We start from the raw sequence: 54,423 nt of genomic DNA, 5'->3' as shown, positions 1-54,423 counted from the left end.
TGTCGCCGGCGAGCACGTCCTCCGTCGAGAGCTCGCCGAAGGTGACGTACTCGACGCGGGCGTGTGCGGGGACCCCGTCGAGCACGCCGTGGCCCGGCGCGCCCGGCTCGAGGCGGATCGGGATCCCGCCGCGGGCCTGGGCGACCACGTCGCCGAGCCCGGTTCCGCGTTCGACCTCGGCCTCGTGGGCGATCCGGACGAGCTCGTTCTCGGAGCGACCCCGGTCGGCGGCCGCGTTGGCGGCGAACGCGGTCCCCAACGCCGCCGCCCCGGAGACGCCGAATCCGGCCCCGACCGGGAGATCGGTCGCGAGCGTCACCCGCGCCCGCACGTCGAGCGCGGCGAGGACGTCCCCGACCGCGCCGATCGTCGCGGGTTCGCCGTTGAGAGCGAGCGCGACGGGGGAGTCGTCCGCGGCGTCCGCGTCGTCGACCAGGGTGACCGTCACGTCGACGCCGTCCGAGAGGGTGAGTCCGGCACCGCGGGAGCCCGCCGCGGCCGGGTCCTCGGCCGGGTGCGCGCTGAAGAAGGCGGTGACGTGGCCGGGGACGAACGCGGTCGCCCGCTTCCCGTTCATGCGTCACCGGACGCGAGGCCCCCGATTAATCGTTGCCATCCGCGGTCGTCCGACACCGTAGCCGGTAAGTAGCGGCCACGAGAAGCGAGCGCCATGCGACGCCGTCTCCGCGCGCCGGTCGCCGCCCTCCTGGCGACGTTCGTCCCCGGGCTGGGACACGCGTTTCTGGGACGGTTCGGACGAGCGATCGTGTGGCACGTGACGATCCTCGGCGGAGCGGTGGCGCTGTACAGCCTCTCGAACGCGGACCCTATCGACCCGAGCGGGTCGCTCGCCGACGTCGCGGCCGGGGTGTCCCCGGACGTCGCCCTGCCGATCTCGGTGCTCGTCGGGCTCTCGGCGGTGGACGCGTACCTCGTCGCGCGCTCGGAGGCGGCGGAGGCGGAACGCGCGGACGCGACCGCAGCGGCGATACGGCGGCACGCGACGGAAGGGGAGTCCGCGGACGACGACGGCACGGGCGTCGGTCGGGGAGGCGTCGGGTCGGAAGGCGCCGGCCCTCGAACGGAGGACGCCGGGGCGGCCGACGCCGAACCGACCCGCGTCGAGTGTCCCCACTGCGGGCGGGAGACCGACGCCGAACTCGACTTCTGTCACTGGTGTACGGAGCCGCTGCCGTGGGCGGAGTCGAAGTAGCTTCTCACACCTGATAACCGCGCACGAACCCTCATATACGTCGAGGGGGACCGTCCGGGTACGGACGCGAACGACGGACGGACAATGAGCCTGAATCCACGGAGATACGACGTACGGGAACTGCGCTGGCTCGCGGGAACGCGGGCGGGCGCGGACGAAGCGCCTCGGGAGCGGCCGCTTCGTCAACCGAACCGGAACCGCGCCGAGCAGGCGGCTCGCTCGGCCGCGTTCACGGAGGTCCTCCAACGGCAACGCGGGCTGCGGCGGGTCGTCGACGGGGAGCGCCCCTACCTACGATCCGTTCCGAGCGTGCCCGAAGCGGAGCGGGAGGCGGCCGACTGGCTCGGCTACCTCGTCGACGTCGGCGGCCACCTGCGGAGCCGCGACGCGCTGTCGTACTACGCCGAACTCGGGTGGATCTCCCCGGCGGTCGCGGACGCGTTGGAACGCCGGCTCGCCGGCTTCGACGCGCCCCGACACGACCGGCCCTTCTCCCCCGCCGACCATCGGATCAGCCTCGTCTCTGTCGTCCGGATCGTCTCGTGTGCGAGTGAACAATGAGCGACGCAGACTCCACGGACACGACGGACTTCGACGACCAGGACGCCCCGACCCCGGTCGGGGTGAAACTCGGCAGCACCCGGACGGTGCTCGACCTGCCGGACGAACGCGACGGGCGCGAGCGACACTCGACGCTCACCTGTCTGGCGACCTACGAGGACGCCATCACCGGCGAGGAAAAGGCGCTGTACGGCCACGACGCCGCCGTCGAGTATCCCGACTCGGTGCGGTTCATGCTCCGGTCGGGACTCCCCGAAAACGACGAGGGCGTCGCCGACGCTGAAGCGTTCTTCGAGGCGGTCGTGGACGCCCACGACGTCCCGGCGGACAGCGCGGTCGTCTACGCGGTCCCGACCATCGACAACGAGGCGGGCGTCGAGAACCTCAAGGCGGTGATCGAGGGCTCGAGCGTCGGCGAGGCCGCGGTCCGGAGCTTCCCCGAGTCGCTGTGCGGGGCGATCCCCGCCTACGGCGACGGGCTCGACGCGATCGACGAGGTGTTCGTCTCGGTCAACATGGGCTCGACGACCCTCGAGGCCTGTGCGTACCGCCGCGGCGAGCAGCTCTCGCCGTTCTCGACCGGCTCGGTCACGGGCAACGAGGTCGACCGCTGGATCGTCGCCGCCGTCGAGGAGGAGAGCCAGGGCCGCGTCCACATCGACCGGACGACCGCCCGGGAGTACAAGGAGGAGCGCGCCGACGTGTACGACTTCGAGCCGTTCACGGACGTGGTCCAACAGCCCGGCGGCGGCAGCCACGAGTTCACCGTCGACCGCGGCGTCCGCGACCCCGTCGACCGCTACATCGACGACGCGGTCGACGCCGTCGCCAACGAGTTCCTCCCCGAGCTCGCGAACGACCACATGAAGCCCTACCAGCTCGCGTTGGGCCGCCCGATCGCCGTCACCGGCGGGATGGCGTGCATCCCCGGGTTAGTCGAGGAGTTCGAGAAGCGGCTCTCGGCCGAGCTCGACCGCGACGTCGAGGTCGTCGCCCCCGACGACCCCGCGACCGCCGCCGCGGAGGGCGCGGCACGCATCGCCGAACGGCTAGTCTGAGGCGGGCAAGCGAGAGCGAGCTGTCGGACGTTTTTCGACGGGAAGTACCCCTCAGCGGAGCCGATCCAGCTCGCCCTCCCGTGCGAGTTCACGGACCACGTACCGGTGTTGGATCGTCCAGAACCGCTTGGCGAGCGCGTACGCGACCGCCACGACGCCGATCGCGACGAGCCCGAGGAGCGGGTGCGTCGTCGTCGCGATGACGTACGACTGGTAGCCCAACGCCAGCACGACGACCGCCGCGACGACCGTCGCGAGCGGCTCCGCACGCGGGTTCCGGACGATGTCGGAGAGGCTCCGTAGCTCCCGCCGGAACTCAGGGGGGAGTTCGTCCCCGAGGAGGACCCGATCCTCGAGAGTGGCTTCGTCGGCCTCGGAGGCGGATCGAACCGATCGGTCGCTCGTCGACATGGGGGATCGGATCGCGTTCGATCGTGGTATGTCTTCTGGTGACACGACGACGGTCGGCACGCAGGTGGCGAGGACGGAGACAGCGAAAGCGCACCGCTCGCGGAACGGAACCGATCGTGAGTCGGAGAATAGTCCCGGGCGGATTCGAACCGCCGTCAATGGCTGACTTCGGGCATCCGGCGGGCGTCTCCGAAGAGACGACCCGTGATCGCGTCTCGGCCGCGAACGCGGACGGATTCCCTCCAAAGGCCATTATGATTGGCCACTACACCACGGGACTTCGAATACCGGTAACCGGGCCGGACTCAAGTAGGTTACTTTCCCGGGTTCACGCGCCCTCCTCCAGCCGCTCGTAGCGCTCCTCGAAGTTCCGCCGACAGGAGCCACAACAGAAGTGATACAGCGTCCCGTCGATCCGCGCGGACTCGCCCTCGGCGGTGACGGTGTTGTCACACTCCACGCAGTCGACGGCGAGGTCGGCGTCGCCGAGCCCCGGCGACCACTCGTGACGGTCGACGACTCTCACCGAGAGGGACGAGACCCGATCCAGTCCGACGACCCGGTCGACGAACCCGCGGACGTCGCCGCCGGCGACCCGGACGAGCGTGACCACGTCGCCGTCGGCGGTCAGGACGACGTGTTCGACCCGGTCTCGACCCGCGACCGCCTCGTAGACGGCCGGGGCCTCCGCGGGAGGGACCTCGAGCGTCACGAGCGCCGCCAGCCCCTCGGAGAGCTCGTCCGCGTCGATCCGCAGGGTGAACCCCTCGATCACGCCGGTCTCGCGGAGCCGGTCGACCCGGTCGGAGACCGCCGGCGCGGAGAGGTCGACGCGGTCGGCGATGTCGCTGTAGGGCCGTCGGGCGTCCGCCAACAGCAGCCGGAGGATCTCCCGGTCCGTCTCGTCGAGCGTGCGCATGGGTTCCCTTCCGTCCCGGCGAACAAAAGCGTCGTGACGGGTGCCCGTCGCGTCCCGTCGAGGGAAAGCGAGTTATCCGTGGCGGCCGAAGGGCGGACCATGCGAACGATCGAGATCGACGGAATGGCGTGTGGTGGCTGCGAGGACAGCGTCGTCGACGCGCTCGGCGACGTCCCCGGCGTCGAATCGGCCTCGGCCGACCACGAGGCGGGGACCGCGAGCGTCGAGGGCGACGCCGACGACGACGCCCTCGCGGCGGCGATCGAGGAGGCCGGCTACGAGCCGAAGGTCTGAGCCGCGTCACGCCGAGGCCTCACTCACTCCCTCCCGTCCGGAGCGGGACCCTCGTCCCGCTCGGAACCGTCGTCCGGCTCCTCGTCGGAGGCGGTACCGCTCTCGGAGCTCTCCGTCGCGTCCGAACCGTCGCCGAACAGCGAGCTCGTGAACAGCCCCGCGTCCGCCTCGTCGTCGCCGGACTCGTCCCCGTCGAACCCGTCCTCGTTCGCGTCGCTTCCGGCGGTCTCGCGGCCGTCGCCACCCGACCGGTCGGGACCCGGTGCCCGTCCGGCTCCGCCGCCGAAACCGGGCGCGAGCGGCGGCCGGTACGTGTAGACGAACTCGCCGGAGACGGCGTGGAACGCCCCCGTGTTCGGGTCCTCGACGACGCCGGTGTCGTTGTCGATGGCGAAGTCGACCAGGTCGCGGAGGCCGTCCGCGTACGCCTCCGGGCGGTCGTGTGCCTCCGGCGGGAGCCGAACCCGAGTGATCCACTCGTCGAACTCCGACCGGTCGTCACGGAACGAGAGGTACTCCCGCTCCGCCTCGTCGATCCCGATGAGGCCCTCGTATCGGGCGTATCCCAGCCCGGCGACGCCGAGGAGCCCGACGAGCAGGGTGAGCGGACCGCCGACGCCGCGGAGGGGACCGTACGTTCGCTCGACCGTCTCGGTGACCTGCTGTTCGTCGCCGTCGGACTGGACGCCGGGGTCGGAGACGGTGTAGGTGGCGCCCTCGTGGCTGATCCCGAACTGGACCGACCGCGTGTACGTGACGTTCTCGCCGTTGAGCGTGCCCGCCACCTCGACGTCGGTGACGACGAACGTCTCCGTCTCGCCGGGGGAGGCACCGAGCTCCTCCTCGATCGTCGCGACCCGCTCGTCGATCGCGGTGCTGTTGAGCGTGAACGGCGCCGAGACGGTCTCGCCCGGCCCGACGTCGGTCGCGGTCGTCGAGTCGACCGCCTCGCGCTGCTCCCAGTAGACGGTCCCGCTCTCCTCCCCGCCGACGTTGCGTACGACCAGGGTCGACTCGAGCGTGACGTCGACGGACTCGGCCGAGTCGGCGGTGTAGGTGGTTTGCGCCGCGACGTCGAGCTCGGGGGCGACGCTCGCGAAGTACGTCTCCCGGTTCGTGAGCTCGTCGCCGATGGAGAACACGGGACTCGGCTCCGTCACCTCCGCGCTGTGGACGTACTCGGTCTCGACGTTCCACGAGGAGACGGTCCGCGTCTGCGTCTCCGTGCCGGGGTCGACGTGCGTCGTGTAGACGAGGCCGCCGCCCGCCGCGGCGACGAGGAGACAGACGACGAGGAGAACGGAGAACTGTGCGTCCAGGAACGCCCGGGCCCGGAGCCGCGTCTCGTCCGGGCCGGCTCGCGATCCGTCGGGTCCGATCGGGTCGTCGGGGTCAGGGAGTGTACTCATGGGAGATCACCTGTAGAGCGCACGGAGGAGGCGTCGGTACAGCGGGGTCGTCCGGCGCGACTCGCGGCTCCGGATCCGCGCCGGCTCCCCGCGGAGCAGGAGGAGGCCGGTCAGGAGGATCCCGCCGCCGAGCAGGGCGTTGATCGCGACGAGGGGAACCCACGGGTGGATCCGATACAGGCCGTCGATGACCGCCGGCGGCAACACCGCCAGATAGCGGTTCTCGACGACGAACATCCGGTAGTAGCCCGTCTCCTCGGGCGCCGTGAGCGTCACCGTGGTCGACCCCTCGCCGCGGGGGCCGACCGCGACGCGTTGCGGGTCGACGGTCACGCCCGGGCTGGCGGGTTCGACGTACGTCCGAACGGGGACGAGCCCGGCGTTGGGGACGACGTACTCCAGCTCCTGGCTCGTCCCCCGCTCGATCACGGTGGGGTTGTCGGACTCGAACTCCGCGCTGACGACGCCGTACTCCTGGGTCCCGCCCGGAACCAGCATCGCCGCGGTCGCGGTGCTCATCAACACGAGCGCGAGCACGACGAGGATGAACGTCACCGAGGTGCCGTCGTCGCGGGAGCGGTCGCGTTCCGGCCGGTCGCGCGTCGAGCCCGTCAACAGCCAGTCGGCCGCGTACGCGACCACGGAGAGCCCGAAGAGGACGTACGCCAACCCCTGAGTGCCCTGAAGCGACCGCATCCCGAACGTCACCGCGAGCCATGTCTGGGCGCTCTCGAGTCCCGACTGGAACGCCATGGCGACCGTCCCGAGGTGGGGGATCACCACCACGCTGCCGCCGACGGTGAGCGCCTTCGCGACGATCTCCGTCTCCTGGACGACCGGCTCCCCGCCGTCCTGGTCGGTGAAGGGGTTGTTGTCGCCCTGCGTGATGTAGCCGCGCTCGGTCTCGTCGACGACGCGGTGGGTGGTCAGCCCGCCGCCCTGGATCTCCTGGGCCTCGAAGGTGACCACGTCGCCGACGCCGACCCCGCCGGCGACCGGCGCGGGGATCGCGACGAAGCCGTCGCCGGGGTCGAGCGTGGGCTGCATGCTCCCGGTCTCGACGAAGCTCAGGAGGATCGGCTGTCCGAGGAACTGCCCGACGACGAGCGAGAGTACGGCGATGACGGCCACGACCTGTAAGCCGATCGAGAGGATTCGTCGAGGGGACATGTGTCAGTCAGGAAGCAGTCGCGTTCGACAGAAGGCAATCATCGACGCGTTATAAATTCGCGGATCGTGTCAATCGACTCGGAGGTCGGCGCGGGCCTCGTCATGGAGGGGTCCGTCGTCGAACGCGCCGCCCGCGAGCAGGGCGTACGGCCCGATGAAGGCGAGACAGAACCCGAGGAGGTGGACGTAGAGGTTGATCACGCCGCCCTCGACCGACGCCTCGGCGGGGAACCCGACGACCGGGTACGCGACCGCGAGGGTCGCGCCGACGGCGAGGAGGTCGCCGTCTCCCCGGCGGTCGACCACGCGAGCGAGACCCCCTCGAAGCGAGGGACGGCGCTCCAGCGGGGTCGACAGGACCCCGCGGGCGCCGAGGAGCAGCCCGCCGAGGAGAACGACGGGGCCGACGAGCCCCGCGGGTTCGGTCGAGATCGGCAGCGCCAGGGTCCCGATCCAGCCGACGACGACGAGGAAGGTCGCCGGGAGCAGTCGGACCGGGGCGGACGCGGAGAGCGGGGCGCGTTCGCCGTTCGAGAGGCGTGCGTGGACGAACGCGGCGAACAACAACGGGAGGAGCCCCGCGAAGGCCATGTTCACGCCGGAGAAGCCGAACCCGATCGCGCGCCGCGGGACGGCGAGGTTCAGCGCGGAGAGCACGAACGGAAAGGCGAGACAGAACGTCGCGAACGCGGTGAAGAAGAACCGGCGCTGCCCGCCCGCGACCGCCAGCAGGTAGCCGACGCCCGCGAGCAGCCCGTAGGCGGCGACGTTCGCGAGGAGGTGTGCGGCCTCGAGGTGGACGTAGTGGGCCGAAAACGCCGTGAGCGCGGTCGGCTCGTGATACGCGAACGCGAGCGACCGCCGGGTCGTCTCCGGGAGCGCGAAGACCGCGAGGAGGACGACCGGCACGGCCGACAGGGCGAGGAGGTCGAGCGCGCGGGCTCGCGAGCGGAGTTCCTCGCGAAGCGACGGGTCCGCCCCGTAGACGCCCGGATCGGTCGACGTCGTCCTCACGGGGAATCCCTCGGGAACCGACGGTAAATCCCTGTCGCCGCAGGAACGGGCGACCCGGGGAGACGGAGCGGCGTGGGCGACCCGGGCGGAGTCAGGACCGCGGCATCCGCCGGATGACCGCCAGCCACCCGAGAAGCACAGCGAGAACGCCCATCACGCCCGCGAGCTCCGGGATCCCGAATCCACCCGGCTCCTCGACCGGCTCGGCGTCCACCTCGGACGACGCGCCGTCCTCGGAGGCGGACGACGAGCCGTCGTCGGCCGCATCGGATCCCGAGCCGTCCGCGTCGATCTGCCCGGCGTCGCCGCTCGTATCGGTCCCGCCGCCGGTGCCGCCCTGGCTTCCGCCGTCGCTCGAGTCGGTCCCGTCGCCCACGACGAGGGTTCCGGCCGGGGTTCCGTCGACCGCGAGGTCGTACGCGTCGGCCTCGGCGAAGCCGACCGGGAACGAGACCGTCGTCGACTCGCCGGGTGCGAGCGACACGGTCGTCGACGCGAGCGTCCCGCCGTCGGCGGTGAGCGCCAGGGTTCGCTCGCCGGCCGCGCCGCCCCCGTTCTCGACGGTCGCGGTCACGGTCGTCTCGTCGCCGGTCTCGACGGCCGACTCGGCGAGGTCGGCGTCGCTGACGCGGATCCGGTCGGTGTGGGCCGCGACCGCGAACGTCGAGAACTCCCCCGTGCGCGCGACGAAGTGGACCCGGTCCTCGGAGAGCCCGCGCACCTCGACGCTCTCCTCGTCGAGGACCTCGGTCTCGCGGGGCTCCCAGTCGCCGTCGTCGCTCCGGCGGAAGACGACCACGTTCCCGGGATCGGTCCCGCCCAGCGCGTCCCGGTCGATGCTGAACCGGATGGCCATCTCCTCGACCCCGGCGGGGTCGAAGTCGTACTCGAGCGCGAGGTAGCCGAGCGGAACCGGCTCCTGCGCCGTCTCGAGCGGGCCGGCCTCGGGGAGCGGTTCGGGGGTCCCGCTGGCGTTCATGCGGACGCTTCGCGTCGAGACGCCGTGAAGGTCGAGGCCGTCGAGCGTGAGGTTCGCCCGGTCGATCGACATGCCGTCCGTCTCGAACCGAAGGGTGTCGCCGGGGTCGACGTCGTTCGCCTCGAGTCCTCGCGCCGACGGCCCCGAGCTCGCGACGAGGACCTGCGGGCCGGCTGAGTCGTCGTCGTCGCCCTCGGCGGTGAACGCCGCGTTCTCCGCCGACGCCGGGTCCGTGACGTTCGCGTGGATCGCGAACTCGTCGCCGCTCAGGTACGTGCCCGCCTCCGTCCCGCGCGTGTCGAACCGGAGGCCGACCGAGACCGACTCGTCCGGCCCGAGGGTGACGTCGTTCGACTCGTTCTCGATCGGGCCGTCGTCGGTCACGAACGTCAGGTTCTCGCCCGCGTGTTCGATCCAGACGTCCGCCGTCTCGTTGGCGGTGTAGGTGATCGTGAACACGTCGTCGATCCGCCCGGTCGAGCCGACGTTGACGCCCTCGAAGTCCGCGGAGACGTTGGGGTTCGACGGCGAGACGTCGACGACGATCTCGTCGTCCTCGTTCAGGTAGGCGTACTTCCCGTTGGGGCCGTCCGCGGGCTGGATCGCCACGCGGTCGTCGGCGAGGGTGTCGGCCGGATCGTCCAAGACCGCCGCACCCGTCGCGAACGCGAGCGATCCCGCGGCTACGAGGAGGAGGGCGAGGATCGCGGTGCGGCGGGCGGTGGGCACGGTTTCTGTGAATCGTTACACGTCGAAGGGTGTTGAGTATGTGGAGCTTGAAGTCGTTGAAGGGGTTGCTTGATGGTTAAAATGAAGTATCAAAGTGATCCAAACCGGATAGAAAATATCGCGATGCGAGGAGATAGAGAGATCGATCCGAAATTGATTGGATTTTTATCATTATAATCCCGCTCCCGCTTGAACGACGGTTCGATCGGTTCAGGCCCGGTCTGAAGACCACTCTCCCACCGTTCACGATCGGTCTGAAGGGCCGATCTGCGCGTTTCAATACATAATTTTTCATATGATAATGGGCATTCTCTCGTCGTGAGATCCTCATAATCAGATCAGATAACGACCATATCAGCCGCCTATCGCCGGAAATTTCGGCTTTCCCAGAATCGGTAGTGCCTCCCTTTCGGGCTGTGAGAACCCTCACTAAATTATCACGACCCGAGGATTTATGTTGACAGGATATTATATGTCAGACAGAAATGGCGTCGGCACAGCAGATCGACGGGGGGCCCTCTGACGTCGGAATCGACGTTTCCGACGACGAGCTGTACGACGTGCTCGCGAACCAGCGACGACGGTTCGCGGTGCATCTGTTGAAACGAGAGGAGGAGACGATGGAGATCGGGGAGATGGCCGAGCAGATCGCGGCCTGGGAGAACGACGTCGACATGGCGGAGATCACGGGCAGCGACCGCAAGCGCGTGTACACCGCGCTCCAGCAGTCGCACCTTCCGAAGATGGACCGCGCCGGCGTCGTCCACTTCAACAAGAACCGCGGGGTGGTCGAGCCCACCGACGCGCTCGAGAACATCGACCTCTACATGGACGTGGTGGAGGGCAAGGAGATCCCCTGGAGCGAGTACTACCTCGGCTTGTCGGGGGTCGCGCTCGCGCTCGTGGCCGCGGTGTGGATGGGGGCGTGGCCGTTCACCCTGCTGCCGCCGCTCGCGTGGACCTTGGCGATCGTGGTCGCGTTCGCGTTCTCCGCGATCGCGCACAAGTACTACACCGCGGAGATGAAGGTCGGGGAACTGGAGGAGCCGCCGGAGCTCCAGTGAACCGGACGGGTAGGCAGAACTCGAGGATCCGACGAAGCGCGTCGTTCTCGGGGTGGCGACGACGGTCTGAATCGGATTCAAGCACTCCGTACCGGTCTTCCGGTAGCGCATAACGATGGGTATGGAACACGTTCGAGCGAGTAACGGGGGAACTTCGATATGAAACGACGACGCTTCATCTTACTACTCGGCGGCGCGAGCTCCGGCGCGATGGGTGTCGGTACCGGCGCGTTCAGCAGTATGGAAGCGGAGCGTGGGGTATCGGTGGACGTAGTGGGTAATAGAGAGGCGTTCGTCGGGTATTACGTCCCGAGGGGAGAACCAAATGACGACCAGTACGTCCCGGAAGACGCTCCAAATAGCGGGGATTCAGTAAAGAACGGAGATCGGATTCCACTCGTCGAAGTCAGAAGTCGGTTTAATAAAGAGCAGAAGATCTCATTGGTCGGCGTTCAGATAGAGCAAGGGTATGGAGTGTTGGACAGCGAGAGTTACGAGGTAAAACGAAAATTACCCGACTCCGAGGAAGACGAGTACGAAGACGTCGAGCACGTGGACATCACAGAAGGGACCACGGAACCGGATCCTATCGATACACCGGAAAACGGATTTGGACCCGGTGGATACGAGAGGATCACTGCTGAAGTGGACGGTATCGGGTCGGGAACAGAGGTCGACATGGTGGTGACAGTCACTCTCAAAGGGGTAGAGAGTACTGGAATCGCCGCGCAGTTGTTCGGAGACACGCGGGAGTTCACGATCACCGGAGAAACGATCAGCACGACAGATCTGATCTCTGGCGTGAAGTTCCCTGGGAATTCTGGAAATCCCCAGATACAGACGACCACAGGTGATGGAACGCTCAAGGCAAGAGCCTACTTCCGTCAAAACGGAAACGGAAATTCATCAGATAATATTGAGCGGACTTCTTGGACCGGTGAGATTCCGGTTAACGGTCCCCTCAATCTACGACAGTTTGGAGAACCGAACAACGGACCAACCATCGTCGGAATCGAGATCGACGGAATAGACGGCGTATTCGTCAGATCTAACAAGAATGACGACAACGTAGTCACGCACGGAAACACGGTGAGCGCTGAGCAGGCGTTCGGCAACCAGCTCGTGACTGACGACTGATCGGGGTCGAGTCGAGCGGCAGTAATCCGGTGTGTCGTTCTGAATCGAGAAGCAGTTAGTTGTTGAAATAGAGAAGAGAGAACTCAATTCTGGAGAGAAATATAATATTCCCAATAAGATGGAAATCAAATGTGGTCGTAAGAGGGTCTCAGAGATATGATCGTCATCCGTAGGTAGATCCTGAACGCTCTTCAGGCGTGTTCAGAATCGTTTCAGCCCGATCCAGAGGAAATTCAGTACGACGCAGAATTCTTTCTGCTGACTCATAACGATATGGGATACGTCCCATGGGTGTAGTAGAGCGACCCCGGGTGACACGAGACGTCTCGTGTCCCCGAACGCGGGTCGCGTGCGGACAACAGAGGTAGACCAACCATGGAACGACGCAAGTTCATCATCGGCGCAGGTGCATTGGCAACGGGTAGTTCGGCTGCAGTGGGAACGGGAGCACTTAGTTCACAGAGTTCTACCCGTTCAGTTAGTGCTGCGGTAGTCAACGATAATAATGGGCTAGTGGGCTTGAACATCGACGACAGTTCGCTGGAAAATACCGAGTACGCCTCGCATCAGAATGGACAGCTTACTCTGACTTTTGAAGGGGCTTCCAATAGTGGATCGTTTTCGTCAAGTGATGGGCTCAATCCCGATTCTACGCTCTACTTTGATAATGTCTTCCAGATTCGAAATCAAACTGAGGATACCCTCGCGATAGATATTGATAAGAGTGGGCTGGACAATTCAAGTGCGTTCACATTTTACGGAGCGTGGACTAACGGGAAAAATATGAATCGCGATAGCGATTGGAACGGTCAGACTAACGCTGGGCAGGGTGTTAATATCGGTGTCAAAATTGAAACACCTGATAATGTTAATGCCGGTTGGGAGTCGGGGAACATCGTGATTAACGCCGAAGATCCCGGCGATCAAAATAACAACTGATCGACTAATATAGACAATCTATTGTGGGGGGGGGTTCTTAAATAAATATGGCAATAAACTCGGTTATTTTATATTACACTCAATATTTAGCTCTTGAAATTATAAATTCTTTCAGATATTCTTATACGATCTCCGTATCCACCTCCACAGATGGACGACCATTCTTACGAACCCGACTCGAACGGGCGCGTGACCGCTCCTCTGTAGGGGTTCGACAGCCGTGGGGTCGTTATCGGTGCGGCCGCCATCCTGGTTCGGCCTGTTGATCGCACACATTATTTCTGAGCCTTGTTTAGACGCTCCCGGAACGTGGGTTAGCGCCTATGTTGACTGAACGGGACCCGCCTGTGAGAGGCTCTCAGTTTGATTTTCTTCTTCGATAGAGGCTGTTTCGCTCTATCCACACCGCGTCTAAACAAGGCCTTATTTCTGTATGTAATAAACGCCGAGTCGAAATCTATGAATACATAGTACACATAGCATACATCATGGGCACGATCTCCACTCGAGTCCCCGAAGACCTCGAATCTGAACTCGAGGCGTACCTCGAATCCGAGCGCCTCGATCGGAGCACTGCGGTCAGGAAGCTCCTCGCGGAGGGCCTCGAGGACTGGCGGAGGGAACGCGCTCTCGATCGGTTCACGGCCGGCGAGATCTCGCTCACCAGGGCCGCCGACCTCGCGGACCTGTCGGTCTGGGAGTTCACGCATCTGGTCGAAGAGTCCGACGCCGCGTGGGTCTCGAGTGACCACCTCGAAACCGACCTCGAGGACCTGTGAGCTGGGTCCTCGACGCGACTCCGCTGATCTACCTCGCGAAGGCGGAGCGACTGGCGATCGTCGAGACGCTTTCGGAACCACGGCTCGTGCCGGAGCCGGTGTACGACGAGGTGGTGACCGAGGGGATCGAGGCGGGTTACGATGACGCGCGCCGGATCGAGCAGGCCGTCGAGGAGGGACATCTCGAGATCGTCGAGGTCGATCTCGACGACTCCGCGATCGCGACGCGACTGGACCGGCATTCGGGCCTGAGCGACGCCGACGTCTCGGTGCTCGGGTGTGCCAACGCGCGCGACGCAGTCGCGGTGATGGACGAGGCGGCGGGCCGATCGGCCGCGGAAGTCGAGGGCATCGAGACGCGCGGGACCGCGTACGTGGTCCTCTCGGCGGTGAAACGCGGGGAGCTATCACCCGATCGGGGGCGCGAGACGATCGACGCGACGATCGAGCACGGGTGGTACGTCGCTCCGGACCTGTACACGAGGATCGTCCGGAAAATGGAGTCGTTCGAGTGATCGGATCGATCTACTCCTCGTTCTCACCGTCCTCGTCGTCATCACGTTCCGCCCGCAACACCTCGTCCGCGAATTCCCGGATCCGTACCTTCTCCTCGGCGCTCACGTCGACGGCCTGCGCGCTCTCGAGTTGCCCGTTCACGACCGCGTTCTGCTGTGGGCCCCACACCTCCGGCGGGTGTTCCTCGATGTACTCCGCCCAGCGAAACACCTGTTCGTAGCGCGGCGGTCGCTCGGGACCGTCGTCGTCGGCATCAGGCGTTCGTGAGTCGGTCATAGCGGTCCTCGACGTCGAGTCGTTCCACCCAGCCTTCGAGGCGAGGCGTGGAAAGCGTTTCTCCGAACACCGTGTAGAGATGTGCGGCGTCCTCGAGGTCGGTCCGGCCGCCGAGCGAGAGCTTGTACGCGATCTGAAGCTCCAACGGCCCGATCGGGATCGTTTCGTCGCCGACGTGTGCGTCGATCGCGTTCTCCAGGGAGGCATGATCGAACTCGTCACCGGGGAACTTCACCTCCAAGTGCGGGGTCATCTCGCCGTCCGGCGCGACCCAGATGTTCGTTCCGTTCGCGAGGTTTCCGTACGTCTCCGAGAGCGGCATGGCTGGACCCCAGTATCCGTCGCGTTCGAGTTCAACCACGAGCTCGTCGATCCGTTCCGACGAACATCGCTCGATGAACACGTCCACGTCCTCGGTGGATCGTGACCGTCCGGCGAGGATCGCGACGTAGCCCGCCACGAAGACGTGGTCGACGTCGAGCCGTGAGAGGACCCGAGAGAATCCGATCGCGAGCTCGTCGAGGCGATTGGGCTCGCGATCGACGACGAGTCCACGGTCGGTGAGTTCGACGCCACCCATACCGGCTCGTCGAGACGAGTGCCGATAAACCTCCGTGACGCCCTAGACCGTTGACGCTCCCAAGTCGATCCCGTTCAGATGCGTTTTTGTATCCGGCGGCCACACCCCCAAGCATGGACGACCACTCCCACGAGCCCGACCCGGACAAGCGCGTGACCGCCCCGATGCAGGAGTTCGGGGGCCGCGAGGTCGGCATCGGCGCGGCCGTCACCCTGATCGGGCTCCTCCTCGCGTACGTGCTGCCGGCGCTGCTGATCTGACGCCGGACGAGCAAGGACTCGGTCGAGAAACGTCTTTTCGAACCTACCGCGGGTACCACGCCAGCGGGTGGTCCGCGATGAGGTCGATGCTCACCGACTGGTCGAGTTCGAACTCCTCGACGTGGTTGTGCAGGCAGTGGACCGCCTCGCCGGAGTCGAGTTCGACCCGGTAGATGAACGAGGGACCGACGTACTGTCTGGAGACGACGACGCCGTCGGCGACGTCCTCGTCGGCGGGCGTCGCCCGCAGGTCGTCGGGCCGGACGAGCACGTCGACGGGCGCGCCGTCGTAGGTCGTGTCGTACCCCTCCAGCGTGGCGGCGTTGAACCGGCCGACGCCGGTCTCGACCTGCCCCTCACGGAGGCTCCCCTCGAGGAAGGAGGCCCGCCCGAGGAAGGAGGCGACGAACTTCGACTCGGGCCGCTCGAAGACGGTCTCGGGGCGACCGACCTGCTCGATGGAGCCGTCGTTCATCACGGCGACGCGGTCGGAGATGGAGAGCGCCTCCTCTTGGTCGTGGGTGACGGAGACGGCGGTGACGCCCGCGGCCTTCAGGATGCGGCGGACCTCCTCGCGCATCTCGACGCGCAGGCGCACGTCGAGGTTCGAGAACGGCTCGTCGAGGAGGAGCACGTCCGGCTCGGGCGCGAGCGACCGGGCCAGCGCGACCCGCTGTTTCTGCCCGCCCGAGAGCTGGTCGGGCGTCTTCCCGCCGTGGTCGGTCATCTCGACGAGTTCGAGCAGCTCGTCGACGCGGGCGCTCGTCTCCGCCTCGTCGGCGTCGCTCAGCCCGAACGCGATGTTCTCGCGCACGGAGAGGTGCGGGAAGAGCGCGAAGTTCTGGAAGACGATCCCCACGTCGCGACGCTCGGGCTCGACGAAGGCGTTTCCGGCGTCCGCGTCGGCCACCGTCTCGCCCGCGAGCGCGATCGACCCCTCCGTCGGCTCCTCGAGCCCCGCGATCATCCGGAGCGTCGTGGTCTTCCCGCACCCGGACGGGCCGAGGAAGGTGAGGAGCTCGCCCGATCGGACGTCGAGTGAGACCCCGTCGACGGCTCGCTCGGGGCCGAACTCCTTCGAGACGTCCGAGAGCGTCAACACGGAATCGGCCTCGGATCCGGTCTCCTCGGTGGAGGAGCCCTCGACCGAGTCGGTCACTTGCGACCCGTCGTCACGCGGACCCGCCTCGTCCGCGACGGCCCCCTCGGCAGTCGCCGACGCGGACGACGCGCCGGGCGCGCGATCCGTCACCTGTCGTGAGTCCGTCCCTTGTGAGTGAGCCATGTGAGTTCGAACGCCGATCGAAGCGGCGTCCGGTCGTTGGGTCATGTATTTTAGGAGAACCTAAAAGCGTGTCGCTCGCGGCGGCCCGTGAGGAGGACACGAGGAGGTCGGTGACTGGAGTGTGGCTCGTCGAGCGGCGGGAGATACGCGAGACCGGGGATATCGGGCGGTTCGGGCGATTCGGACGGTTCGGGCGATCCGGGGGGTTCGGACGGTTCAGGCGAGCTCGCGCTCGATCACGCCGCGGAGTTCACGGATCGAGTCGGCGTCGACCGCGATCGACTCCCCGCCGACCGACAGCGACAGCGTCCCGTCCGCCGTCACGTCGCCGAGCCGGAACACGGGGAGGTCGCCGGCCAGATCGGCGACCGCTTCCGGGTCGGTCGTCTGGACGACGATCCGCCCGGGCGTCTCCTCGAAGGCCGCCGCGTGGTCCGCCAGCGTCACGTCCGCGCCCGCGTCGTCGTCGACGAGCTCCGCGAGCGCGACCGCGAGCCCGCCGTCGCTGACGTCGTGGCTCGCGAGGGTGGCCTCGTGGCGCGCGACCGCCGCGAGCGACGAGACGATCGCGGCGGGGTCGTCGGGCAACGCCGGGAAGCGGTCCGACCCGCCGGCCGCCGCGAGGTACGCCGAGCCGCCGAGTGCAGCCTCGGAGTGCCCCACGAGGAGGAGTTCGGAGTCCTCGGCGGCGTCGCCGTCGAGCCGGGCTGGCGGCGCGTCGTAGCCCGCGCGCGTGCCGAGCACCGCGAGCGTCGGCGTCGGCGGGATCGGCCCCTCGACGCTGTCGTTGTACAGCGAGACGTTGCCGCCGACGACGGGGGTATCGAGGGCGGCACACGCGTCCGCGAGCCCGTCGACGATCGCCTCGAAGCCGCCGTACACCTCCGGCTTCTCCGGGTTTCCGCCGTTCAGACAGTCGACCGCGGCGAGGGGGAGCGCGCCCTTCGCCGCGAGGTTCGTCGCGTTCTCCAGTGCGACCGCGCGCGCACCGTCGTAGGGCGCGACGCTCGTCCAGCGGGGGTTCGCGCCCGAGGAGAGCGCGAGCCCGACGCCGGTCGCGTCCCCGTGCCGATCGTCCTCGTTCCGACCGTCCCCGCTCCCGTCGTCGACCGGCTCCGGATCGTCCGGGGTCGCGCCCGTGGCCGCCTCGCGCATCGCGACGATCGCGGCGTCGTCGCCGGGCTTCATCGCGGTCCGCGTCCCGACCTCGTGGTCGTACTGCCGGTACACCCAGCGCTTGCTGGCGGCGTTGGGGTCCGAGACGACCGCCTCGAAGGCCTCCTCGAGGTCGGGATCCGGGAGATCGTGGTCGGGCTCGGCCGGCTCCGTCGAGGGGAGGTCGTTCATCGGCGCGCCGTCCGCGAGGAACTCCGCGTCGACGTCGACGACGGTCTCGCCCTCGAACGTACAGACGTAGTTACCCTCGGTCACCTCACCGATGACCGAACAGCCGAGGTCGAACCGCTCCGCGAGGTCGCGCACGCGGTCGACGTTTTCGGGGTCGACCTCGTAACACATCCGCTCCTGGCTCTCGGCGAGGAGGATTTCCAGGGCGTTCATGTTCGGCTCGCGCTGGTGGACCGCCTCGAGGTCGATCGACGCGCCGAGCCCGCCCTTCGCGACCAGTTCGGAGGAGGCTCCGCCCAGCCCGGCCGCGCCGAGGTCGCGCGCGGCGACGATCAGGTCCTCGTCGACGAGCGCCTCGTTGCACTCGATCAGCCGCTTTTCGGCGTAGGGGTCGCCGACCTGGACCGCGGGCCGGTCCTCGGTCTCGGCGTCCTCGGCGAGGTCCTCGCTCGCGAAGGAGGCCCCGCCCAGCCCGTCGCGGCCGGTCGCGTTGCCGACGAGCACGAGGGCGTTGCCGGGCTCCTCGGCGGTCGCGGTGACGAGGCGGTCCTCGTTCGTGACGCCGACGCAGGCGACGTTGACGAGCGGGTTGCCCTCGTAGCCGTCGTGGAAGGCGACGCTGCCGCCGACCGTGGGGACGCCGATACAGTTGCCGTAGTGGGAGATCCCCTCGACGACGCCCTCGAAGAGGTATCGCGACTCCTCGCTCCCGAAGCCGCCGAAGTACAGCGAGTCGAGCAGGGCGATCGGGTACGCGCCCATGCTCATCGTGTCGCGGACGATGCCGCCGACGCCGGTGGCCGCGCCGTCGAACGGGTCGACGTAGGAGGGGTGGTTGTGGCTCTCGATGCCGAACGTGACGTAGGTGTCGCCGTAGTCGTCGGCGTCGCGCGCTCCGGCCGGCGCGTCGGCCGCCTCGGGGGTCGGCAGCGCGAGCACGGCGGCGTCGTCGCCGGGGCCGACGACGACCTGGTCGCCCTCGCTCTCGAAGGCCGACAGCAGGGGCCGCGAGGAGCGGTACGCGCAGTGTTCACTCCAGAGGTTCTCGAACAGCGCGGCCTCGGCCGCCGTCGGCTCCCGGCCGAGCTCCGCGGCGACGAGCTCGTGGTCCGGCTCGGACAGACTCATTCACTTACGTGGTTATCGAGCCGGTTCTAATGCTTTTCTATGCGCACGTTCGTGGGTATTGTCGCGATGTCTTCGCGGATGACTCCGCCGAAGCGCCGGCGACGCCACCGCTTCCGGGAAGTCGCTATCGACCCCGCAACCCGAGCAGCTCTCGCGTCTCCTCGGGAGTCGCCACGGGGCGATCCAGCTCCTCCGCGATGCGCGCCGCCCGCGCGACCAGGTCCTCGTTGCTCGCGAGTTCCCCCCGCTCGTAGTACCGGTTGTCCTCCAGCCCGACCCGGACGTGCCCGCCGAGCAGCATCGACTGCGTCGTCATCGGCAACTGGTGCGGGCCGAACCCGATCACGTTGAACTCGACGCTCTCGGGGAGCGCCTCCACCCGATTCACGAGGTTCCGCGGGTGCGGCGGCGACGTGGTCCCGCCGCCGAAGAGCAGGTTGAGGTACGGCGGCTCCTCGAACTCCTCGAGGATCGCGAGCGACTCGTTGAGGTGGCCGTCGTTGAACACCTCCAGTTCGGGTTTGATCCCCCGATCCCGCATCTCGTCGTGGAGCGACGAGACGAGCCCGCGGGTGTTCTCCGAGGTGAGCCGCTCGTAACGGTTGAGCGGGCCCATGTCGAGCGACGCCATCTCCGGGGCGGGGTCGGTCCGGAGCGGCTCGTGACGGAGGTCGTCGGGGGCGGCGGTGCCGCCCGTCGAGTGCTGAATGACGACGTCGTCGGTCGCCTCGCGGACCGCGTCGGTCACCTCCTGAAACCGCTCGGCCGAGAACGCGCGCTCGCCGTTCTCACGGCGCGCGTGGAGGTGGAGGACGCTCGCGCCCGCCGCCTCGCAGGCCGCCGCGGCCGCGGCGATCTCGGAGGGCGTCTCCGGGAGGCCCGGATGCGCCTCCTTCCCGTGGACGCCCCCGGTGAGCGCCGCGGTGATAACCACCGGCTTCCTGTCGAGGTACTCGGCGTAGGTCATCGCTCCTCGTTCTCGTCGATATCCACGCCCGCCTCCGCCTCAGGCGCGACGTAGAACTCGCAGTCGGCTTCCGGGTCGAGCCCGTGCCGGGCGTTACAGACGTCGGCCCGCATCGGTTGGACGAACGACCCCGTGACGGTACAGAACGCGCGGGCGACCTCGAAGGACCGTCCGTCGCCCTCCTCGCGGTACTCCAGGTGTGGACACGTCTCGCTCATGCCCGGTCATCGGGGACGAGGGGCTTGAAACCACGCCCCGGAGACGCCGTTCCGCCGCTCGGCCGCGCCACCGACGGGATTTAACCGGCCGCCCGAAAAGGACGGGGCATGGAGCCGGTCGACGACTGGCGGACGGCGATCGAGCGGGCCGGCGAACTCACCGGGCCGATCGCCGCCGCGATCGTCGAGGAACACGGCGACCGCGGGAAGCGCGCGATCGAGGCGGTCGGGGAGGGCCGGGTGAAACGCTATCGGGATTTCACGGTCGTCGTCGGCCACGAGGACGAGTACGTCGTCGAGGACGGGGGCTGTGACTGTGCGGACGCGACGTACAACCTCGACCCGGAGGACCCGGCCGAGCGCTGCTGGCACGCCATCGCCGTCGACGTCGCGGACGCGCTTGACGCGGTCGACCACCACGACATGTGGTACTCCGAGGTCCGCGAGTTCCTGTGAGTGGCGTCCGGACCGCCGATCGACGAGCAACCGCGGACCCCGGATCTCCGGAATTTCACCCGAACGAGCCGGTCGTTCTCGTCGTTTCAGGTCGAGAGAGTCGAAAACGTTTACAACCGCCGCCGGTCTGACCTACTGTATGGCGGACTGTCCACTCGCCGACGACTGCCCCAGTTTCGACGAACGGATCCAGGGCATGGGGTGTCAACACTACGGCAACAAGGGGGGTGCCGAGTGGTGTAACCACTACGACATGCCGATCTACGAGCTCAAACAGCAGCCGGTCCAGCCCGGCGAGGAGGTCGTCGTCGAGGTCGACGACATCCACGAGAGCGGAGCCGGCGTCGGCCGCACCGACGACGGCTTCATCGTGCTCGTCGACGGGCTGCTCCCGCCCGCCCGCGCCGTGGTGTCGATCCACCGGGTGAAATCCAGCCACGCGACCGCCCAGGAGGTGATCGAGCGGCTCCCCGACGACCCCGACGAGGAGGGAGAGGAGGGAGACGACGCCGACCGCGGCGAGGGAGGCGACGAGGACGACGAGGACGAGGGTCGCCCGAGCCGCACCGACCGCGAGCGGCTCGGCAGCCGCGAGAACTTCTGGGGCAGCTGAGACGGGTCGGGGCCGGATCACCCCACGGACAGTCCACACGCCGCCGATCCGGTCCCGAACCGTCCCCGATCCGATCGATCGCCGTTCCCCGGCGAAACCGCCGTTTTTTCACCGCCCGTCTCGTCGGCCGAAGCATGGTCGCAGACGACGCCTCGTCCGCTGGCGACGCGGGAGACGTCGACGACGCGGGAGACGTCGACGCCGCCGAACTGTTAGCGCGTGCCGGCTTCGACGCCGACGCGAGCGTGCTCACCGAGCGGCAGGCCGAGGTCCTCGCGCTCCGCGAGCGGGGGCTCCGCCAGTCCGACATCGCCGACCGGCTCGGGACCTCCCGCGCGAACGTCTCCAGCGTCGAGGCGAGCGCGCGCGACAACGTCGAGCGCGCGAAGGAGACGGTCGCGTTCGCCGAGGCGCTCTCCGCGCCGGTCCGCGTCGAGATCCCGGAGGGAACCGACCTCTACGACGCGCCCAAACGCGTGTACGACGCCTGCGACGAGGCGGGCGTGAAGGTGAGCCAGACCGCGCCGGACCTGATGAAGACGATCGGCGAGCGCGCCGGCGACGCGGTGTACGGCCGGGAGGTCCGCGAGCGACTGCTCGTCACGGTCGCCGCCGACGGCCGGATCCGGGTGCGGTGACGTGGCGGCGGTCCGTCACGCGAGTCCGCCGTCTCACTCCTCGATCCGCTCGGCGACGCCCACGAGCGTCGCGCCCGCGGTGACGGTCGACTCGCGGGCGACCGAGTAGACGATCCCGTCGCGGTCCGCCTCGGCGACCTGGAGCGTCTCGAAGGTCGTCGGGTCGTACACCTCGCCGAGCCGCTCCCCGTCCGTCACCTCGTCGCCGATCGCGAGGTCGGGCTCCGCCCGGAACAGCCCGGAGTCGGCCGCGGTCACCCGTCCGAGGTGGTTGCGGGCGACGGTTCCATCCCACGGGGCGGGGTCGCCGGCGAGTACGCCCTCGCGTCGCAGGACGCCCACCATCCCGTCGACGCCGGTCTCGACCGCCTCCTCGACGACCTCGCGGCTGTGGGCGAGTTCGGGCGTGATCGTCGGGATCCCCTCGCGGGTCGCGGCCACGCGGAACTTCCCGCCGAAGTTCCGCTCGGCCCACTCCGTGTCGGCGTCGTCGCCGGCGGCCTCCGCCAACAGGAGGTCGGTGCCGAACGCCTCCGCGAGGCCCCGGCACTCCTCGTCGCCGCGCATGTAGACGGTGTGGGTGAGCATGTTCGGCGACCCGGTGTGGAGGTCGACGACCGCGTCGGCCGCGCTCGCGAACGGCCAGAGCCGCGCGGCCATCCGCTCGTGGAGCGTCCCGTCGGGGTCGCCCGGCCAGCAGCGGTTCATGTTGGCGTTGATCGAGTCGAGCGACTCCGGCGTCGTGTACGAGACGCGATCGAACGTGAGCGGGTCCGCCACCGGGACGCTCACGAGCGTCCCGCGAACGTCGTCGTCGATCCCGTCGCCGAGATCGGCGGCGTCATCGTCCGCTTCGCCCGTCAGCCGACCGTGAAGCCGCCGGAGGACCGCCGCGCCGTTCACCTCCCGGCCGTGTTGGGCAGCCTGCGCGTAGACGACGGGGCCGCCGTCGTCGGGAACGTCGAGCTCGGGACCCTCCTCGCCGTCGACGAGGGTTCCCTCGCCGTAGACGTGGACGGTCGTGCGGATCGGGACGCCGGACGGGAGCCGTGCGAGGACGAGCTCTCGACTGTCGTGCATACCCCAGCGTTGGTCCCGACTCGGTTATAAATCGGGGTCGCGGCCGGCGGTGACCGAGTCGCGAGCGATGGGGATCGACGACGCTCGACCGAGGCGGCGGAGCCGGTTCCCGATCACGGACGCTAAGGCCGTGCGGCGAGGAGCGTTCCACGAGATGCGGGTCACCCTCCTCGGAACCGGCGACACCACGGGGACGCCCACCGTCGGCTGCGACTGTGACACCTGTCGCGAGGCGCGCGATCGCGGGGTGTCGCGCTCGCGGTTCTCGGTCCACGTCGAAAACGAGCGGACCGGCGAGTCGCTGCTAATCGATTTCAGCCCCGACTTCCGGAGCCAGTTCCTGGACAACGACGTGGGGCTGCCCGACGCCGGGATCGTGACGCACATCCACTTCGACCACCTCGACGGCCTCGGCAACGTCTACCGGCTCGTCGACGGGCTTCCCGTCCACGCGCCGAGCGGGACCGACCCCGCGACCGACGAGAGCGTCGCCGAGACGGTCCGCCGGAAGTACGACTACCTCGAGGACCGGATCGGCGTCCACTCGCGCGAGCCGCTCGAGCCGTTCGAGACCTGCGGGTTCGAGGTCCGGTTCGTCCCCGTCGACCACCCGCCGCTTCTGTGTTTCGGCGTCGTCGTCGAGGATCCGGAGACGGGCGGGAAGCTCTCCTTGACGGGCGACACGAGCTACGACGTTCCCGAACGCTCCCGCGAGGCGCTCGCCGACCCGGACCTCCTGCTCGCCGACGCCATCGTCCCCGCCTCGCTGTGTGAACACCACCCGATCGGCGGGCGACACGAGGGACCCGACGGCGTCCCGCGCACGTTCGGCACGAAGCACATGACTCGCGAGGGCGCGCTCGCGCTCGCCGAGGACCTGAACGCCGACCGGACGCGGCTGGTCCACCTCGCGCACTTCTACCCGCCGGAGGAGGCGTTCGCGGAGCCGCTCGCGGTCGACGGCGAGACCTACGAGTTGTAGCGAGACGACGGTCGCTCACGACCGCGGTCGTTCGCGCTCACTCGTACTCGCTCCCGACGACCTCGCGGATCCGCTCGGCGGTCACCGGCCCGACGCCCTCAACCTCGAGCAGGTCGTCCTCGGGCGCGGTCATCACGGCCTCGACCGAGCCGAAGTGCTCGAGCAGCGCGCGGGCGGTGATCGGGCCGATGTCGGCGATCGAGGAGACGACGTACTCCTGTTGTTCCGCGCGGGTCTTCGTCGTCTTCTCGCCGTGGACGCTCACCTCGCGGTCGCGGGTCTCCTGTTCGCGCCGAGCGATCGTCGCGAGCAGTTCCGTGGTGTCGGTCTCGCCCTCGGTCCGGAGGACGCTGATCCCGAAGTCGACCGCGAGCGACGCGAGCGCGCCGCGGATCGCGTTGGGGTCGATGTCGCGCTGTCCGTAGAGGTTCGTCCCTTCGACGACCAGCACCGGTCTGGCGTACGCCCGCGACAGCTCGCCGACCTGCTCGAACATCGAGCGGTCGGAATCGAGCATGGAGTCGACGAAGTCCGCCGCCGACTTCCGCTCGACGGCGACACGGTCCGAGAGCACGTAGTCGCCGACGGCGAGCGTCTCCAGACGGGTGAGTAGCCCGTCGTGCGTCGAGAGCGTCTTCGCGATGGAGGAGTCGAGCTCGCGCTGGTCGATCACGACCTCGACGCCCTCGTCGGCGCCGGCGGTCGCGACGACGCCGTCGGCGGCGTCCGCGGAGTCGGCGTCCGAAGTGGCCTCGTCGCTCTCTCGCGCCTCGCCGGCGAAGTCGGTGAGGCCGGCGTCCGTCGAGGCGGCTTCGTCGTCGGTCGGCGTATCGTCTGCTTGCGGGCCATCGCCGCTCTCGTCGTCGCCGTCGGTTCCGTCGTTCCCGTCGGTTCCGACGTCTCTCCCGTTCCCGGCGAACGCGTCGAGTCCGGCTTGGCCGTCGTCGCCGACGGTCCCCTCGATGTCGTCGGTGGCGGCCTTGAGGTCGGCGAGCTGGCTGGCCATCTCCTTCTCGCGTCGCCTGGAGATCCAGAAGAACGCCTCGTCGCGGGTGTCCTCGGCCATCAGGACGACGACTTTCCCCTCCGCCTGCCGGCCGGTCCGTCCCTTGCGCTGGATCGACCGGATCGCGGTTGGGACCGGCTCGTAGAAGCAGACGAGGTCGACCTCGGGGACGTCGAGGCCCTCCTCGGCGACGCTCGTGGAGACGAGCACCTCGAACTCGCCCTGCTTGAACTCCTCGAGCGTCTCCTGTTGTTGTTTCTGGGTCATCCCGTCCGACCCCTCCTTGTCGCCCTGGCCGACGAACTTCCGGACGTCGAAGCTCGCCTCCAGGAACTCCACGAGCGCCTCCGCGGTGTCGCGCGACTCCGTGAAGAGGATCGCGCGCTCGCCCTCCTCGATCCCGAGCGTCTCCGCGAGCAGGATCCGCGCCTGCGAGAATTTGGGGTGGAGCCCGTCGAACGACTCGGCCTTCCGCATCGCCTCGCGGACCTTGGGATCGGCGACCATCCGCTGGCTCGCCTTCGACGCGCCCGAGGAGCGGGCGGCCTCGCGTTGGCGCTCGAAGTAGCGCCGGACCGACTCCACCGACTGCGTCTCGACCAGTTCGACCGCCCGGCGGAGCTTCATCACCTCGGCGTGGGTGCTCATTCCCTTGTACCCGTCCGACTGGTCGTTGTCCATCATCCGCTTCAGCTTCCCGCGCATCTCGTTGAGGTCGCGCTGGGAGAGGTCCGGGCTCGTCTTGTTCGTCACGCCGAGCGACTTCAGCTTCTCCAAGCGGCCCGTTATCACTTCGTTGAGCGCGTCGCGGATCTCGAGGACCTCCTCGGGGAGCGTGACCCGCTCCCAGCGCACGTCGGTGTCGTGGGTGTACTCGTCGACGTCGGCGTCCTCCTCCGTCATCACCTCCACGTTCGTCAGCCCGAGGTTCTCACAGACCGTCTCTATCTCCTCGATGTCGCCGCCGGGGGAGGCCGACATCCCCGTCACGAGCGGGTCGGCGGCGTCGGCGTGGTACCGCTCGGCGATGTACACGTACGCGTAGTCGCCGGTCGCGCGATGACACTCGTCGAAGGTGAGGTGGGTCACGTCGCGGACGGAGATCCGGTTGCCGACGAGGTCGTTCTCGATCACCTGCGGCGTCGCGATCACGACCCGGGCGTCCTCGAACAGCGCCGCGCGGTCGTCGGGCTTCACGTCGCCGGTGAACACGACGATCTCGTCGTCCGGGATCGTCGTCGCCTCGCGGTAGAAGTCGGCGTGCTGCTGGACGAGCGGTTTGGTGGGTGCCAGAAACAGCGCCGTCCCGCCCGCCTCGTGTAGCCGTCTCGCGGTGACGAGCAGGCTCACCGTGGTCTTGCCGAGGCCGGTCGGGAGACACACCAGGGTGTGGTCGTCGAGCGCGGCGTCCGCGAGCCGCAGCTGGTAGCGGCGGGACTGGAGGAAGTCGTCGACGAGCAACGGGTGGTCTATTCCTGTGACCTCGGTCGCCATCGGCGACGCTTCGCCGCCATCGGCCTAAAGGCTTCGCGAAGCGGGGTGAAAGTTATCGGTCGCCGGGGGCGTCCTCCCGGATCTCCTCCGGCACGTCCTCGTCGACCAACTTCGCCCACTCGACGAGCCGGTCTCCGGACGGGGTTTGCGTGCTCATCGGCTGACGGATCTCCGTGGTTCGTATTAACACTTACCCCGATTCCAGCTTCGCCGGGATCGGTTCGGACCGGCACGGCCCCCGCGCCGCGGACGCGACTCGCACGCCTTTTAGGGTTCACGCGCCTCGGCCCGGCATGAGCAAGCTCGATGAGTTCCTCGCCGGCGACCGGCTCGACGACGTGGTGTTCTACCTGAGCGACGCGTTCCTCGACGACGACTCGCGGCTCCGGAAGGTCGGCACGGAGACCGACGACGGGGTCCGCCTCGTCCTCGACGGCGAGACCGGTCGCTCGGCGTTTCAGGCGGGCACGGGCATGGGTGCGATGGAGTTCGCGAAGGAGGCGATGGCCGCCGAGGGTCGGATCGCCCGCTCGCTCGACGGCGGCGAGTGTCCGTTCGCCGGAGGCGACGCGGAAGCCGACGCCGAAGGCGACGACGACGACGACCACGACGTCCGGTTCGTGTTCGCGTTCGCCGAGGGCGAGAACCCCGAAGTGGGAGGCCTCTACGCCGAGGGCGACGTGATCCACGCGTACGCGCACTGTACCTGCGGGGAGAGCTACTCGCAGAAGTGGGTCATCGGCGATCGGGCGTAACACGACCGTCGAAGCGTGAGGGACCGAGTCGGGGAAATCGCTATGCTCTCGGCGGCCCGAGATAGGGCATGGATCCCCTCGGATCGGTCTCCGATACCGTCTGGCGGCGGCACGCGAACCCGAAGAGCGGGTGGAGCCGGGTCCTCGTCACGCCGGTGCTGCTGTACGCCGTGTACCGACGTGACGGGCGGATCGCCGCGCTCGCGCTCGCATTCACCGTGGTGAACCCCGTCCTGTTCTCGCCGCCCGCGACCGACGACGCGTGGATGACCCGCGTCGTGCTCGCCGAGCGGTGGTGGATCGACGAGCGCGAGGAGGCCGTCCTCTCGCGTTCGTATCCCGCCGTCCTCAACCTGATCAACCTCCCCGTCTTCGCGTACGCGTTTCTGTCCGCGTATCGGAAGCGGCCGGTGCGAGCCACGCTCGCGGGACTGGCGTCGATCCTGTTGAAACTCCGGTTCGTCGACGAGCTCGTGCGTCGGTACGACGCGGAGAGAGCGGGATCGAGCGGGGAGTGAGGACCGGAGGACGATCCTCAGTTCCCGGTCCAGCGCAGGATCGCGAGCGTGCCCTCGAAGAGGACGATCATCGTGAGCGTGACGATGATCGGGGCCATCCCGGTCGGGTCGGGGCTGAACAGGAAGGCGATCCCGAGGAACGACCCCCAGAAGATGAGGCGTTTGTCCTGTAGCCACTGCCGCGTGACGAGGTTCATCATGATCGCGAGCATGATGAAAAGCGGGATTTGGAAGACGATCGCCATGAACGCCAGCATGATCACGATCAGGTTGAACGTCTCCGCGAGCCCGAAGGCGATCGTCGCCGCGTCGGAGGTGTAGGTGGTGAAATACGAGAAGATCGCGGGCAACACGAGGAAGTGCGCGAACGCGATCCCGATCCCGCCGAGAACGAGGCTCGTCGGGACCGCCGCGAGGTAGTAGCGCCGCTCGTTCTCGTAGAGGCCCGGCTTCATGAACCGGTACGTCTGGTAGACGAACGCCGGGAGGCCGACCACGACGCCCGCGAGACCGGCGACCTTCAGCCGCGTCAGGGGCAGTTCGAGCGGCCCGTACAGCCGCGGCCGGTTCTCGAGCGGCGCGGGGATGTGGTAGCCCCAGAAGTAGTTGATGAGCTCAGTCGACTCCGTCACCGCGACGAGCGTCGCGAGCCCGCCGAAGAGGAAGACGACCGCGAGCCGCCGCATCATCTCCTCGATGTGCTCCGCGAGCGGCATCTCCTCGTCGGTCTCCGGACCCTGTATCCCGCCCAGGTCCTCGGCGTCGCCGGCGGTCGCCGGCGTGCCGCCGTCCGTGGCGTCGTCTTCGTCGTCGCCGTCCGTGGTGTCGTTCTCGTCCGTGTCGTCTTCGTCTTCGCCGTCCGTGGCGTCGTCGTCAGGACCGTCCTCGTCGTCGTCAGGACCGTCCTCGTCGTCGATCTCGTCGCCGCCGTCCTCGTCGCCCTCGACACCCTCCGTCTCCTCCTCGACGTTCCCGTCGGCGTCCTCCTCGTCGGTCGACGCGGGATCCTCCCCGAGAACCTCGTCGTCGACCGTGGTCGACCTCCTCGATTCGACCGACGGCGACAGGTCTTCGGGGTCCGACGGCTCGTCGCTCGGCCGGTCGTCGTCGTCCATTCACCTTAGGTACGCCACCGGGTGATTATAGGCCTTTTCGGATGACGCCGCCCTCAGCGGGACGTTTCGCGGACGCGGTCGAAAAGGTTGATAACGACGACGGTCCTCTGCCGCCGTATGGCGAGTGCCCTCGACGAGGACACCCAACAGTCGCTCGCGGCCGGCCGCGAGTCGGCCCGGGCGTTCCTTCGGTCGATCCAGAAGGACCTCCAGAAGGTGTTCGTCGTCTTCCTGATCGGCTTCATCGGCACGTTCTGGGCGCTCCGCGTACACGTCTGGGACTACCTCTTCGCGATGACGCTTGCGAACATGTCCCCCGACGTCGCCGCCGAGGCCGACGTCATCGCGACCACCCCCTTCGAGGTCATCCTCCTCCAGGCGAAGATCGGCCTCGTCGTCGGCGCGATCGTCTGTCTGCCCGCGCTGATCTACTTCACCCGCGACGAGCTCCGGGCACGCGGGATGTGGCCGCAGTCGCCGGTCCCCCGCTGGAAGCTCGCGGCGATCGGGCTGCTCGGGTTCGGACTCTTCACCGTCGGCGTCGCCTACGGCGTCTACGCCTTCTTCCCAATCATGTTCTCGTTTCTGGCCGGGTTCGGGCTCGAGGCCGGCATCCAGCCGACCTACGGCATCGTGATGTGGACGGAGTTCATCGTCTTCCTCTCGCTCTCCTTCGGGCTCGCCGGCCAGATGCCGCTTCTCATCACCGGGCTCTCGTACGCCGAGATCGTCCAGTACGAGACGTTCCGCGACAAGTGGCGCTACGCGGTCGTCGCCATCTTCGTCTTCGGCGCGGTGTTCTCGCCGCCGGACCCGTTCACCCAGCTGATGTGGGCGTTCCCGCTCGTCGCGCTGTACGGCTTCAGCCTCTACCTCGCGAAGCTGGTCGTCACCGCGAAGCGGAGCTCCGACCGGATCCGCGTGCTCGGCGCGATTCGGAACCACTGGAACGTCGTCGGCGGCGCGGCCGTCCTCGGCGGCGGCCTCGTGTACGCCTTCTACGAGTACGGCGGCCGGACGGGGATCAACGGCCTCCTGCGCGCGGCGAACAGCGACTGGCGCTTCCTCGCGCCCGGGGAGGGGCTCGGACTCGATCCCGTGACAGCCGCCGCGGTGTACGCCGCGGCCTGGGCGCTCGCGTTCGCGGGCGTCGCGACGCTGTGGGCGGTCTACACCGACCTCGACACCACGAGCGCGGGGTATCAGTACGGCGACCCGGCCGCGATCGACCTCGACGAGCTCGACGCCGCGGGGATCCGCGCCGCGCCCGAGGAGCCGTTCCTCGAGATGTCCGAGGAGGAGTCGCTCGCGCGGGCGCAGGCGGCGCTCGACGACGACGACGCCGAGAAGGCGCAGGCGATCCTCGACCGCTTCGACGAGGTGACCGAGGACGCCGCCGGCGAGGGCGGTGAGGGCGACGGAAGCGGAGACGGCACGAGCACGGCGGGTGACGGATCGGCCGGCGGTGGCGGCGGTGGCGCGGGCGGCGGGCTCGCCTCGTCGGTCGGCGACCGCACCTCCCGCGCCTCCTCGACGTTCCTCTCCGAACTCACCGGGGACGACGAGGCCGAGGACGACATCGGCGGCTACTACACCGACCTCAAGTTCATCTTCGACTCGGTTCGCTCGAAGTCGTTCATCCTCCTCGTCGTGTTCGGCGGCGTGATGGGCGCGGCGTTCACCTGGCTGTACCTCGGCGGGCTCGCGGCGGTGCGGGCGGACCTCCAGCAGCGGGTTCCGGCGGAGGTCGGCGGCGGGATCAACATCATCACGCTTCACCCCGTGGAGGCGCTGATCTTCATGGTGAAGTTCTCGCTCCTGTTGGGCGGGATCGCGGTGTTCCCCGTTCTGCTCTACTCCGCGTGGCCGGCGCTGCGCGACCGCGGGTTCGTCGCCGGGCGGATCCGGCAGGTGTACCTCTGGGCGGGCGCGCTCTTCGCCGGGCTGATCGGCGGGTTCGCGCTCGGCTACGCGTACATCGCGCCCCGGATCATCGGCTGGCTCGTCACCGACGCCGCCAACGCGAACATGATCATCACCTACCAGGTGAGCGACTTCATGTGGCTCGTGATCTTCACCACCATCGGGATCGGCTTCCTCGCGGACATCCCGATCGCGATGGTGCTCTTGAACAACGCGGGGGTCCCCTACGACGGCTTCCGCGGGCGCTGGCGGGAGGTCACCGTCGGGATCATGCTGTTCGCGGCGGTGTTCACCCCCGCGGACGTGATCACGATGTTCCTCGTGACGATCCCGCTCATGGTCGCGTACGGGATCGGGCTCGGCGTCCTGTTCCTCGTCACGCTCGGCGGCCGGCGGGACCTCTCGCCGCCGGCGGAGATCGTCGGTCGGTAGCGGTCCGGCGATCGTCACCGCCGGGCGCGGTCCCCGATTCCCGCGGCCGCAACGACGACTCGGACCGCCGAAACCGACGGGTATTCCCGCGCGCGGGCGCAACACGGGAGCAGAATGAGCAAGGACTACATCGAGGTCCGCGGCGCGGAGGAGCACAACCTCAAGGACCTCGACGTCCGGATCCCGCGCGAGGAGTTCACGGTCGTCACCGGCCTCTCGGGGTCGGGCAAGTCGTCGCTCGCGTTCGACACCGTCTACGCCGAGGGGCAGCGCCGGTACATCGAGTCGCTGTCGGCGTACGCTCGCAACTTCCTCGGACAGATGGACAAACCGCAGGTCGAGTCGGTCGAGGGGCTCTCGCCGGCGATCTCCATCGACCAGAAGAACGCCGCCAACAACCCCCGGTCGACGGTCGGGACGGTCACCGAACTCCACGACTACCTCCGGCTACTGTACGCCCGGGTCGGCGTCCAACACGACCCGATCACCGGCGAGGAGGTGGGCGAACAGTCCGCCCAGGACATGGTGAACCAGATCCTCGAACTCCCCGAGGGCACCCGCGCGAAGGTCGCCGCGCCGGTCGTACGCGACCAGAAGGGGGCCTTCGAGGACCTGTTCGAGGACCTCGTCTCCGACGGCTACGCCCGCGTCGAGGTCGACGGCGAGCCGACGGACCTGACGCTCGACGACCCCGACCTCGACCAGAACTACGACCACACGATCGACGTGATCGTCGACCGCGTGAAGGTGAGCCCCGACGCTCGCTCGCGGATCACGGACTCGGTCGAGACGGCCCTCGAGGAGGCCGGCGGCGCGCTCAAACTCATCGTCCCCGACCCGCCCGCGGACACTCCGTTCGCCTCGAACGCCCGGTCGACCGGGGCGCTGGCGGCGGACGCGGAGGGCGACGACCGGCTGATCGTCGAGTTCTCCGAGGAACTCGGTAATCCGAACTCGGACTTCCAGTTCTCGGCGATCGAGACGCGCTCGTTCTCCTTCAACAGCCCGTACGGCGCGTGCCCCGAGTGTGAGGGGATCGGGTCGACGAAGGAGGTCGACGAGGACCTCGTCGTCGTCGACCCCTCGAAGCCGTTGAAACACGTCTTCGAGCCGTGGAGCTACAACCGGACGTACTACTCCCGGCAGATCGACAACGTCGCGGAGCACTTCGGCGTCGACCTCGAGACGCCCTTCGAGGAGCTCGATGAGTCGATCCGGCGGCAGTTCCTCTACGGGACCGACGGTATGGTCCACTTCGAGTGGACGACGAAGAACGGCACCCGCGAGAAGACCGAGCGGTTCGAGGGGGTCATTCCGAACCTCGAGCGCCGCCACGTCGAGACCGACTCCGAGCGCGCCCGCGACCACATCGAGGAGTACATGGCCGTGACGACGTGTCCCGCCTGCGAGGGGACGCGGCTCAAGGAACAGTCGCGACACGTCCTCGTCGCCGGCACGCCGATCACCGAGGTCAACCGGCTGTCGATCGCGGAGGCGCGCGAGCACTTCGAGGGGATGGAGGCGGAGCTCTCCGAGCGCGACACGACGATCGCGACGGAGATCTTGAAGGAGATCCGCGCTCGGCTCGGGTTCATGGAGGAGGTCGGGCTGGAGTACATCACGCTCGACCGGGAGGCCTCGACGCTTTCGGGCGGCGAGAGCCAGCGGATCCGGCTCGCGACGCAGGTCGGCTCCGGGCTCGTCGGGGTGCTGTACGTGCTCGACGAGCCCTCGATCGGGCTCCACCAGCGCGACAACGACCGGCTGTTGAACACGCTCGCGGGGTTACGCGACCTCGGGAACACCCTCGTCGTCGTCGAACACGACGAGGAGACGATGCGCCGGGCCGACGAGATCATCGACATGGGCCCGGGTCCCGGAAAGCGCGGCGGCGAGGTGGTCGCACAGGGCGACTTCGACGACATCGTCGCGGCCGACGAGTCGGTCACCGCCGACTACCTCGCGGGCCGGAAGTCGATCCCGGTGCCCGACGATCGACGCGATCCCGACGGCGAACTGGTCGTGCGGGGCGCGCGCCAGCACAACCTGAAGGACCTCGACGTGCCGATCGAGCTCGGCACGCTCACGGCGGTCACCGGCGTCTCCGGGTCGGGCAAGTCGACGCTGATACACGACGTCCTGTACAAGGGGCTCGCCCGCGAGATGAACGACAACACGAGCGTCGACCCCGGCGAACACGACGCGATCGAGGGGATGGAGGGGATCGAGACGGTGCGGCTCATCGACCAGTCGCCGATCGGCCGGACGCCCCGGTCGAACCCCGCGACGTACACCGACGTCTTCGATCACGTCCGCGAGCTGTTCGCGGAGACCAAGCTCGCGAAGCGCCGCGGCTACGAGAAGGGGCGGTTCTCGTTCAACGTGAAGGGCGGCCGCTGTGAGGAGTGCGGCGGCCAGGGGACCGTGAAGATCGAGATGAACTTCCTCTCCGACGTCCACGTCCCCTGCGAGCAGTGCGGCGGGGCGCGCTACAACGACGAGACGCTCGAGGTGACCTACAAGGGCGCGACCATCGCCGACGTGCTCGAGATGAGCGTCGCGGAGGCGTACGACTTCTTCGAGAGCCACGGGGGGCTCCAGCGCCGCCTGAAGCTGCTGAAGGACGTCGGGCTCGGCTACATGGAGCTCGGCCAGCCCTCCACGACCCTCTCGGGCGGCGAGGCCCAGCGCGTGAAGCTCGCCGAGGAGCTCGGCAAGAAGGCCACCGGCGACACCCTCTACCTGCTCGACGAGCCGACGACCGGGCTCCACAAGGAGGACGAGCGCAAGCTGATCGAGGTGCTCCACCGGCTCGTCGACGCCGGCAACACGGCCGTCGTCATCGAACACGAACTGGACCTCGTGAAGAACGCCGACCGCGTGATCGACCTCGGTCCCGAGGGCGGCGAGGGCGGCGGCGAACTGGTCGCCAGCGGGACGCCCGAAGCGATCGCCCGCGAGGACGACTCACACACCGGGCGGTACCTGCGCGACCTCCTCCCCGCCGTCGACATCGAGGGGCCGAGAAGCGACCGTCGGAAGCCCGCGAAGGCCGCGGACGACGACTGAGTTCGACGAGTTCGCCGAACCCATCGGGATTCGCCGAGTTCGTCCGGGTTCGGTACCGCCGCGTCGACCGCGCTCCCGTCCGACCCGCACTTTGATATGCCGCTACGTCGTCGCTCGGGACGATGAAGGAGATCACCAGCGACGACGTCCCGGACGCGCTCGGCCCGTACTCGCAGGCCATCGTCTCGGACGGCACGGTCCACGTCTCGGGCAAGACCGGCGTCGACCCCGCGACCGGCGAGGCCCCGGAGTCGGTCGGCGCACAGACCACCCAGACGCTCGCGAACGTCGAGCGGATACTGGAGGCGGCCGGCACGAACGCGGACGCGATCGTCCGTGCCACCGTCTACCTCACAGACATGGACGACTACGACGAGGTGAACGAGGCGTACCGGTCGTACCTCTCCGAGCCGTATCCCGCCCGGACCTGCGTCGAGGTGTCGCGGCTCCCCGCCCCGCTCGACGTCGAGATCACGGTCGACGCGGAACTCGACGGCGACGAGTGAGTTTCGGCGAGTACTCCGCCCTCAGAACTTCTCCAACAGGTCCGTGTAGAACCCGCCGCCGCGGTCCTCGGCCAGCTTCTCGACGATGAGCTCCGGCGTCGAGCGCGCGAGGTGTCCCTCGCGCGGTGACCGGTTCACGCGGAGCTCGCCGTCGACGAGCCCGACCGCCTCGATCCCGTCGACCACCACGTCGTAGTCGGCCGCCTCGCGGATCTCGCGGGCCAGGTGCGAGACGAAGACGGCGGTGGCGTCCTGTTCGGAGAGCGCCTCCAGGATGCCCGCGATGATCTTCGCGGACGCGCCCGGCTCCGTGATCGACTCCAGCTCGTCGACCAACACGAGCCGCCCGTCCGCGCCCTCGACGAGGTCGCCGAAGTCCCGCAAGGTCGCCTCGAACGCCCCCGCATCGAGGGTGCCCTGCGATTTGGCGTAGTAGTGGACCTCCTCGAAGCGGTCGAGCTCCACGTCCGCGGCCGGGACCGGCATCCCCATCTGCGCGAGGACGACCACGAGCGCGACCAGGTCGAGCGTCGACGTCTTCCCGCCGGAGTTCACCCCGGAGAGCAGCCGCACCCCGTCGACCGCGTAGTCGACCGGCTCGACTTCCTCGAACTCCACGTCGAGGAGCGGCGAGCGGCCGCCTTCGAGCCGGAAGCCGCCGGAGTTCCCGCTCTCGTCGTCCGCATCGCCTTCCGCCCCGCCTCCCGCTTCGCCTCCGCCCGGGTCGCGGACCTCGGGCATGACGCAGTCGAAGTCCCGGGCGAACCGGGCGATCGCGAGCTCCACGTCGAGCTCGAGGGCGTCGCGCACGAGCTCCTCGACGGGCTCGCGGAGGTCGCCCAGATCCGCCGCGAGCTCGGCTTTCAGCCGGGCGGCCCGCCGGTCCCGGCCGGCGGCCAGCTCGGTCCGGAGCCTGGAGACCGCGGACTCGTCGCGCTCGACCGGAAACGAGGGGTCGTCGTCGAAGACGCGTTCCGCGAGGTCGGCCTCCTCGGGCTCGAGTTCGAGCGCGTCGACGAGGTGCTCGCGGGCGCGTGCCATCGCAGTGTCGTACTCGTCGGCGAGCTCGCGGTCGAGAAGCGAGTCGACGCGCGCGCCCTGCTCGACGAGCGAGAGGAAGTCCGTGCCCTCGATGGTGACGTCGCGCTCGCGGATCGCCTCGCGCAGGTGGTCGTCGGCGACCGATTCGGCCGTCGAGACCGCCGCGTCGAGGTCGTCGACGGCGGCGGTCAGTCGCTCGAGCTCCGCGTCCCCGACGATCGTCCCGTCGTCGTCGAGTCGAAAGAGGGCGTCCCGAAGCGCGTCGGGGTCGGCGGCGGGGTCGGCGTCCGCTCCCGTGTCCGCCTCGTGGACCGTCTCGTGAACCGCCGCGGCCGCCTCCAGCCGCTCCCGGTTCTCCGCGAAGAAGGCCAACAGCCGCTCTGGGACGGTCTCCGCGGGCGTTTCGAGCGCGTCCGGCCGCACGTGGACGTCGCCCTCCACGTCCATCCCGGCGAACGCCTCGTCGAGGACGATCACGGTCGCGTACGACCGCGCGAGCTCCGCGACGTCCCGCGTGTCATCCACCGTCTCGACCGACAGCTCGGGCACTCGCGCCTCGGCGCGGGCGTACACCTCGGCATCGGCGGTCGCCAGACAGCGGTCGCGAACCCTGACCGTCGGCGGGTCCGCGAGCGGCTCGACGCCGGAGAGCGCCTCCAGGACGGCCGGGTCGGGGTCGCGCTCGGTCGCCGCCGCGGCGAACGCCTGCGCCTCCGCGATCCGGGAGGCCGACGCGCTGGGGTAGAACGTCTCCAGCCGCTTCTCGGCGTAGTCGGTCACCGTGCGCTCCTTCAGCAGGCCGAGCGCGTCGCGGTACACCTCTCGCGCCCGGTCGGTCGCCAGCACGCGGCTCCCGTCGTCGTGGCGGCGGCGGATCGCGCCGCGGGCGACGCGGGCCGCCCGCGCCTCGTTCATCCCGGGCGCGCGGGCGATCGCCGCCACGTCGCCGGACCGGACGGTCGCTGCCGGGTCCTCGAGCTCACGGAGCGCCCGCGCGGTCTTCTCTCCCACGCCGGGGATCGCCTCCAACTCCATTCACGCCTCATATCGCGGCAACCCGCAAAAGGATGCGGGTGTCGGCGGCCCGTTCGACGGCGATACGCCGGACATCGACGCGCCGGTGCGGCGACATCGGTGCGCCTGTGCGCCGACGCCGACGCCCTTTTTCCCGACGACGACGAACCGCGGCCATGGATCAGGACGCTCCCGCGGTCGGGACCGACGACCCGATCGCGGCGGGAACGGACCGGCTCGACCCCGAAACGGCGGAGAAGGCACGATCCGCTCGCGAGTCGCTCGCGGCCCGCGACGGGGTCCTCGTCGCCTTCTCCGGCGGCGTCGACTCCTCGGTGGTGGCGGCGCTCGCACACGACGCGCTCGGCGAGGACGCGGTCGCGTGTACCGCCCGCAGCGAGACGCTGCCGGCCGCCGAACTCGACGACGCGAAACGGGTCGCAGAGGAGATCGGGGTCCGCCACGACACGGTGACCTTCTCGGAGCTCGACGACCCCGACTTCGTCGCCAACGACGGCGAACGGTGTTACCACTGCCGGACGATGCGGCTGGGCCGGATGTACGACCGCGCCCGCGAGCTCGGGATCGGGACCGTCTGTGACGGGACGAACGCCGACGACCCCGGCGAGGGCCACCGTCCCGGCCTGCGCGCGGTCGAGGAGCTCGACGTGTCCTCGCCGCTTCTCGACGCCGGGGTCACGAAAGAGGAGGTCCGCGCGATCGCCGAGGCGTACGACCTGTCGGTGGCGGACAAGCCGTCGATGGCGTGTCTCTCCTCGCGGATCCCGACCGGGCTCGAGGTGACGGAGGCGCGGCTCTCGCGGGTCGAGGAGGCCGAGAACCTGCTTCGCGACTGGGGCTTTTCGGGGTTCCGGGTCCGCGACCACGACGGGCTCGCGCGGGTGGAGATCGCCCCGGACGAACTGGAGCGCGCGCTCGATCCCGCCTTCGCCGACGCGGTCCACGAACACCTCACCGAGATCGGCTTCGAGTACGTCACCCTCGACATGGCGGGCTACCGGACCGGCAGCGTGAGCCCCGGCGGCGAAACGGACGACGGGACCGGCGACGGCGCTGGCGACGACGGCGGCGACGGCGACGGTACCGCCGAACGCGACGGCGACACGACCGGTGACGGAGAGGACACGGCCGAGGGCGACGCCCTCGATCTCGACCGCCGGTACCCCCGCTGACGCCGCCGATCGATATCGAGCGCAGTCCGTCCGGACACGTCAGTCAACTCACGTTATCAGCCGGGAGAATCCGGCGCGAACGCTTATAAGCCACATCGGCCGATCCCACGGCATGGGCGAAGCCAACACGCTCGCCGTGCTCGCGGGCGGGGTCGGCGGTTCCGTCGGCGCGTTCGTCGGCGTCGCGATCGGCGGAGACCCCATGCGGGTCACGCTGATCACGCTCGTGGTCGCGCTGGCCGTCGGGAGCGCGGTCGTCGCCAGCGCGGTCATCGCCGGCGACGTCGAGTTCCTCGTGGACCCGGACGGCGAGTGAGGCCGTCCGGCCGGTCGGACGGATCGAAACGCACTGGGCCGTCGAGGCCCGATCCGCGGGCGTGAGCGACAAGACCGAGACGGACCGATCGGAGTCGACCGGAACCGGCGCGGACCCGGTCCCCGTCACGATCTACACCCGCGAGGACTGCGATCTGTGCGTCGTCGCCCGCGAGACGGTCGAGCGTGTCGCGGCCGACCTGGCGGTCGACGTCGACCTCGAGACGGTCGACGTCGACGCGGACCGCGAACTCGCCGAGGAGTACGGCGAGCGCGTCCCGTACGTGTTCGTCGACGGCACCCCGGCGTTCAAATACGAGGTCGACGAGCGGGAGCTCCGGTTGAAGCTGCTCGCGGCGTCGTGAGCGGCGGTGGACGGTAAACGGACGACGGGTGAGGCGGGTGAACGCGGGAGCGACCGGCCACCTATTTACCCGACCGCGACGACGGCTCCTCCATGACGGCATCACGCGCGCCGGCGGAGCCGGCGGTCCGCGAGTTCGAGTCGACGGTCGAACGGGTCGACGGCCGCGAGGTCGTACTGGAGGAGACGTACTTCTACGCCGAGTCGGGCGGCCAGCCGGCCGACCGAGGGACCCTCGCGGGCGTCCTCGTCGACGACGTGACCGAGCGCGACGGTGAGGTCGTCCACGTCCTCGGCGAGGACCCGACCGCCGGGGGTGCGGGCGACGTGGAGCCGGGCGAGGTCGTGACGGGCGTTATCGACGACGACTTCCGGACGTACTGTGCCCGGGCGCACACCGCCTCGCACGTCCTCTACGGCGCGGCCCGCCGGACCTGCGAGGACCTCGGCTACGCCGGTTTCGACATCTCCCCCGAGAAGGTCCGCGTCGACCTCACCACCGCCGAGCCGCTCGACGACGAGGACCTCGTCGAGCTCGAGCGGCTCTCGAACCGGGCGGTCTGGGAGTCCCGGTCGGTCTCGTGGGAAGTGCTTCCGGAGGCGGCGGCGCGCGATCGCGACGGGATCGCGTTCAACACCAAGACCGAGGAGGGCGCGATGAGCGGCGGCGAGTCGGTCCGCGTCGTCACCGTCGAGGACTGGGACGTGGCGGCCTGCGGCGGCACCCACGTCGAGAACACGGCGGAGATCGGAACGATCACGGCGCTCGACCGGTCGAACCCCGGCGAGGGCGTGACGCGGGTGGAGTTCGCGGTCGGCCCGACCGCCATCGACCGCGTCGCCGCCCGCCACGCGGCCGCGCTGGAGGCGGCCACGGCCGCCGACACCAACGTCGAGGACCTCCCCGACGAGGTCCGGCGGCTCCGCGGGGAGGTCGACCGGCTCGACTCCGCGCTCCGGGACGCGCAGTCCGACCTGCTCGGCGCCCGGCTCGCGGAGTTCCCGACGAGCGAGGTCGACGGGGTCGTCTGGGCGGTCGGGACCGTCGCGGACGCGGACCCGAACGACCTCCGGGAGCCCGCGAAGGCGCTGCTCGAGTCCGAGGCCGACGTCGACGCGCTCGCGGCGGTCGGGACGGGAAGCGCGCCGTTCGTCGTCGCCGCGGCCGTGCCCGACGCCGACGCGGACGCCGGCGAAGTCGTCGGGGCGGTCACCGACGAGTTCGGCGGAGGCGGGGGCGGCGGCCCGACGTTCGCGCAGGGCGGCGGGCTCGACGCCGACCCCGAGTCGGTCGTCGACTGGCTCCGGAGCCGATGACCGGCAAGGTCCCTCCCGACGCGCTCGCGGACCTCCTCGCGGCGACCGGGGCGGCGGACCCGGCGGTCGCGGTCGGCCCCGCGTACGGCGAGGACGCGGCCGCGATCGACCTCGGCGACAGGACGCTCGTCGTCGCGACGGACCCGCTGTCGCTGGCGGCCGACGCGGTCGGGCGGCTCGCGGTCCACGTCGCCTGTAACGACGTCGCCGCGAGCGGCGCGGACCCGCGGTGGCTGACGAACACCGTCCTCGTGCCGGACGACGACGCGGACCGGCTGGCGACGATCGCGGCCGACGTCGACGGGGCGGCGACCGACGTCGGCGCGGCGGTCGTCGGGGGCCACACCGAGACGGTGCCCGCGCTGGAGCGTCCGCTGCTCTCGATGACGGCGCTCGGGACGACCGACCGCTTCCTCCCGACCGGCGGGGCGAGCCCCGGCGACCGGCTGCTGCTCACGAAGGGCGCGGGCATCGAGGCGACCGCGATCCTCGCGACCGACTTCCGGGAGGAATGCGCGGACGCGGGCGTCCCCGACGACACGCTCGAGTCGGCCGCGGCGTTCCTCGAGGACGTGAGCGTCGTCCCCGACGCCGCCGCAGTCCGGGAGTTCGCGACCGCGGCACACGACCCGACCGAGGGCGGGGTCGCCGGCGCGCTCGTCGAGCTCGCGACGGCCAGCGGGACGGTCCTCGACGTCGAGCGCTCGCGGGTGCCGGTCCGGCCGGAGACGCGCGCCTGCTGTGACGCGCTCGGGATCGACCCGCTCCGCGCGTTCGGGTCGGGCGCGTTGCTCGCGGCGGTTCCCGAGGACCGGGTCGACGACGCGCTCGACGCGCTCGCGGCCGCCAGCGACGACGCGACCGGCATCGACGCGGCCGAGATCGGATCCGTCCGCGAGCCGGAGGCGGAGCCGGACGGGGAACCGGCCGGCACGCTCCTCCTCGACGGCGAGTCGATCCGCGAACCCCCTCGCGACGAACTGTACCGGCTCTGGGAGTGACCGGCCTCCCCGCGTTGCCCCCGACCTGCCCCGCGCACTTTTGCCCGCCGGGTCCGAACCCCGGGCCATGACTGGCGCGCGCGTCGGGTCGGCGCTGACCGACGAACAGGCGGCGGTCCGCGACCTCGTCCGGGAGTTCGCCCGCGAGGAGGTCCGGCCCGGCGCACGGGAGGCCGACGCGGAGGGGTCGTTTCCCGAGGACGTGTGGGACGGGCTCGCCGAACTCGGACTCACGGGGCTCACCGTCCCCGAGGCGTACGGGGGATCCGACGCCGACGAGACGACCTACGCCGTCGTCAACGAGGAGCTGGCACACGGGTCGCTCGCGGTCGCGACCGCGCTCTCCGTCCACTGTCTCGTGACCTCCTGTCTCGCCGAGTTCGCGACGGATACCCAGCGCGAGCGGTGGCTCCCCGAGATGGCCGAGGGTCGCCCGGTCGGGGCGTTCTGTCTCTCCGAGCCGCACGCGGGGTCGAACCCGGCGGGGATGTCGACGACCGCCGAGCACGACCCGGACGCGGACGAGTACGTGTTGAACGGCGAGAAACAGTGGATAACCAACGGCTCGCGCGCGGGCGTCGCCGTCGTCTTCGCGAAGGTCGACCCCGACGACCCCGACTCGATAACGCAGTTCCTCGTCCCGGCGGACGCCGCGGGGTTCGAGGTCGGCCCGTCGGAGGAGAAGCTCGGCTTACGCGCCTCCGACACGACGCCGATCGCCTTCGACGACTGCCGGGTTCCGGCGGCGAACCGGCTGACCGAGGAGGGGCGTGGGCTCTCGGCCGCGCTCGGGACCCTGACCGGCGGGCGGATCGGCATCGCCGCACAGGCCGTCGGCGTCGCGTGGGCCGCCCTCGAGGCGGCGACGGCGTACGCCGAGGAGCGGGAGCAGTTCGGCGAGCCGCTCTCGGAGATCCAAACGATCCGTCACAAGCTGGCGGAGATGTCGACGGACGTCGCCGCCTCACGGCTGCTCGTCCGAGAGGCGGCGAGGAGGGCTGAGGCGGGCGAGGACGCCCGCGTCGCCGCCGCGCAGGCGAAGTACCGGGCGAGCGAGGCCGCGATGTCGGTGGCAAACGAGGCGGTTCAGATCCACGGCGGCTACGGATACACGGTCGAGTACGACGTGGAGCGGTTCTACCGCGACGCGAAGGTCACGGAGATCTACGAGGGGACGACGGAGATCCAAAAGGAAGTCATCGCTCGGGGGCTCTTCGACACACGATGACCACCGCCCTCGACGCGGCCGACGCGATCGTGTACGACCTCGACGGTACCCTCCTCGAACTCGCGGTCGACTGGGACGCCGTCGCCGAGGACGTCGTCGGCGTGTACGCCGAGCACGCACTGATCCCGCCGACGGGCGACCTCTGGTCGTTACTCGACGCCGCGGCCGACTACGGCGTCGAGGCCGCCGTCGAGGAGACCATCGCCGACCACGAGCGCGCCGGCGCGAGCGCGTCGACCCTGCTGTCGCTCGGCGAGCGACTCGCCGCCGGCGAGGACGACCACCCCGCGGCGGTCTGCTCGCTCAACTGCGAGGAGGCCTGCCGGATCGCCCTCGAGACCCACGGCCTCGAGGGAGCGATCGAGGCCGTGATCGGCCGCGACACCGCCGAGACGCACAAGCCCGAACCGGAGTCGTTGCTGGCGGCGGTCGACGCGCTCGGGGCCGAACCGGAGCGGGCCGTCTTCGTCGGCGATTCCGAGAGCGACGCGGTGACGGCCGACCGCGCGGGCGTCCCGTTCGTCTCCGTCGCCGACCTGCTCGGCGAGTAGGTCGCGTTGACGGTTCCGGAGACCGATTCGGTCCTCTTTCGATCGGTGTCGGTGTGAGCAGTATCGATCCGCCGTTGCGGCCGGTTCGGCCGCGGTGTGGGGCGGACTTCGGCGGTAGTCCGTACGAGGGATCCACGGACGTCCGGGTAGCGGAGACGATGATAACGACCCTTCAGGGATAGGGATGGAGGATAAACCCCTCGCTCGCCTTCTCCCACTGGATGGTAGTCAGATCACGGTGACCCATGACCCAACAACGCGACTACTCCGGACGAGAAGACGAAGGACCGTGCTCCGAGACGGCGTCGAAAACGTACACGTCGACGTTCGCCCGTGGATCCGACAAGACCGTCTCCATCCGTGTAGTTGAGACGGTTGCGGAAGCCATCGAAACGGATCTGGAGGACTTGCGGCCGCTCTACGACACGATCGATTCCGCCGCCCTCAACATGCTCTTCGAATCGCCACACCGGTTTGGAAGGGGCTGTGTGAAGTTTAGATATGAGGGGTGTACCGTCACTGTCAGCGCGGACGAGTGGATAGCCGTTTCGCCCCGAACGAACGACGGAGAGTGACGCCTCGAACGGCCTCCTACTCGTCGGAACCGACGTCCGGCGGACGGGTCCCGTCGGCGCTTCCGAACATGACGGTGAGGATCTTGCGCTCGGCCGTAAAGACGTGTTCCGAGAAGGTAGCCGACGTGATATCGAGTTCGTCAGCAACGTCCCGTCCGGTACAGTCGCGCGGCCACTCGTAATACCCCATCTCGAACGCGGTCCGTAGGACCTCCCGTTGTCTGTCAGTCAGGTCGTTGAGGAGTGACCGCGGGAACGTAGAGGGCGTTAACATGGACGTATGTGTGTCTTTCGTTCGTTTAGCTATGAGATCGAAATCGGGATACTCCGCGAAGAACGACTCCGTGACCGCTGACGGGTCATACCTCAACGGGATCTCAGCGACGATGCGCCCCTGACCATTGACGCCTTCGACGGTGCGAGGGAGCGCTCCGAGTTCAGCGAGCCGATGAGCTGGACAGTTCCCCGAAACGACGAATTCGAACAGACCGCCGTCATCGTATTCACGGAGAAGCGAGGTCTCGACGGTCTCATACGAGTCCGTGTGGTGCTTGATTCGAGCCGGAGGCGCACCTAACACGTTGAAGAACTCCGCGTACCGTGCTTCCGGACGCGGTATGATCTCCGCGAGTTCAACCCTACAGCCTTCTTCGCCGGACACGCCAACGAACGGATATCCCGCGTTCCGAACGGTGAGTTCGATCTCGACCACTGAGTCGGTCCGGTCGTCTCCCTGGTCCTCTACAGTGCTCATTACATATCATATACCGTGACGGTGCTAAGATTTTATGTAAACGATAAATCCAATTGTAGTTTCAAACTTCCGGCTGTTTCGTCCGTACGACGTCTAGTAGGGAGTCAGCACGAAGAGTAGCGATCTCGAAAAAGGAAACGCGTGTGGGTTCCACGCCGTTGACGACGGTCGGGAGATCCCCGTCGAAGGTAAGACGGTTCATCAAGCCCGGTTCTTCACTACTATCTCGCGGGCAAAAACGGCGAGAACTGGTGCGTGGAACACCGGACGAGTGTAGTTCAACGTGGATCCCCCGACCTCGAGGAGCGAGCGGAGGGAACGAGTGGATCGTCGGGGATACCCGATCCGCTTCAATCCTCGTCGCTCTCGTCGTCCGGGCTCGAGTAGCCGTCGCCGGCCTCGGTACGTCTCGCGTAGACCGCGACCACGACCGCGGTGAGGAACCAGATCGGCGCGCCGACCCGGACCGCGAACGCGGCGCGAGCCCCCCACGACTCCAGCGTGACGAACGTGGAGAGGACGGCGACGACCGGCGCTCCGACGAGGATCGTGACGACGAACGTCGTCTGCATCACCCACCCGTAGTCGACGCCCTCGACCTCGACCTGCTCGACGGGTTGCACGGGTTCCCAACCGGGGCGAACCGACATATCGGTGGCGGTCGGCGTCTCTCTCACCCTCTCCGTTCGGCGGCGGTCGCCGGCGGTTCCCCCGGACTCGCTCCGCGGATCCCGGCGGTTTTAATCGGACGGGGAACGACCGCCGATCGATGACCACGACGCGGGGACTCCGGGACCGCGAGGAGCCGATCACGATGCTCACCGCCTACGACGCACAGACCGCGGCGGTCGTCGACGAGGCGGGGATCGACGTCGTCCTCGTCGGCGACAGCATGGGCAACACCGCGCTGGGCTACGACTCGACGCTCCCGGTGACGATGGCGGACGTGCGTTCCCGGACCGCCGCCGTCGCGCGCTCCGTCGAGGACGCGCTCGTCGTCGCCGACATGCCGTTCCTCTCGTTCGGCGTCGAGGAGGCTGAGTCGGTTCACAACGCCGGAACGCTCCTCAAGGAGGCCGACGCCGACGCGGTGAAGATCGAGAGCGGCCCGCACACCGTCGAGACCACCCGACGGATGACGGAGGTGGGGATCCCAGTGATGGCGCACCTCGGGCTCACCCCCCAACACGTCAACCGGCTCGGCGGGTACACCCGGCAGGGAACCGACGAGGAGGCCGCGGCGGAGATCCTCGACCTCGCCCGCGCCCACGAGGAGGCGGGCGCGTTCGCATTGGTGTTGGAACACGTCCCGGCCAACCTCGCGGCCGCGGTGACCGAGGCGCTCGAGACCCCGACGATCGGGATCGGCGCGGGTCCCGACTGCGACGGGCAGGTCCTCGTGATCGACGACGTGATCGGGCTCGGGGAGTGGTCGCCACCCTTCTCCCGGCAGTTCGGCGACGTGCGCGGGGAGATGGAACGGGCGATCGGAGAGTACAGGGACGCGGTCGAGACCGGCGAGTTCCCCGCCGAGGAACACGCACACGTCGAGGAGGACCTCGAGGACGTGTACCGCACGGACGAGTAGCTCCGTCACCGGCAAAGCTATTTCACCCGAACCGTCGTCCGGGAGCGCATGAACGTCCTCTGTGTCGACGGCGACCCGGATTCCCTCGAGCGGACGGCGGCGTCCGTGAGACGGGAGCTTCCCGACGCGAGGCCGCGGTCCGCGGGGACGGCCGAGGAGGCGCTCGACCTCCTCTCGGGCGAGCCGGTCGAGTGCGTCGTCACCGCCCAGGAGCTCCCCGACCGAACCGGCATCGAGCTACTGGAGTCGGTCCGGTCGTCACACGGGGAGGTCCCGTTCGTCCTCGCTCCGAAGGCGGGAACCGGCAGCGAGGTCGTCGCGAGCGAGGCGGTCGCGTCCGGCGTCTCGGCGTACGTGCCGTCGGAGGGCGAAGGCGCGGATCGGGGCGCGAGGATCGTCGCGTGCGTCCGCGAGGCGGTCGGTCGGCGCGACGCCCCGACCGCCGCCGAACGCGACCGACAGCTGGTCGCGCTTCACGAGGCGAACGCGGCGCTCATCAGCGCGACCACGCGGGAGGAGGTCGCGACGGTGGCCGTCGAGGCGATGAGCGACATCCACGGGCTGGTCGCAAGCACGGTGTACCTGTACGACGAGGAGGCGAACGTGGTCGAGCCGATCGCCTCGACAGACGCGGCGATGAGGCTCTCGTGGGACACCGACGGGCCGCCGGCGTACGGCCCCGGGGAGAGCATCGTCTGGCGCGTCTTCGAGCGGGGTCGAGCGGAGGCGGTCGGGGACGTACCGTCGGATCCCGACGTCGCCAATCCGGAGACGACGATCCAGAGCCAGCTCACGGTCCCGCTCGAGGGATACGGCGTCCTCGTTACCGGGTCGCACGTTCCGAACGCGTTCGACGAACGGGACGTGACGCTCGGGCGGATCCTGGCCGGGAACGTCGTCGCCGCGCTCGAGCAACTCGACAGGCGCCGAGAGCTGGCCCGCCGGAACGAGCGGTTGGACGAGTTCGCCAGCGTCGTGAGCCACGACCTCCGGAACCCGCTTTCGGTCGCGGTCGGCCGGCTCGAGCTGGCCCGTACCGTCGTCGACGACGACTCGCCCGCGAACGAACACCTGGAGAGCGTCGAGTACGCTCTCGATCGGATCGAGACGCTGATCGACGACCTGCTGCGACTCGCTCGCGAGGCGACCGAGGCCCTCGAAACCGAGTCGGTCTCGTTCCCGGATCTCCTCGAGCACTGTCGCGGCGCCGTCGACGTCGACGGCGCGACGCTCCGGGCGGAGACCGATCGGGCGATCTACGCCGACGAGGGCCGCGTCCGGCAGTGTTTCGAGAACCTAGTTCGAAACAGCGTCGAGCATAGCTCGACTGGCAGCCGGATTCCAGAGGAATCCGGCGACAGCGTGGAACACGGTTCCACGGGCAGCCGGGCTTCGCCCGGCGACAGCGTCGAGCACGGTTCCACGGGTAGTCGGCCGCAGGCCGACCGCGGACCCACCGTCGTCGTCGGCGAGCTCCCGGACGGGTCGGGGTTCTTCCTCGAGGACGACGGCCCCGGAATACCGCCCGAGGACCGGAAGCGAGTCTTCGAGGCGGGCTACTCGACGGGCCGCGACGGGACCGGCTTCGGGTTGCGGATAGTCGAGCGGATCGTCGAATCACACGGCTGGGAGATCGCGGTCACGGAGGGCGAAGCCGGCGGCGCTCGTTTCGAGGTCACGGGCGTCGAGTTCGTCGCGGACGACCCCGAGGAGTGACCGGCGGGAACGAACGTCTCGCCGGTCACCCGCCGAGGTGCGTGATGTCCCGACGGAGCGAGTATCCCTTGGGGACGCCGACGGCACCGAGACACTCCGAACACAACACCCGCTCGTAGTCCCGATTGGTCTCCTTCTCGAGGAGCGACACCGCCTCGAGCGGGAAGACCGACTCGCACCGATCGCACTCCGCCTTGTCGCCGTCGACGATCTTCATTCGACAGTCGATTCGCCGAACCGGTATAAAAACTCGCGGACGGCGTTATCACTGCGCGAAACGGGACGGCTTCAAAAAACGCGGTACTGCGGGGCGGTCTCGCCCCGGTCTTCGACGCGGAGGGTACCGAACTCAGCCGAAGAGCTCGCCGAGGCCCTCGCCGCCGTCGCCTTCGTCCTCGTCGTCCTCGTCGGCCTCCTCGGCCTCGGCCTCCTCCTCGTCGTCCTCGTCGTCGGCCTCGTCCGCCTCGTCGGCGGAGCCGCCGGCGGACGCGCTCGCGGCGGGGGCCGCGGCGGCCGTCTCGATGGCCTCCGCGATGTCGACGTCCTCCAGCGCGGCGACGAGCGCCTTGACGCGGGATTCCTCGACGTCGACGCCGGCGGCTTCCAGCACGCCGGTGACGTTGTCCTCGTTGATCTCTTCGCCAGTCTCGTTCAGGATGAGCGCAGCGTAAACGTATTCCATTGGTGTAACCTCGTGTTATCCGAACATCGCGCCGAGTCCCTCGCCGCCGTCGTCGCCGTCGTCGTCGGCGTCGTCGTCGGGGGTCTCCTCGGCGTCTTCCGTTTCTTCGTCGACCTGTTCTGCCTCGTCGGCGTCGTCCGTCTCGGGAGCCGGGGCGGCTTCGACGCCCTGCAGCTCCTCGGGGAGCGCCTCCTCGTCGTCGATCTGCGCGGCGAGCGCGCGGAGCTGGGCGTCGGCCTTCCCGATCAGGTCGGGCACGACGTCCGGGCTCTCGATCTCGGCGAACAGCCCGACCGACTTTGCCTCGCCGGACGCCTTCGCGAGAAGGGTGCCGGCGGTGGCGGCCGTCGGGTAGGCGGCGTTGACCGAGAGGTTGCGCGCGGCGGCCGCGGCGGACTGGACGTCCGCGCGGTACTCGTCCACGTCGATGGCGAGCTCGTCCGGCTCGAAGAGGACGCCCTCGGAGTAGACGCCCTTCAGGTCGAGACCGACCTCCTTCGGCTCGATGCCGAGCTCGGTCAGGACGTTCGCGAGGTCGTCGTCGACGACCTCGCCCTCCTCGAGGACCTTCGAGTCCTCGGTGACCTTGATCGAGCCGTCCATGATGCGCGCGGACGCGCCGACGGTCTGTAGCTCGCCGACGAACGGTCCCGGGTCGACGCCGGTGTCACCCTCGGGGATGACGACGTCGTTCGGGGCGACTTCGCCCGCGTTGATCGGGGCCGGCGTCTTCGAGGCCTCGAGCTGCTTGTAGAGCCCGAAGGGGTTGTCGTTGGTGCCGATGAGCGCGACCTGACCCGAGACGTACTGGGTCAGCTCCTCGACGCCCTCGTCGACCTCCTCCAACGCGCGGACGGTGAGCGTGTTGCGGCTCATCCGGACGTCCGCGGAGCCGTGAAGCTCGCGGCGCATGGCCTGGAGCTGGCGGCTCGGAATGCCGGCGACGCCGACGATCCCGACGGAGTTGAACGAGTCGATGAACTCGACGAGCTCGTCGACCTCCTCGCGTTTCCACTGCGGGATCGTCTCGGTCTTGCGGGCGGAGCTCATACGGGCACCTCCTTCGCTGGACCCATCGTGGTCTTCACGTAGATCCCGTCGATGTTGAGCGGGCCCTTCTCGAGGTCGGCCTCGAGCCGGCGGATGATGACGTCGATGTTGTCCGAGATGTCCTCGGAGTCCATGTCCTCCGCACCCACGCGGGTGTGGAAGGTGCGCCGATCACGCGATCGGAGCTGCACCGTGTTCTTCATCCGGTTTACTGTCTCGACGACGTCGTCGTCCGGCTGTAGGGGAGTCGGCATCTTGCCGCGAGGACCGAGGACGGTACCGAGGTACCGACCGATGTCCTGCATCAGGTTGGCCTCCGCGACGAAGAAGTCGGTCTCGTCGGCCAGGTCCTTCGCGCGGTCGTCGTCGTCTCCGAGGTCCTCGAGGTCCTCGCCGTCGAGGACCTCGTCGGCGACTTCGGCGGCGCGGACGGCGGTTTCGCCCTCCGCGAAGACGACGATGCGTGTCTCCTGTCCAGTTCCAGCCGGCAGCACGACGGACTCGTCGACGCGATTCGACGGATCGTTGAGGTCGAGGTCTCGCAGGTTGATGGCGAGGTCCACCGTCTCGCGGAAGTTCCGCTCGGGGGCCTCATCGAGTGCGAGGGTTACGGCCTCTTGTATTGTGTCTGCCATTTTCACCTCCGTAGTACGCAGGTCGCTCCTACGGGTCAGTGAAACAGGCGAAGCCTGTCTCATCGGAGAGTGGCCCATCGGACGCTTAAAACCGTCGAAGCCCCGGTGTCCGTGTGAACCGGAGACAGCCCCCGTGGCGGCGGAACGCCGGGGTTCGTCGCGGATCGAACGTGCCGGAACGGGCCGAACGCCCCGACGCGGATCGACGCGCGTCGAACCCGCGTCTCGTCGGATAGGGGAACCCTTTTGGCGACGCTCTCCGACCCGTAATCCAATGACTCAGGGTGGTCCAGCGTGACGATGGACGACCGGATCGAGGACCTCCGGGAGCGCCGCGAACGGGCCGCGAAGGGCGGCGGCGACGACCGGATCGCCTCCCAACACGAGAAGGGGAAGATGACCGCCCGCGAGCGGATCGACTACTTCCTCGACGACGGCACGTTCCACGAGTTCGACCGGTTCCGCACCCACCGAAACCACACGTTCGGGATGGAGGAACAGCGGCTCCCCGGCGACGGCGTGGTGACGGGGTACGGCGAGGTGAACGGCCGGAAGACGTTCGTCTTCGCTCACGACTTCACCGTCTTCGGCGGCTCGCTCGGCGAGGTGTTCGCCGAGAAGGTGTGCAAGGTGATGGACAAGGCGATGGATGTGGGCGCGCCCGTGATCGGGCTCAACGACTCCGCGGGCGCGCGGATCCAGGAGGGCGTCGCCTCGCTCGGCGGCTTCGCGGAGGTCTTCCGGCGCAACACCGAGGCGTCGGGCGTGATCCCGCAGATCTCGGCGATCATGGGGCCGTGTGCCGGCGGTGCGGTGTACTCGCCCGCCATCACCGACTTCACCTTCATGGTGAAGGACACCTCACACATGTTCATCACCGGACCGGACGTGATCGAGACGGTCACCGGCGAGGAGGTGAGCTTCGAGGAGCTCGGCGGCGCGGTCACCCACACGTCGACCTCCGGCGTCGCCCACTTCGCCGAGGAGTCGGAGGAGGACGCCCTCGACGACATCGCCCGGCTGCTCTCGTATCTCCCCCAGAACAACGTCGAGGACCCCCCGCGGGTCGAGCCGTGGGACGACCCCGAGCGCGCCGACGAGGAGCTCACCCACGTCGTCCCCGACGCCCCCCGGAAGCCCTACGACATGCACGACGTGATAGACGGCGTCGTCGACGAGGGATCCTTCTTCGAGGTGCAGGAGAACTTCGCGAAGAACGTCGTCGTCGGCTTCGCCCGCCTCGACGGCCGCTCGGTCGGGATCGTCGCCAACAACCCGCGGGTCAACGCCGGCACGCTCGACATCGAGTCGAGCCAGAAGGCCGCGCGGTTCGTCCGCTTCTGTGACGCCTTTAACGTCCCCATCCTCACCTTCGAGGACGTGCCCGGCTTCATGCCCGGGACGGATCAGGAACACGACGGGATCATCCGCCACGGCGCGAAGCTGTTGTACGCCTTCTCGGAGGCGACCGTCCCCCTCCTGACGGTCATCACCCGGAAGGCGTACGGCGGGGCCTACTGCGTGATGTCCTCGAAACACATCGGCGGCGACGTCAACTACGCCTGGCCGACCGCGGAGATCGCGGTGATGGGACCGAAGGGGGCCGTGAACGTGCTCTACCGCGAGGAGCTGGAGGCCGCCGAGGACACCGACGCGCACAGACAGGAGCTCATCGACGAGTACCGCGAGGAGTTCGCGAACCCCTACACCGCGGCCGACCGCGGCTTCGTCGACGACGTGATCGAGCCGACCGAGACCCGCGCCCGCCTCATCGACGACCTGGAGATGCTGGCGGGCAAGCGCTCGGAACTGCCCGACAAGAAACACGGCAACATCCCGATCTGAGATGGCGACGGACTCGCCCGCCGGAGAGGCGGAAGCGGAGACGACCTCGCCCGTCCGGTTCGACGCCGGCGACCTACGGCTCCCCGACGACGCCGACGACGATGAGGCCGCGGCGATCGCGGTCGCGGTCGCGGCGCACCTCCGCGACCGGGAGGCGGCCGCGGCCGCCGCGAACGAGGGGAAGGAGGGGACCGGCCGGCGGGGCGACCGCTGGGGGTTCGCCGGCCGGCTGGAGTCGGTCCGGGGCCGCCGCGCTCGCGTCCCCGAGACGGCCCCATCGGACCCGTGGGCGGCCGCCGGCCGGCTCGACCGGTTCTGAAAGCGCGGGAGGTCGGCGACTTCCGGTCCGCTCCTCCGGGTCGTACGTCGCTCTCACTGCTCCGGATCGGCGTCGGGGTCGGCCTCGGGGTCGGCTCCGGAGTCGACCGCCTCCTCACCGCGAACCGCCGACGCGACCCGGTTCACGACGACCGGGACGACGCCGGCGATGGCGACGAGGACGGCGACCCGGACGAGCACGGAGGCGTCGGTCAGAAACGAGAGCCCGAGGTAGACGGCCGCGCCGACGAGCACCGACGGCAACACGTAGGGGTTCCCTGCGGAGATCACGTCCGTCGATCCGGGCTCGATCCCCCTTAACCGTCCCGGGACGACGGCGTCGCCGTCGATCGCCCCGGACCGACAGAATGAGGTGCGTATTCCGAGAACGGGCCGACAGGAATGTTCGACAAGGTACTGGTCGCGAACCGCGGCGAGATCGCCGTCCGCGTAATGCGCGCCTGCGAGGAACTGGGCGTCGAGACGGTCGCCGTCTACAGCGACGCGGACAGACACGCCGGCCACGTCCGCTACGCCGACGAGGCGTACAACGTGGGGCCGGCCCGCGCGGCCGACTCCTACCTCGACGGGGAGGCGGTCCTCGACGCCGCGCGCGCCGCCGACGCCGACGCGGTACACCCCGGATACGGCTTCCTCGCCGAGAACGCCGACTTCGCTGCGCGCGTCGAGGCCGCCGACGGGGTGACCTGGATCGGTCCCTCGAGCGACGCGATGGAGCGGCTCGGCGAGAAGACGCACGCCCGGCGCGCGATGGCCGACGCCGACGTGCCGATCGTTCCGGGGACGACCGAGCCCGTCAGCGACGCGGAGACCGTCCGCGAGTTCGGCGAGGAGCACGGCTACCCGGTCGCGATCAAGGCCGAGGGCGGCGGCGGCGGCCGCGGGATGAAGATCGTCGAGTCGCCCGAGGCGGCCGAGGAGGCCCTCGAGTCGGCCAAACGCGAGGGAGAGGCGTACTTCTCGAACGACTCCGTCTACCTCGAGCGGTACCTCGAGACGCCGCGACACGTCGAGGTCCAGATCGTCGCCGATTCGGGTCCCGAGGGTGACGGTCCCGGAGGCGAGAGCGACGTGGTCCACCTCGGCGAGCGCGACTGCTCGCTCCAGCGCCGCCACCAGAAGGTGATCGAGGAGGGTCCCTCCCCCGCGCTCTCCGACGAGTTGCGCGAGGCGATCGGCGAGGCCGCCCGCCGCGGCGTCGCCGCCGCCGACTACACCAACGCCGGGACCGTGGAGTTCCTCGTCGAGGAGGACCCCGACCGCGACCCAGAGGAGCCACTCGGCCCCGAGACGCCCTTCTACTTCCTCGAGGTCAACACCCGGATACAGGTCGAACACACCGTCACGGAGGCGTTGACGGGGATCGACATCGTGAAGGAGCAGCTCCGGGTCGCCGCCGGCGAGGGGCTCTCGATCGAGCAGGACGACGTGGAGCTCGAGGGACACGCGATCGAGTTCCGGATCAACGCCGAGAACGCCGCCGAAGGGTTCCAGCCCGCCAGCGAGGGCTCCCTGGAGACGTACGACCCGCCGGGCGGGATCGGCGTCCGCGTCGACGACGCGCTCCGGCAGGGCGACGACCTCGTCACCGACTACGACTCGATGATCGCGAAGCTGATCGTGTGGGGGGGAGACCGCGAGGAGTGTCTCGCGCGCTCGCGGCGCGCGCTCGCCGAGTACGAGCTGGAGGGGGTCGTCACGATCGTCCCGTTCCACCGGCTCATGCTCTCCGACGAGCGCTTTCTCGACGGCACGCACACGACGAAGTACCTCGACGAGGAGGTCGATCCCGACCGGATCGCCGACGCACAGGAGCGCTGGGGGACGGAGCCCTCGCGGTCCTCGAGCGACGACGACGAGGAGGTGACCGAGCGCGAGTTCACCGTCGAGGTGAACGGCAAGCGCTTCCAGGTGGACTTGGAGGAGCGCGGTGCCCCGCCGATCCCCGCCGGGGGCGGCTCCGGATCGGGCGGCGGCCGGCAGCAGCGACCCCCGCAGGCGAGAGACGCCGACGAGGGCGACGACTCCGGCGGCGTCGACGTCGCGGAGGGCGGCGAGGCGATCGAGGCGGAGATGCAGGGGACGATCCTCTCGGTGGACGTGGCCGAGGGCGACGAGGTCGCCGCCGGCGACGTGGTCTGCGTCCTCGAGGCGATGAAGATGGAGAACGACGTGGTCGCCGAGCGCGGCGGGACCGTCGCGAGCGTCCACGTCGCGGAGGGCGACGGCGTCGACATGGGCGACGTGCTGGTCGTCCTGGAGTGAGCTACAACGCCACGGCCGCGATCCCGTAGATCGCCAGCGCGCCGAGGGCGCCGACGGCGAGCGACTTGACGTTCAAGCGAACCGCACGCTTCCGGTCGGCGGCGAGCGCC

General features: G+C 68.9%; 56 protein-coding genes, 1 tRNA gene and 1 pseudogene (2 of these 58 cut by a window edge). 32 read left to right on the top strand and 26 right to left on the bottom strand.

The window, feature by feature from the left end:
- Positions 1-577: the 5' portion of a pantoate kinase gene (locus F3H10_RS04200; protein ID WP_149783586.1), read on the bottom strand. Its footprint begins 317 nt before the window's first position; the window shows 577 of its 894 coding nt (coding positions 1-577); its start codon is at positions 575-577; its stop codon lies beyond the left edge, outside the window.
- Between the two features lie 93 nt (positions 578-670).
- On the opposite strand from F3H10_RS04200, the gene F3H10_RS04195 reads away from it, so the two are divergent.
- The 3 genes from F3H10_RS04195 to F3H10_RS04185 all read left to right on the top strand — a co-directional run bounded on the left by F3H10_RS04195 (position 671) and on the right by F3H10_RS04185 (position 2,832).
- Entirely contained in the window at positions 671-1,213 is a 543-nt protein-coding gene (locus F3H10_RS04195; protein WP_149783585.1) for a zinc ribbon domain-containing protein, read from the top strand.
- 84 nt (positions 1,214-1,297) lie between these two features.
- Entirely contained in the window at positions 1,298-1,774 is a 477-nt protein-coding gene (locus F3H10_RS04190; RefSeq protein ID WP_149783584.1) for a FlaD/FlaE family flagellar protein, read from the top strand.
- Positions 1,771-2,832 carry a hypothetical protein gene (locus F3H10_RS04185; protein WP_149783583.1) on the top strand — a complete coding sequence of 354 codons (1,062 nt, stop codon included), beginning with the start codon at positions 1,771-1,773 and terminating at the stop codon, positions 2,830-2,832. Before F3H10_RS04190 ends, F3H10_RS04185 begins: the two co-directional genes overlap by 4 nt.
- Before the next feature lie 51 nt (positions 2,833-2,883).
- Here F3H10_RS04185 and F3H10_RS04180 read toward each other — a convergent pair whose 3' ends face one another.
- The 3 genes from F3H10_RS04180 to F3H10_RS04170 form a co-directional block, all read right to left on the bottom strand.
- The gene (locus F3H10_RS04180; protein WP_149783582.1) at positions 2,884-3,243 is read right to left on the bottom strand and encodes a hypothetical protein; all 360 of its coding nucleotides are present in this window, start codon (positions 3,241-3,243) and stop codon (positions 2,884-2,886) included.
- A gap of 129 nt (positions 3,244-3,372) precedes the next feature.
- Positions 3,373-3,523: transfer RNA gene (locus F3H10_RS04175), tRNA-Gln, on the bottom strand.
- A gap of 48 nt (positions 3,524-3,571) precedes the next feature.
- On the bottom strand, positions 3,572-4,162 hold the full coding sequence (locus F3H10_RS04170) for a winged helix-turn-helix transcriptional regulator (RefSeq protein ID WP_149783581.1): 591 nt from the start codon (positions 4,160-4,162) through the stop codon (positions 3,572-3,574).
- A gap of 99 nt (positions 4,163-4,261) precedes the next feature.
- On the opposite strand from F3H10_RS04170, the gene F3H10_RS04165 reads away from it, so the two are divergent.
- The gene (locus F3H10_RS04165; RefSeq protein WP_149783580.1) at positions 4,262-4,456 is read left to right on the top strand and encodes a heavy-metal-associated domain-containing protein; all 195 of its coding nucleotides are present in this window, start codon (positions 4,262-4,264) and stop codon (positions 4,454-4,456) included.
- 23 nt (positions 4,457-4,479) lie between these two features.
- Here the strand turns inward: F3H10_RS04165 and F3H10_RS04160 are convergent, their stop codons facing one another.
- From F3H10_RS04160 to F3H10_RS04145, 4 genes are all read right to left on the bottom strand, one after another.
- Positions 4,480-5,865 carry a DUF5305 domain-containing protein gene (locus F3H10_RS04160; RefSeq protein ID WP_149783579.1) on the bottom strand — a complete coding sequence of 462 codons (1,386 nt, stop codon included), beginning with the start codon at positions 5,863-5,865 and terminating at the stop codon, positions 4,480-4,482.
- Between the two features lie 6 nt (positions 5,866-5,871).
- Positions 5,872-7,035 carry a signal peptidase I gene (locus F3H10_RS04155; protein ID WP_149783578.1) on the bottom strand — a complete coding sequence of 388 codons (1,164 nt, stop codon included), beginning with the start codon at positions 7,033-7,035 and terminating at the stop codon, positions 5,872-5,874.
- 69 nt (positions 7,036-7,104) lie between these two features.
- On the bottom strand, positions 7,105-8,049 hold the full coding sequence (locus tag F3H10_RS04150) for a hypothetical protein (protein WP_149783577.1): 945 nt from the start codon (positions 8,047-8,049) through the stop codon (positions 7,105-7,107).
- Between the two features lie 91 nt (positions 8,050-8,140).
- A complete protein-coding gene (locus F3H10_RS04145) occupies positions 8,141-9,757 on the bottom strand; it encodes a DUF1102 domain-containing protein (protein ID WP_149783576.1) in 1,617 nt (538 codons plus the stop codon).
- A gap of 485 nt (positions 9,758-10,242) precedes the next feature.
- On the opposite strand from F3H10_RS04145, the gene F3H10_RS04140 reads away from it, so the two are divergent.
- From F3H10_RS04140 to F3H10_RS04120, 5 genes are all read left to right on the top strand, one after another.
- Positions 10,243-10,821, top strand: coding sequence for a DUF7344 domain-containing protein (locus F3H10_RS04140; RefSeq protein WP_149783575.1), 579 nt, complete (start codon positions 10,243-10,245; stop codon positions 10,819-10,821).
- Positions 10,822-10,980: 159 nt separating this feature from the next.
- Positions 10,981-11,958 carry a hypothetical protein gene (locus F3H10_RS04135; RefSeq protein WP_149783574.1) on the top strand — a complete coding sequence of 326 codons (978 nt, stop codon included), beginning with the start codon at positions 10,981-10,983 and terminating at the stop codon, positions 11,956-11,958.
- A 375-nt stretch (positions 11,959-12,333) separates the two neighbouring features.
- On the top strand, positions 12,334-12,897 hold the full coding sequence (locus F3H10_RS04130) for a DUF1102 domain-containing protein (protein WP_149783573.1): 564 nt from the start codon (positions 12,334-12,336) through the stop codon (positions 12,895-12,897).
- A 488-nt stretch (positions 12,898-13,385) separates the two neighbouring features.
- Positions 13,386-13,676, top strand: coding sequence for a UPF0175 family protein (locus F3H10_RS04125; RefSeq protein WP_149783572.1), 291 nt, complete (start codon positions 13,386-13,388; stop codon positions 13,674-13,676).
- Positions 13,673-14,191 carry a DUF3368 domain-containing protein gene (locus tag F3H10_RS04120; protein WP_149783571.1) on the top strand — a complete coding sequence of 173 codons (519 nt, stop codon included), beginning with the start codon at positions 13,673-13,675 and terminating at the stop codon, positions 14,189-14,191. Before F3H10_RS04125 ends, F3H10_RS04120 begins: the two co-directional genes overlap by 4 nt.
- 10 nt (positions 14,192-14,201) lie before the next feature.
- On the opposite strand, the gene F3H10_RS04115 is transcribed toward F3H10_RS04120, so the two are convergent.
- Both F3H10_RS04115 and F3H10_RS04110 read right to left on the bottom strand, forming a co-directional pair.
- Positions 14,202-14,468: a hypothetical protein gene (locus F3H10_RS04115; protein WP_149783570.1), complete on the bottom strand. Its 267-nt coding sequence runs from the start codon at positions 14,466-14,468 to the stop codon at positions 14,202-14,204.
- The gene (locus F3H10_RS04110; RefSeq protein WP_149783569.1) at positions 14,446-15,048 is read right to left on the bottom strand and encodes a hypothetical protein; all 603 of its coding nucleotides are present in this window, start codon (positions 15,046-15,048) and stop codon (positions 14,446-14,448) included. The genes F3H10_RS04115 and F3H10_RS04110 overlap by 23 nt, the downstream gene beginning before the upstream one ends.
- A 113-nt stretch (positions 15,049-15,161) precedes the next feature.
- Here F3H10_RS04110 and F3H10_RS15950 point away from each other — a divergent pair, with 113 nt between their 5' ends.
- Positions 15,162-15,308 (top strand): DUF7550 family protein, encoded by a 147-nt coding sequence (locus tag F3H10_RS15950; protein ID WP_188127861.1) that lies wholly within the window; start codon positions 15,162-15,164, stop codon positions 15,306-15,308.
- 43 nt (positions 15,309-15,351) lie between these two features.
- Here the strand turns inward: F3H10_RS15950 and F3H10_RS04105 are convergent, their stop codons facing one another.
- From F3H10_RS04105 to F3H10_RS04090, 4 genes are all read right to left on the bottom strand, one after another.
- Positions 15,352-16,593, bottom strand: a complete 1,242-nt coding sequence (locus F3H10_RS04105; protein WP_149783568.1) for an ABC transporter ATP-binding protein — start codon at positions 16,591-16,593, stop codon at positions 15,352-15,354.
- 216 nt (positions 16,594-16,809) lie between these two features.
- The gene (gene purL / locus F3H10_RS04100; RefSeq protein ID WP_149783567.1) at positions 16,810-19,068 is read right to left on the bottom strand and encodes a phosphoribosylformylglycinamidine synthase subunit PurL; all 2,259 of its coding nucleotides are present in this window, start codon (positions 19,066-19,068) and stop codon (positions 16,810-16,812) included.
- Positions 19,069-19,192: 124 nt separating this feature from the next.
- Positions 19,193-20,035 carry a BKACE family enzyme gene (locus F3H10_RS04095; protein WP_149783566.1) on the bottom strand — a complete coding sequence of 281 codons (843 nt, stop codon included), beginning with the start codon at positions 20,033-20,035 and terminating at the stop codon, positions 19,193-19,195.
- Positions 20,032-20,253, bottom strand: a complete 222-nt coding sequence (locus F3H10_RS04090) for a hypothetical protein (RefSeq protein ID WP_142987540.1) — start codon at positions 20,251-20,253, stop codon at positions 20,032-20,034. Before F3H10_RS04090 ends, F3H10_RS04095 begins: the two co-directional genes overlap by 4 nt.
- Positions 20,254-20,361: 108 nt before the next feature.
- Between F3H10_RS04090 and F3H10_RS04085 the strand changes: the two genes are divergently transcribed.
- The 3 genes from F3H10_RS04085 to F3H10_RS04075 all read left to right on the top strand — a co-directional run bounded on the left by F3H10_RS04085 (position 20,362) and on the right by F3H10_RS04075 (position 21,960).
- Positions 20,362-20,709, top strand: a complete 348-nt coding sequence (locus tag F3H10_RS04085; protein ID WP_149783565.1) for a hypothetical protein — start codon at positions 20,362-20,364, stop codon at positions 20,707-20,709.
- 139 nt (positions 20,710-20,848) lie between these two features.
- A complete protein-coding gene (locus tag F3H10_RS04080) occupies positions 20,849-21,322 on the top strand; it encodes a TRAM domain-containing protein (protein WP_149783564.1) in 474 nt (157 codons plus the stop codon).
- A gap of 134 nt (positions 21,323-21,456) precedes the next feature.
- Positions 21,457-21,960 carry a Tfx family DNA-binding protein gene (locus F3H10_RS04075; RefSeq protein ID WP_149783563.1) on the top strand — a complete coding sequence of 168 codons (504 nt, stop codon included), beginning with the start codon at positions 21,457-21,459 and terminating at the stop codon, positions 21,958-21,960.
- 33 nt (positions 21,961-21,993) lie between these two features.
- Here F3H10_RS04075 and F3H10_RS04070 read toward each other — a convergent pair whose 3' ends face one another.
- Positions 21,994-23,040 (bottom strand): succinylglutamate desuccinylase/aspartoacylase family protein, encoded by a 1,047-nt coding sequence (locus F3H10_RS04070; RefSeq protein ID WP_149783562.1) that lies wholly within the window; start codon positions 23,038-23,040, stop codon positions 21,994-21,996.
- Positions 23,041-23,194: 154 nt separating this feature from the next.
- Here F3H10_RS04070 and F3H10_RS04065 point away from each other — a divergent pair, with 154 nt between their 5' ends.
- On the top strand, positions 23,195-24,022 hold the full coding sequence (locus F3H10_RS04065; RefSeq protein ID WP_149783561.1) for an MBL fold metallo-hydrolase: 828 nt from the start codon (positions 23,195-23,197) through the stop codon (positions 24,020-24,022).
- A gap of 37 nt (positions 24,023-24,059) precedes the next feature.
- Here F3H10_RS04065 and F3H10_RS04060 read toward each other — a convergent pair whose 3' ends face one another.
- Positions 24,060-26,522, bottom strand: coding sequence for a DEAD/DEAH box helicase (locus tag F3H10_RS04060; protein WP_149783560.1), 2,463 nt, complete (start codon positions 26,520-26,522; stop codon positions 24,060-24,062).
- 293 nt (positions 26,523-26,815) lie between these two features.
- On the opposite strand from F3H10_RS04060, the gene F3H10_RS04055 reads away from it, so the two are divergent.
- Both F3H10_RS04055 and F3H10_RS04050 read left to right on the top strand, forming a co-directional pair.
- Complete coding sequence (locus F3H10_RS04055; protein WP_149783559.1) at positions 26,816-27,277, top strand: DUF5807 family protein; 462 nt, start codon at positions 26,816-26,818, stop codon at positions 27,275-27,277.
- 68 nt (positions 27,278-27,345) lie between these two features.
- Complete coding sequence (locus F3H10_RS04050; RefSeq protein WP_149783558.1) at positions 27,346-27,795, top strand: DUF6653 family protein; 450 nt, start codon at positions 27,346-27,348, stop codon at positions 27,793-27,795.
- A gap of 17 nt (positions 27,796-27,812) precedes the next feature.
- Here the strand turns inward: F3H10_RS04050 and tatC are convergent, their stop codons facing one another.
- Positions 27,813-28,910, bottom strand: coding sequence for a twin-arginine translocase subunit TatC (gene tatC, locus F3H10_RS04045; protein ID WP_149783557.1), 1,098 nt, complete (start codon positions 28,908-28,910; stop codon positions 27,813-27,815).
- Between the two features lie 117 nt (positions 28,911-29,027).
- Here tatC and F3H10_RS04040 point away from each other — a divergent pair, with 117 nt between their 5' ends.
- The 3 genes from F3H10_RS04040 (at position 29,028) to F3H10_RS04030 (ending at position 34,840) form a co-directional block, all read left to right on the top strand.
- Positions 29,028-31,265 (top strand): twin-arginine translocase subunit TatC, encoded by a 2,238-nt coding sequence (locus F3H10_RS04040; RefSeq protein ID WP_149783556.1) that lies wholly within the window; start codon positions 29,028-29,030, stop codon positions 31,263-31,265.
- A 114-nt stretch (positions 31,266-31,379) separates the two neighbouring features.
- Positions 31,380-34,334, top strand: a complete 2,955-nt coding sequence (gene uvrA, locus F3H10_RS04035) for an excinuclease ABC subunit UvrA (RefSeq protein ID WP_149783555.1) — start codon at positions 31,380-31,382, stop codon at positions 34,332-34,334.
- Positions 34,335-34,456: 122 nt separating this feature from the next.
- Positions 34,457-34,840, top strand: a complete 384-nt coding sequence (locus tag F3H10_RS04030) for a RidA family protein (protein WP_149783554.1) — start codon at positions 34,457-34,459, stop codon at positions 34,838-34,840.
- Positions 34,841-34,861: 21 nt separating this feature from the next.
- Here the strand turns inward: F3H10_RS04030 and F3H10_RS04025 are convergent, their stop codons facing one another.
- On the bottom strand, positions 34,862-36,916 hold the full coding sequence (locus tag F3H10_RS04025) for a MutS-related protein (RefSeq protein WP_149783553.1): 2,055 nt from the start codon (positions 36,914-36,916) through the stop codon (positions 34,862-34,864).
- A gap of 155 nt (positions 36,917-37,071) precedes the next feature.
- Between F3H10_RS04025 and larE the strand changes: the two genes are divergently transcribed.
- The 8 genes from larE to F3H10_RS03985 all read left to right on the top strand — a co-directional run bounded on the left by larE (position 37,072) and on the right by F3H10_RS03985 (position 43,439).
- Complete coding sequence (larE, locus tag F3H10_RS04020) at positions 37,072-38,088, top strand: ATP-dependent sacrificial sulfur transferase LarE (protein WP_149783552.1); 1,017 nt, start codon at positions 37,072-37,074, stop codon at positions 38,086-38,088.
- A gap of 112 nt (positions 38,089-38,200) precedes the next feature.
- Positions 38,201-38,404, top strand: coding sequence for a hypothetical protein (locus F3H10_RS04015; RefSeq protein ID WP_149783551.1), 204 nt, complete (start codon positions 38,201-38,203; stop codon positions 38,402-38,404).
- Positions 38,405-38,465: 61 nt separating this feature from the next.
- On the top strand, positions 38,466-38,768 hold the full coding sequence (locus F3H10_RS04010; RefSeq protein ID WP_149783550.1) for a glutaredoxin family protein: 303 nt from the start codon (positions 38,466-38,468) through the stop codon (positions 38,766-38,768).
- A 92-nt stretch (positions 38,769-38,860) separates the two neighbouring features.
- Positions 38,861-40,084 carry an alanyl-tRNA editing protein gene (locus F3H10_RS04005; RefSeq protein WP_149783549.1) on the top strand — a complete coding sequence of 408 codons (1,224 nt, stop codon included), beginning with the start codon at positions 38,861-38,863 and terminating at the stop codon, positions 40,082-40,084.
- Positions 40,081-41,085 carry an AIR synthase family protein gene (locus F3H10_RS04000; RefSeq protein ID WP_149783548.1) on the top strand — a complete coding sequence of 335 codons (1,005 nt, stop codon included), beginning with the start codon at positions 40,081-40,083 and terminating at the stop codon, positions 41,083-41,085. Before F3H10_RS04005 ends, F3H10_RS04000 begins: the two co-directional genes overlap by 4 nt.
- A 67-nt stretch (positions 41,086-41,152) precedes the next feature.
- A complete protein-coding gene (locus F3H10_RS03995; RefSeq protein ID WP_149783547.1) occupies positions 41,153-42,313 on the top strand; it encodes an acyl-CoA dehydrogenase family protein in 1,161 nt (386 codons plus the stop codon).
- Positions 42,310-42,864: an HAD family hydrolase gene (locus F3H10_RS03990; RefSeq protein ID WP_149783546.1), complete on the top strand. Its 555-nt coding sequence runs from the start codon at positions 42,310-42,312 to the stop codon at positions 42,862-42,864. The genes F3H10_RS03995 and F3H10_RS03990 overlap by 4 nt, the downstream gene beginning before the upstream one ends.
- Before the next feature lie 245 nt (positions 42,865-43,109).
- Positions 43,110-43,439, top strand: a complete 330-nt coding sequence (locus F3H10_RS03985) for a HalOD1 output domain-containing protein (RefSeq protein WP_149783545.1) — start codon at positions 43,110-43,112, stop codon at positions 43,437-43,439.
- Positions 43,440-43,455: 16 nt separating this feature from the next.
- Here the strand turns inward: F3H10_RS03985 and F3H10_RS03980 are convergent, their stop codons facing one another.
- Together F3H10_RS03980 and F3H10_RS03975 are read right to left on the bottom strand one after the other, a co-directional pair.
- Positions 43,456-44,193, bottom strand: coding sequence for a helix-turn-helix domain-containing protein (locus F3H10_RS03980; protein ID WP_149783544.1), 738 nt, complete (start codon positions 44,191-44,193; stop codon positions 43,456-43,458).
- A 353-nt stretch (positions 44,194-44,546) separates the two neighbouring features.
- A pseudogene (locus F3H10_RS03975) lies at positions 44,547-44,816 on the bottom strand (DUF5822 domain-containing protein); the annotation flags it as partial.
- 146 nt (positions 44,817-44,962) lie between these two features.
- Here F3H10_RS03975 and panB point away from each other — a divergent pair.
- On the top strand, positions 44,963-45,781 hold the full coding sequence (gene panB / locus F3H10_RS03970) for a 3-methyl-2-oxobutanoate hydroxymethyltransferase (RefSeq protein WP_149783542.1): 819 nt from the start codon (positions 44,963-44,965) through the stop codon (positions 45,779-45,781).
- A 48-nt stretch (positions 45,782-45,829) separates the two neighbouring features.
- Complete coding sequence (locus F3H10_RS03965; RefSeq protein WP_149783541.1) at positions 45,830-47,497, top strand: ATP-binding response regulator; 1,668 nt, start codon at positions 45,830-45,832, stop codon at positions 47,495-47,497.
- Between the two features lie 25 nt (positions 47,498-47,522).
- Here the strand turns inward: F3H10_RS03965 and F3H10_RS03960 are convergent, their stop codons facing one another.
- From F3H10_RS03960 to F3H10_RS03945, 4 genes are all read right to left on the bottom strand, one after another.
- Positions 47,523-47,714 (bottom strand): hypothetical protein, encoded by a 192-nt coding sequence (locus F3H10_RS03960; protein ID WP_149783540.1) that lies wholly within the window; start codon positions 47,712-47,714, stop codon positions 47,523-47,525.
- Between the two features lie 132 nt (positions 47,715-47,846).
- The gene (rpl12p, locus tag F3H10_RS03955) at positions 47,847-48,179 is read right to left on the bottom strand and encodes a 50S ribosomal protein P1 (protein ID WP_149783539.1); all 333 of its coding nucleotides are present in this window, start codon (positions 48,177-48,179) and stop codon (positions 47,847-47,849) included.
- A 15-nt stretch (positions 48,180-48,194) separates the two neighbouring features.
- Positions 48,195-49,229, bottom strand: a complete 1,035-nt coding sequence (locus F3H10_RS03950; protein ID WP_149783538.1) for a 50S ribosomal protein L10 — start codon at positions 49,227-49,229, stop codon at positions 48,195-48,197.
- Entirely contained in the window at positions 49,226-49,864 is a 639-nt protein-coding gene (locus F3H10_RS03945) for a 50S ribosomal protein L1 (protein WP_149783537.1), read from the bottom strand. Before F3H10_RS03945 ends, F3H10_RS03950 begins: the two co-directional genes overlap by 4 nt.
- Before the next feature lie 300 nt (positions 49,865-50,164).
- Here F3H10_RS03945 and F3H10_RS03940 point away from each other — a divergent pair, with 300 nt between their 5' ends.
- Positions 50,165-51,709 carry an acyl-CoA carboxylase subunit beta gene (locus F3H10_RS03940; protein ID WP_149783668.1) on the top strand — a complete coding sequence of 515 codons (1,545 nt, stop codon included), beginning with the start codon at positions 50,165-50,167 and terminating at the stop codon, positions 51,707-51,709.
- A gap of 1 nt (position 51,710) precedes the next feature.
- Positions 51,711-52,028 carry a hypothetical protein gene (locus F3H10_RS03935; protein ID WP_149783536.1) on the top strand — a complete coding sequence of 106 codons (318 nt, stop codon included), beginning with the start codon at positions 51,711-51,713 and terminating at the stop codon, positions 52,026-52,028.
- A 53-nt stretch (positions 52,029-52,081) separates the two neighbouring features.
- Here F3H10_RS03935 and F3H10_RS03930 read toward each other — a convergent pair whose 3' ends face one another.
- Positions 52,082-52,318 (bottom strand): hypothetical protein, encoded by a 237-nt coding sequence (locus F3H10_RS03930; protein WP_149783535.1) that lies wholly within the window; start codon positions 52,316-52,318, stop codon positions 52,082-52,084.
- Between the two features lie 111 nt (positions 52,319-52,429).
- Here F3H10_RS03930 and F3H10_RS03925 point away from each other — a divergent pair, with 111 nt between their 5' ends.
- On the top strand, positions 52,430-54,313 hold the full coding sequence (locus tag F3H10_RS03925; protein WP_149783534.1) for an acetyl-CoA carboxylase biotin carboxylase subunit: 1,884 nt from the start codon (positions 52,430-52,432) through the stop codon (positions 54,311-54,313).
- Position 54,314: 1 nt separating this feature from the next.
- On the opposite strand, the gene F3H10_RS03920 is transcribed toward F3H10_RS03925, so the two are convergent.
- Positions 54,315-54,423, bottom strand: partial view of a hypothetical protein gene (locus F3H10_RS03920; RefSeq protein WP_149783533.1) — the final stretch only. It continues 269 nt past the right edge of the window; only the last 109 of its 378 coding nucleotides appear in the window; its start codon lies beyond the right edge, outside the window; the stop codon is at positions 54,315-54,317.

Origin of the sequence: Halorubrum aquaticum, from assembly GCF_900113615.1 — an archaeon.
In the GTDB taxonomy this organism is placed as follows: Archaea; Halobacteriota; Halobacteria; order Halobacteriales; family Haloferacaceae; genus Halorubrum; species Halorubrum aquaticum.
Note: the sequence above shows the minus strand (reverse complement) of the source record. Positions and strands in the feature narration are given on the sequence as shown.

Excerpts from the sequence above, each read along its gene's own strand:
- F3H10_RS04195 (WP_149783585.1), top strand. The coding sequence starts at position 671 with ATGCGACGCCGTCTCCGCGCGCCGGTCGCCGCCCTCCTGGCGACGTTC.
- F3H10_RS04190 (WP_149783584.1), top strand. The coding sequence starts at position 1,298 with ATGAGCCTGAATCCACGGAGATACGACGTACGGGAACTGCGCTGGCTC.
- F3H10_RS04185 (WP_149783583.1), top strand. The coding sequence starts at position 1,771 with ATGAGCGACGCAGACTCCACGGACACGACGGACTTCGACGACCAGGAC.
- F3H10_RS04180 (WP_149783582.1), bottom strand. The coding sequence starts at position 3,243 with ATGTCGACGAGCGACCGATCGGTTCGATCCGCCTCCGAGGCCGACGAA.
- F3H10_RS04170 (WP_149783581.1), bottom strand. The coding sequence starts at position 4,162 with ATGCGCACGCTCGACGAGACGGACCGGGAGATCCTCCGGCTGCTGTTG.
- F3H10_RS04165 (WP_149783580.1), top strand. The coding sequence starts at position 4,262 with ATGCGAACGATCGAGATCGACGGAATGGCGTGTGGTGGCTGCGAGGAC.
- F3H10_RS04160 (WP_149783579.1), bottom strand. The coding sequence starts at position 5,865 with ATGAGTACACTCCCTGACCCCGACGACCCGATCGGACCCGACGGATCG.
- F3H10_RS04155 (WP_149783578.1), bottom strand. The coding sequence starts at position 7,035 with ATGTCCCCTCGACGAATCCTCTCGATCGGCTTACAGGTCGTGGCCGTC.
- F3H10_RS04140 (WP_149783575.1), top strand. The coding sequence starts at position 10,243 with ATGGCGTCGGCACAGCAGATCGACGGGGGGCCCTCTGACGTCGGAATC.
- F3H10_RS04135 (WP_149783574.1), top strand. The coding sequence starts at position 10,981 with ATGAAACGACGACGCTTCATCTTACTACTCGGCGGCGCGAGCTCCGGC.
- F3H10_RS04130 (WP_149783573.1), top strand. The coding sequence starts at position 12,334 with ATGGAACGACGCAAGTTCATCATCGGCGCAGGTGCATTGGCAACGGGT.
- F3H10_RS04125 (WP_149783572.1), top strand. The coding sequence starts at position 13,386 with ATGGGCACGATCTCCACTCGAGTCCCCGAAGACCTCGAATCTGAACTC.
- F3H10_RS04115 (WP_149783570.1), bottom strand. The coding sequence starts at position 14,468 with ATGACCGACTCACGAACGCCTGATGCCGACGACGACGGTCCCGAGCGA.
- F3H10_RS04110 (WP_149783569.1), bottom strand. The coding sequence starts at position 15,048 with ATGGGTGGCGTCGAACTCACCGACCGTGGACTCGTCGTCGATCGCGAG.
- F3H10_RS15950 (WP_188127861.1), top strand. The coding sequence starts at position 15,162 with ATGGACGACCACTCCCACGAGCCCGACCCGGACAAGCGCGTGACCGCC.
- F3H10_RS04105 (WP_149783568.1), bottom strand. The coding sequence starts at position 16,593 with ATGGCTCACTCACAAGGGACGGACTCACGACAGGTGACGGATCGCGCG.
- purL (WP_149783567.1), bottom strand. The coding sequence starts at position 19,068 with ATGAGTCTGTCCGAGCCGGACCACGAGCTCGTCGCCGCGGAGCTCGGC.
- F3H10_RS04095 (WP_149783566.1), bottom strand. The coding sequence starts at position 20,035 with ATGACCTACGCCGAGTACCTCGACAGGAAGCCGGTGGTTATCACCGCG.
- F3H10_RS04090 (WP_142987540.1), bottom strand. The coding sequence starts at position 20,253 with ATGAGCGAGACGTGTCCACACCTGGAGTACCGCGAGGAGGGCGACGGA.
- F3H10_RS04085 (WP_149783565.1), top strand. The coding sequence starts at position 20,362 with ATGGAGCCGGTCGACGACTGGCGGACGGCGATCGAGCGGGCCGGCGAA.
- F3H10_RS04080 (WP_149783564.1), top strand. The coding sequence starts at position 20,849 with ATGGCGGACTGTCCACTCGCCGACGACTGCCCCAGTTTCGACGAACGG.
- F3H10_RS04075 (WP_149783563.1), top strand. The coding sequence starts at position 21,457 with ATGGTCGCAGACGACGCCTCGTCCGCTGGCGACGCGGGAGACGTCGAC.
- F3H10_RS04070 (WP_149783562.1), bottom strand. The coding sequence starts at position 23,040 with ATGCACGACAGTCGAGAGCTCGTCCTCGCACGGCTCCCGTCCGGCGTC.
- F3H10_RS04065 (WP_149783561.1), top strand. The coding sequence starts at position 23,195 with ATGCGGGTCACCCTCCTCGGAACCGGCGACACCACGGGGACGCCCACC.
- F3H10_RS04060 (WP_149783560.1), bottom strand. The coding sequence starts at position 26,522 with ATGGCGACCGAGGTCACAGGAATAGACCACCCGTTGCTCGTCGACGAC.
- F3H10_RS04055 (WP_149783559.1), top strand. The coding sequence starts at position 26,816 with ATGAGCAAGCTCGATGAGTTCCTCGCCGGCGACCGGCTCGACGACGTG.
- F3H10_RS04050 (WP_149783558.1), top strand. The coding sequence starts at position 27,346 with ATGGATCCCCTCGGATCGGTCTCCGATACCGTCTGGCGGCGGCACGCG.
- tatC (WP_149783557.1), bottom strand. The coding sequence starts at position 28,910 with ATGGACGACGACGACCGGCCGAGCGACGAGCCGTCGGACCCCGAAGAC.
- F3H10_RS04040 (WP_149783556.1), top strand. The coding sequence starts at position 29,028 with ATGGCGAGTGCCCTCGACGAGGACACCCAACAGTCGCTCGCGGCCGGC.
- uvrA (WP_149783555.1), top strand. The coding sequence starts at position 31,380 with ATGAGCAAGGACTACATCGAGGTCCGCGGCGCGGAGGAGCACAACCTC.
- F3H10_RS04030 (WP_149783554.1), top strand. The coding sequence starts at position 34,457 with ATGAAGGAGATCACCAGCGACGACGTCCCGGACGCGCTCGGCCCGTAC.
- F3H10_RS04025 (WP_149783553.1), bottom strand. The coding sequence starts at position 36,916 with ATGGAGTTGGAGGCGATCCCCGGCGTGGGAGAGAAGACCGCGCGGGCG.
- larE (WP_149783552.1), top strand. The coding sequence starts at position 37,072 with ATGGATCAGGACGCTCCCGCGGTCGGGACCGACGACCCGATCGCGGCG.
- F3H10_RS04015 (WP_149783551.1), top strand. The coding sequence starts at position 38,201 with ATGGGCGAAGCCAACACGCTCGCCGTGCTCGCGGGCGGGGTCGGCGGT.
- F3H10_RS04005 (WP_149783549.1), top strand. The coding sequence starts at position 38,861 with ATGACGGCATCACGCGCGCCGGCGGAGCCGGCGGTCCGCGAGTTCGAG.
- F3H10_RS04000 (WP_149783548.1), top strand. The coding sequence starts at position 40,081 with ATGACCGGCAAGGTCCCTCCCGACGCGCTCGCGGACCTCCTCGCGGCG.
- F3H10_RS03995 (WP_149783547.1), top strand. The coding sequence starts at position 41,153 with ATGACTGGCGCGCGCGTCGGGTCGGCGCTGACCGACGAACAGGCGGCG.
- F3H10_RS03990 (WP_149783546.1), top strand. The coding sequence starts at position 42,310 with ATGACCACCGCCCTCGACGCGGCCGACGCGATCGTGTACGACCTCGAC.
- F3H10_RS03985 (WP_149783545.1), top strand. The coding sequence starts at position 43,110 with ATGACCCAACAACGCGACTACTCCGGACGAGAAGACGAAGGACCGTGC.
- F3H10_RS03980 (WP_149783544.1), bottom strand. The coding sequence starts at position 44,193 with ATGAGCACTGTAGAGGACCAGGGAGACGACCGGACCGACTCAGTGGTC.
- panB (WP_149783542.1), top strand. The coding sequence starts at position 44,963 with ATGACCACGACGCGGGGACTCCGGGACCGCGAGGAGCCGATCACGATG.
- F3H10_RS03965 (WP_149783541.1), top strand. The coding sequence starts at position 45,830 with ATGAACGTCCTCTGTGTCGACGGCGACCCGGATTCCCTCGAGCGGACG.
- F3H10_RS03960 (WP_149783540.1), bottom strand. The coding sequence starts at position 47,714 with ATGAAGATCGTCGACGGCGACAAGGCGGAGTGCGATCGGTGCGAGTCG.
- rpl12p (WP_149783539.1), bottom strand. The coding sequence starts at position 48,179 with ATGGAATACGTTTACGCTGCGCTCATCCTGAACGAGACTGGCGAAGAG.
- F3H10_RS03950 (WP_149783538.1), bottom strand. The coding sequence starts at position 49,229 with ATGAGCTCCGCCCGCAAGACCGAGACGATCCCGCAGTGGAAACGCGAG.
- F3H10_RS03945 (WP_149783537.1), bottom strand. The coding sequence starts at position 49,864 with ATGGCAGACACAATACAAGAGGCCGTAACCCTCGCACTCGATGAGGCC.
- F3H10_RS03940 (WP_149783668.1), top strand. The coding sequence starts at position 50,165 with ATGGACGACCGGATCGAGGACCTCCGGGAGCGCCGCGAACGGGCCGCG.
- F3H10_RS03935 (WP_149783536.1), top strand. The coding sequence starts at position 51,711 with ATGGCGACGGACTCGCCCGCCGGAGAGGCGGAAGCGGAGACGACCTCG.
- F3H10_RS03925 (WP_149783534.1), top strand. The coding sequence starts at position 52,430 with ATGTTCGACAAGGTACTGGTCGCGAACCGCGGCGAGATCGCCGTCCGC.